This window comes from Nostoc sp. MS1 (assembly GCF_019976755.1).
Taxonomy (GTDB): Bacteria; Cyanobacteriota; Cyanobacteriia; order Cyanobacteriales; family Nostocaceae; genus Trichormus.
Map to the genome: position 1 here is coordinate 1,614,800 of NZ_AP023441.1, position 55,207 is coordinate 1,670,006.

General features: G+C 41.1%; 67 protein-coding genes and 1 pseudogene (2 of these 68 cut by a window edge). 20 read left to right on the forward strand and 48 right to left on the reverse strand.

All coding sequences use genetic code 11. The annotated features are described in order from the left end of the window. The 7 genes from NSMS1_RS07030 to NSMS1_RS07060 form a co-directional block, all read right to left on the reverse strand. A protein-coding gene (locus tag NSMS1_RS07030; RefSeq protein WP_224092146.1) for a DUF262 domain-containing protein crosses the window boundary here: on the reverse strand, nt 1-264 show its 5' end (the start). Its footprint begins 1,515 nt before the window's first position; the window shows 264 of its 1,779 coding nt (coding positions 1-264); it begins with the start codon at nt 262-264; its stop codon lies beyond the left edge, outside the window. A gap of 147 nt (nt 265-411) precedes the next feature. Beyond that, entirely contained in the window at nt 412-1,167 is a 756-nt protein-coding gene (locus tag NSMS1_RS07035; RefSeq protein WP_224092147.1) for a peptidase, read from the reverse strand. Between the two features lie 26 nt (nt 1,168-1,193). Further along, nucleotides 1,194-1,427 (reverse strand): preprotein translocase subunit SecG, encoded by a 234-nt coding sequence (secG, locus tag NSMS1_RS07040; protein ID WP_224092148.1) that lies wholly within the window; start codon nt 1,425-1,427, stop codon nt 1,194-1,196. Nucleotides 1,428-1,669: 242 nt separating this feature from the next. Continuing rightward, nucleotides 1,670-3,271, reverse strand: coding sequence for a 2,3-bisphosphoglycerate-independent phosphoglycerate mutase (gene gpmI / locus NSMS1_RS07045; RefSeq protein ID WP_224092150.1), 1,602 nt, complete (start codon nt 3,269-3,271; stop codon nt 1,670-1,672). Between the two features lie 223 nt (nt 3,272-3,494). Next, nucleotides 3,495-5,189 carry an ABC-F family ATP-binding cassette domain-containing protein gene (locus tag NSMS1_RS07050; protein ID WP_224092151.1) on the reverse strand — a complete coding sequence of 565 codons (1,695 nt, stop codon included), beginning with the start codon at nt 5,187-5,189 and terminating at the stop codon, nt 3,495-3,497. Nucleotides 5,190-5,317: 128 nt separating this feature from the next. Then, a complete protein-coding gene (locus tag NSMS1_RS07055) occupies nt 5,318-6,133 on the reverse strand; it encodes an Rpn family recombination-promoting nuclease/putative transposase (protein WP_224092153.1) in 816 nt (271 codons plus the stop codon). Nucleotides 6,134-6,157: 24 nt separating this feature from the next. After that, nucleotides 6,158-6,646, reverse strand: coding sequence for a hypothetical protein (locus NSMS1_RS07060; protein WP_224092155.1), 489 nt, complete (start codon nt 6,644-6,646; stop codon nt 6,158-6,160). 404 nt (nt 6,647-7,050) lie between these two features. Here NSMS1_RS07060 and NSMS1_RS07065 point away from each other — a divergent pair, with 404 nt between their 5' ends. Then, complete coding sequence (locus NSMS1_RS07065) at nt 7,051-7,965, forward strand: DUF4351 domain-containing protein (RefSeq protein WP_224092157.1); 915 nt, start codon at nt 7,051-7,053, stop codon at nt 7,963-7,965. A gap of 131 nt (nt 7,966-8,096) precedes the next feature. Here NSMS1_RS07065 and prfA read toward each other — a convergent pair whose 3' ends face one another. The 31 genes from prfA to rplC form a co-directional block, all read right to left on the reverse strand. After that, nucleotides 8,097-9,194, reverse strand: coding sequence for a peptide chain release factor 1 (prfA, locus tag NSMS1_RS07070; protein WP_224092158.1), 1,098 nt, complete (start codon nt 9,192-9,194; stop codon nt 8,097-8,099). Between the two features lie 101 nt (nt 9,195-9,295). Then, nucleotides 9,296-9,535: a 50S ribosomal protein L31 gene (rpmE, locus tag NSMS1_RS07075; protein ID WP_067765851.1), complete on the reverse strand. Its 240-nt coding sequence runs from the start codon at nt 9,533-9,535 to the stop codon at nt 9,296-9,298. Nucleotides 9,536-9,663: 128 nt separating this feature from the next. After that, the gene (rpsI, locus tag NSMS1_RS07080; RefSeq protein WP_067765854.1) at nt 9,664-10,080 is read right to left on the reverse strand and encodes a 30S ribosomal protein S9; all 417 of its coding nucleotides are present in this window, start codon (nt 10,078-10,080) and stop codon (nt 9,664-9,666) included. Next, a complete protein-coding gene (rplM, locus tag NSMS1_RS07085; RefSeq protein WP_067765857.1) occupies nt 10,080-10,535 on the reverse strand; it encodes a 50S ribosomal protein L13 in 456 nt (151 codons plus the stop codon). Before rplM ends, rpsI begins: the two co-directional genes overlap by 1 nt. A 79-nt stretch (nt 10,536-10,614) precedes the next feature. Continuing rightward, on the reverse strand, nt 10,615-11,484 hold the full coding sequence (truA, locus tag NSMS1_RS07090; protein ID WP_224092159.1) for a tRNA pseudouridine(38-40) synthase TruA: 870 nt from the start codon (nt 11,482-11,484) through the stop codon (nt 10,615-10,617). A 103-nt stretch (nt 11,485-11,587) separates the two neighbouring features. After that, nucleotides 11,588-11,938, reverse strand: coding sequence for a 50S ribosomal protein L17 (rplQ, locus tag NSMS1_RS07095; protein WP_224092160.1), 351 nt, complete (start codon nt 11,936-11,938; stop codon nt 11,588-11,590). Nucleotides 11,939-11,968: 30 nt separating this feature from the next. Continuing rightward, nucleotides 11,969-12,916, reverse strand: coding sequence for a DNA-directed RNA polymerase subunit alpha (locus tag NSMS1_RS07100; protein ID WP_224092161.1), 948 nt, complete (start codon nt 12,914-12,916; stop codon nt 11,969-11,971). Between the two features lie 266 nt (nt 12,917-13,182). Next, on the reverse strand, nt 13,183-13,578 hold the full coding sequence (gene rpsK / locus NSMS1_RS07105; RefSeq protein ID WP_010998331.1) for a 30S ribosomal protein S11: 396 nt from the start codon (nt 13,576-13,578) through the stop codon (nt 13,183-13,185). Between the two features lie 54 nt (nt 13,579-13,632). Beyond that, entirely contained in the window at nt 13,633-14,013 is a 381-nt protein-coding gene (gene rpsM, locus NSMS1_RS07110; RefSeq protein WP_011317575.1) for a 30S ribosomal protein S13, read from the reverse strand. 116 nt (nt 14,014-14,129) lie between these two features. Further along, nucleotides 14,130-14,243 (reverse strand): 50S ribosomal protein L36, encoded by a 114-nt coding sequence (rpmJ, locus tag NSMS1_RS07115; RefSeq protein ID WP_224092162.1) that lies wholly within the window; start codon nt 14,241-14,243, stop codon nt 14,130-14,132. Nucleotides 14,244-14,359: 116 nt separating this feature from the next. Then, on the reverse strand, nt 14,360-14,584 hold the full coding sequence (gene infA, locus NSMS1_RS07120; RefSeq protein WP_006276978.1) for a translation initiation factor IF-1: 225 nt from the start codon (nt 14,582-14,584) through the stop codon (nt 14,360-14,362). 170 nt (nt 14,585-14,754) lie between these two features. Next, nucleotides 14,755-15,309, reverse strand: coding sequence for an adenylate kinase (locus NSMS1_RS07125; protein ID WP_224092163.1), 555 nt, complete (start codon nt 15,307-15,309; stop codon nt 14,755-14,757). After that, complete coding sequence (secY, locus tag NSMS1_RS07130) at nt 15,309-16,622, reverse strand: preprotein translocase subunit SecY (protein ID WP_224092164.1); 1,314 nt, start codon at nt 16,620-16,622, stop codon at nt 15,309-15,311. The genes NSMS1_RS07125 and secY overlap by 1 nt, the downstream gene beginning before the upstream one ends. 70 nt (nt 16,623-16,692) lie before the next feature. Further along, complete coding sequence (gene rplO, locus NSMS1_RS07135) at nt 16,693-17,139, reverse strand: 50S ribosomal protein L15 (RefSeq protein ID WP_224092166.1); 447 nt, start codon at nt 17,137-17,139, stop codon at nt 16,693-16,695. Between the two features lie 107 nt (nt 17,140-17,246). Continuing rightward, a complete protein-coding gene (gene rpsE, locus NSMS1_RS07140; RefSeq protein ID WP_067765879.1) occupies nt 17,247-17,771 on the reverse strand; it encodes a 30S ribosomal protein S5 in 525 nt (174 codons plus the stop codon). An 80-nt stretch (nt 17,772-17,851) separates the two neighbouring features. Next, the gene (gene rplR, locus NSMS1_RS07145) at nt 17,852-18,214 is read right to left on the reverse strand and encodes a 50S ribosomal protein L18 (RefSeq protein ID WP_067765881.1); all 363 of its coding nucleotides are present in this window, start codon (nt 18,212-18,214) and stop codon (nt 17,852-17,854) included. A gap of 2 nt (nt 18,215-18,216) precedes the next feature. Continuing rightward, nucleotides 18,217-18,765 (reverse strand): 50S ribosomal protein L6, encoded by a 549-nt coding sequence (gene rplF, locus NSMS1_RS07150; protein WP_067765884.1) that lies wholly within the window; start codon nt 18,763-18,765, stop codon nt 18,217-18,219. Between the two features lie 96 nt (nt 18,766-18,861). After that, nucleotides 18,862-19,263 (reverse strand): 30S ribosomal protein S8, encoded by a 402-nt coding sequence (rpsH, locus tag NSMS1_RS07155; RefSeq protein ID WP_224092168.1) that lies wholly within the window; start codon nt 19,261-19,263, stop codon nt 18,862-18,864. 20 nt (nt 19,264-19,283) lie between these two features. Further along, nucleotides 19,284-19,832 carry a 50S ribosomal protein L5 gene (gene rplE / locus NSMS1_RS07160; protein ID WP_224092170.1) on the reverse strand — a complete coding sequence of 183 codons (549 nt, stop codon included), beginning with the start codon at nt 19,830-19,832 and terminating at the stop codon, nt 19,284-19,286. A gap of 98 nt (nt 19,833-19,930) precedes the next feature. Next, the gene (rplX, locus tag NSMS1_RS07165; protein ID WP_224092172.1) at nt 19,931-20,284 is read right to left on the reverse strand and encodes a 50S ribosomal protein L24; all 354 of its coding nucleotides are present in this window, start codon (nt 20,282-20,284) and stop codon (nt 19,931-19,933) included. After that, the gene (gene rplN, locus NSMS1_RS07170; protein ID WP_010998343.1) at nt 20,284-20,652 is read right to left on the reverse strand and encodes a 50S ribosomal protein L14; all 369 of its coding nucleotides are present in this window, start codon (nt 20,650-20,652) and stop codon (nt 20,284-20,286) included. Before rplN ends, rplX begins: the two co-directional genes overlap by 1 nt. 38 nt (nt 20,653-20,690) lie before the next feature. Beyond that, a complete protein-coding gene (gene rpsQ / locus NSMS1_RS07175) occupies nt 20,691-20,936 on the reverse strand; it encodes a 30S ribosomal protein S17 (protein WP_067765896.1) in 246 nt (81 codons plus the stop codon). A gap of 12 nt (nt 20,937-20,948) precedes the next feature. Further along, nucleotides 20,949-21,173, reverse strand: coding sequence for a 50S ribosomal protein L29 (gene rpmC / locus NSMS1_RS07180; protein ID WP_224092174.1), 225 nt, complete (start codon nt 21,171-21,173; stop codon nt 20,949-20,951). Nucleotides 21,174-21,176: 3 nt separating this feature from the next. Beyond that, a complete protein-coding gene (gene rplP, locus NSMS1_RS07185) occupies nt 21,177-21,614 on the reverse strand; it encodes a 50S ribosomal protein L16 (protein WP_224092176.1) in 438 nt (145 codons plus the stop codon). Between the two features lie 97 nt (nt 21,615-21,711). Then, nucleotides 21,712-22,473, reverse strand: coding sequence for a 30S ribosomal protein S3 (gene rpsC / locus NSMS1_RS07190; RefSeq protein WP_067765904.1), 762 nt, complete (start codon nt 22,471-22,473; stop codon nt 21,712-21,714). Nucleotides 22,474-22,525: 52 nt separating this feature from the next. Beyond that, nucleotides 22,526-22,885, reverse strand: a complete 360-nt coding sequence (rplV, locus tag NSMS1_RS07195; RefSeq protein WP_190475805.1) for a 50S ribosomal protein L22 — start codon at nt 22,883-22,885, stop codon at nt 22,526-22,528. Between the two features lie 81 nt (nt 22,886-22,966). After that, nucleotides 22,967-23,245, reverse strand: a complete 279-nt coding sequence (gene rpsS, locus NSMS1_RS07200) for a 30S ribosomal protein S19 (RefSeq protein ID WP_224092178.1) — start codon at nt 23,243-23,245, stop codon at nt 22,967-22,969. A gap of 128 nt (nt 23,246-23,373) precedes the next feature. Beyond that, entirely contained in the window at nt 23,374-24,237 is an 864-nt protein-coding gene (gene rplB / locus NSMS1_RS07205; RefSeq protein ID WP_224092179.1) for a 50S ribosomal protein L2, read from the reverse strand. A gap of 6 nt (nt 24,238-24,243) precedes the next feature. Further along, nucleotides 24,244-24,558 carry a 50S ribosomal protein L23 gene (locus NSMS1_RS07210; RefSeq protein ID WP_224092180.1) on the reverse strand — a complete coding sequence of 105 codons (315 nt, stop codon included), beginning with the start codon at nt 24,556-24,558 and terminating at the stop codon, nt 24,244-24,246. Beyond that, the gene (gene rplD / locus NSMS1_RS07215) at nt 24,551-25,183 is read right to left on the reverse strand and encodes a 50S ribosomal protein L4 (RefSeq protein WP_224092181.1); all 633 of its coding nucleotides are present in this window, start codon (nt 25,181-25,183) and stop codon (nt 24,551-24,553) included. The genes NSMS1_RS07210 and rplD overlap by 8 nt, the downstream gene beginning before the upstream one ends. A 64-nt stretch (nt 25,184-25,247) precedes the next feature. Then, nucleotides 25,248-25,883: a 50S ribosomal protein L3 gene (gene rplC, locus NSMS1_RS07220; protein WP_224092182.1), complete on the reverse strand. Its 636-nt coding sequence runs from the start codon at nt 25,881-25,883 to the stop codon at nt 25,248-25,250. A gap of 76 nt (nt 25,884-25,959) precedes the next feature. Here rplC and NSMS1_RS35035 point away from each other — a divergent pair, with 76 nt between their 5' ends. Together NSMS1_RS35035 and NSMS1_RS07225 are read left to right on the forward strand one after the other, a co-directional pair. Next, nucleotides 25,960-26,082 carry a hypothetical protein gene (locus NSMS1_RS35035; RefSeq protein ID WP_263432563.1) on the forward strand — a complete coding sequence of 41 codons (123 nt, stop codon included), beginning with the start codon at nt 25,960-25,962 and terminating at the stop codon, nt 26,080-26,082. A gap of 622 nt (nt 26,083-26,704) precedes the next feature. After that, entirely contained in the window at nt 26,705-27,193 is a 489-nt protein-coding gene (locus NSMS1_RS07225) for an NAD(P)H-quinone oxidoreductase subunit N (protein WP_224092183.1), read from the forward strand. A gap of 131 nt (nt 27,194-27,324) precedes the next feature. On the opposite strand, the gene NSMS1_RS07230 is transcribed toward NSMS1_RS07225, so the two are convergent. The 3 genes from NSMS1_RS07230 to NSMS1_RS07240 form a co-directional block, all read right to left on the reverse strand. Continuing rightward, nucleotides 27,325-27,801, reverse strand: a complete 477-nt coding sequence (locus NSMS1_RS07230; protein ID WP_224092184.1) for a GNAT family N-acetyltransferase — start codon at nt 27,799-27,801, stop codon at nt 27,325-27,327. An 84-nt stretch (nt 27,802-27,885) separates the two neighbouring features. Beyond that, nucleotides 27,886-28,056 (reverse strand): hypothetical protein, encoded by a 171-nt coding sequence (locus tag NSMS1_RS07235; RefSeq protein WP_224092185.1) that lies wholly within the window; start codon nt 28,054-28,056, stop codon nt 27,886-27,888. A gap of 30 nt (nt 28,057-28,086) precedes the next feature. Continuing rightward, entirely contained in the window at nt 28,087-28,914 is an 828-nt protein-coding gene (locus tag NSMS1_RS07240; RefSeq protein ID WP_224092186.1) for an ABC transporter permease, read from the reverse strand. Between the two features lie 194 nt (nt 28,915-29,108). On the opposite strand from NSMS1_RS07240, the gene NSMS1_RS07245 reads away from it, so the two are divergent. After that, nucleotides 29,109-29,405: a type II toxin-antitoxin system HicA family toxin gene (locus NSMS1_RS07245; protein WP_224092187.1), complete on the forward strand. Its 297-nt coding sequence runs from the start codon at nt 29,109-29,111 to the stop codon at nt 29,403-29,405. Continuing rightward, nucleotides 29,395-29,715, forward strand: coding sequence for a type II toxin-antitoxin system HicB family antitoxin (locus NSMS1_RS07250; RefSeq protein WP_224092188.1), 321 nt, complete (start codon nt 29,395-29,397; stop codon nt 29,713-29,715). The genes NSMS1_RS07245 and NSMS1_RS07250 overlap by 11 nt, the downstream gene beginning before the upstream one ends. Nucleotides 29,716-29,957: 242 nt before the next feature. On the opposite strand, the gene NSMS1_RS07255 is transcribed toward NSMS1_RS07250, so the two are convergent. Then, nucleotides 29,958-30,413: a pentapeptide repeat-containing protein gene (locus tag NSMS1_RS07255; RefSeq protein WP_224092189.1), complete on the reverse strand. Its 456-nt coding sequence runs from the start codon at nt 30,411-30,413 to the stop codon at nt 29,958-29,960. Nucleotides 30,414-30,724: 311 nt separating this feature from the next. Beyond that, complete coding sequence (locus NSMS1_RS07260; RefSeq protein WP_224092190.1) at nt 30,725-31,588, reverse strand: alpha/beta fold hydrolase; 864 nt, start codon at nt 31,586-31,588, stop codon at nt 30,725-30,727. Nucleotides 31,589-31,709: 121 nt separating this feature from the next. Here NSMS1_RS07260 and NSMS1_RS07265 point away from each other — a divergent pair, with 121 nt between their 5' ends. From NSMS1_RS07265 to NSMS1_RS07280, 4 genes are all read left to right on the forward strand, one after another. Beyond that, nucleotides 31,710-32,549 (forward strand): endonuclease/exonuclease/phosphatase family protein, encoded by an 840-nt coding sequence (locus NSMS1_RS07265; protein WP_224092191.1) that lies wholly within the window; start codon nt 31,710-31,712, stop codon nt 32,547-32,549. A gap of 9 nt (nt 32,550-32,558) precedes the next feature. Further along, entirely contained in the window at nt 32,559-34,001 is a 1,443-nt protein-coding gene (gene cls, locus NSMS1_RS07270) for a cardiolipin synthase (protein ID WP_224092192.1), read from the forward strand. A 333-nt stretch (nt 34,002-34,334) separates the two neighbouring features. After that, nucleotides 34,335-35,372 (forward strand): aldo/keto reductase, encoded by a 1,038-nt coding sequence (locus NSMS1_RS07275; RefSeq protein ID WP_224092193.1) that lies wholly within the window; start codon nt 34,335-34,337, stop codon nt 35,370-35,372. 173 nt (nt 35,373-35,545) lie between these two features. Then, nucleotides 35,546-35,854, forward strand: coding sequence for a hypothetical protein (locus NSMS1_RS07280; RefSeq protein WP_224092195.1), 309 nt, complete (start codon nt 35,546-35,548; stop codon nt 35,852-35,854). On the opposite strand, the gene NSMS1_RS07285 is transcribed toward NSMS1_RS07280, so the two are convergent. Then, a complete protein-coding gene (locus NSMS1_RS07285; protein ID WP_224092197.1) occupies nt 35,851-37,551 on the reverse strand; it encodes a putative bifunctional diguanylate cyclase/phosphodiesterase in 1,701 nt (566 codons plus the stop codon). The two genes, NSMS1_RS07280 and NSMS1_RS07285, sit on opposite strands and share 4 nt — an antisense overlap. 710 nt (nt 37,552-38,261) lie before the next feature. Between NSMS1_RS07285 and arsM the strand changes: the two genes are divergently transcribed. From arsM to arsS, 3 genes are read left to right on the forward strand one after another with little or no spacing between them, the layout of a single operon-like run. Continuing rightward, the gene (gene arsM / locus NSMS1_RS07290) at nt 38,262-39,230 is read left to right on the forward strand and encodes an arsenosugar biosynthesis arsenite methyltransferase ArsM (RefSeq protein ID WP_224092199.1); all 969 of its coding nucleotides are present in this window, start codon (nt 38,262-38,264) and stop codon (nt 39,228-39,230) included. Nucleotides 39,231-39,245: 15 nt separating this feature from the next. After that, nucleotides 39,246-40,205, forward strand: a complete 960-nt coding sequence (locus NSMS1_RS07295; RefSeq protein ID WP_224092201.1) for an inorganic phosphate transporter — start codon at nt 39,246-39,248, stop codon at nt 40,203-40,205. A 28-nt stretch (nt 40,206-40,233) separates the two neighbouring features. Beyond that, nucleotides 40,234-41,229, forward strand: a complete 996-nt coding sequence (gene arsS / locus NSMS1_RS07300) for an arsenosugar biosynthesis radical SAM (seleno)protein ArsS (protein ID WP_224092203.1) — start codon at nt 40,234-40,236, stop codon at nt 41,227-41,229. A 77-nt stretch (nt 41,230-41,306) separates the two neighbouring features. On the opposite strand, the gene ilvD is transcribed toward arsS, so the two are convergent. Next, entirely contained in the window at nt 41,307-43,013 is a 1,707-nt protein-coding gene (gene ilvD, locus NSMS1_RS07305) for a dihydroxy-acid dehydratase (RefSeq protein WP_224092205.1), read from the reverse strand. 103 nt (nt 43,014-43,116) lie between these two features. Here ilvD and NSMS1_RS07310 point away from each other — a divergent pair, with 103 nt between their 5' ends. Beyond that, nucleotides 43,117-43,998: a LysR family transcriptional regulator gene (locus NSMS1_RS07310; protein WP_224092206.1), complete on the forward strand. Its 882-nt coding sequence runs from the start codon at nt 43,117-43,119 to the stop codon at nt 43,996-43,998. A gap of 18 nt (nt 43,999-44,016) precedes the next feature. On the opposite strand, the pseudogene NSMS1_RS07315 reads toward NSMS1_RS07310, so the two are convergent. Next, nucleotides 44,017-44,145 (reverse strand): annotated as a pseudogene (locus tag NSMS1_RS07315) (L,D-transpeptidase); the annotation flags it as partial. Between the two features lie 527 nt (nt 44,146-44,672). Here NSMS1_RS07315 and NSMS1_RS07320 point away from each other — a divergent pair. The 3 genes from NSMS1_RS07320 (at nt 44,673) to NSMS1_RS07330 (ending at nt 49,159) form a co-directional block, all read left to right on the forward strand. Next, a complete protein-coding gene (locus NSMS1_RS07320; protein ID WP_224092208.1) occupies nt 44,673-45,347 on the forward strand; it encodes a Mo-dependent nitrogenase C-terminal domain-containing protein in 675 nt (224 codons plus the stop codon). A 323-nt stretch (nt 45,348-45,670) separates the two neighbouring features. Then, nucleotides 45,671-46,699, forward strand: a complete 1,029-nt coding sequence (gene obgE / locus NSMS1_RS07325; RefSeq protein WP_224092210.1) for a GTPase ObgE — start codon at nt 45,671-45,673, stop codon at nt 46,697-46,699. A 459-nt stretch (nt 46,700-47,158) separates the two neighbouring features. Next, the gene (locus NSMS1_RS07330; RefSeq protein ID WP_224092212.1) at nt 47,159-49,159 is read left to right on the forward strand and encodes an N-6 DNA methylase; all 2,001 of its coding nucleotides are present in this window, start codon (nt 47,159-47,161) and stop codon (nt 49,157-49,159) included. 2 nt (nt 49,160-49,161) lie between these two features. Here NSMS1_RS07330 and NSMS1_RS07335 read toward each other — a convergent pair whose 3' ends face one another. Continuing rightward, nucleotides 49,162-50,268, reverse strand: a complete 1,107-nt coding sequence (locus tag NSMS1_RS07335; RefSeq protein WP_224087570.1) for an IS630 family transposase — start codon at nt 50,266-50,268, stop codon at nt 49,162-49,164. Between the two features lie 163 nt (nt 50,269-50,431). Between NSMS1_RS07335 and NSMS1_RS07340 the strand changes: the two genes are divergently transcribed. Next, nucleotides 50,432-51,883 (forward strand): hypothetical protein, encoded by a 1,452-nt coding sequence (locus NSMS1_RS07340; RefSeq protein ID WP_224092214.1) that lies wholly within the window; start codon nt 50,432-50,434, stop codon nt 51,881-51,883. Between the two features lie 81 nt (nt 51,884-51,964). Here the strand turns inward: NSMS1_RS07340 and NSMS1_RS07345 are convergent, their stop codons facing one another. Next, a complete protein-coding gene (locus NSMS1_RS07345) occupies nt 51,965-52,543 on the reverse strand; it encodes an NADPH-dependent FMN reductase (protein ID WP_224092215.1) in 579 nt (192 codons plus the stop codon). A 232-nt stretch (nt 52,544-52,775) separates the two neighbouring features. Here NSMS1_RS07345 and NSMS1_RS07350 point away from each other — a divergent pair, with 232 nt between their 5' ends. The 3 genes from NSMS1_RS07350 to fbp form a co-directional block, all read left to right on the forward strand. After that, complete coding sequence (locus NSMS1_RS07350) at nt 52,776-52,994, forward strand: hypothetical protein (RefSeq protein ID WP_224092217.1); 219 nt, start codon at nt 52,776-52,778, stop codon at nt 52,992-52,994. A gap of 506 nt (nt 52,995-53,500) precedes the next feature. Next, nucleotides 53,501-53,785, forward strand: a complete 285-nt coding sequence (locus NSMS1_RS07355; protein WP_067765983.1) for an RNA recognition motif domain-containing protein — start codon at nt 53,501-53,503, stop codon at nt 53,783-53,785. Nucleotides 53,786-54,292: 507 nt separating this feature from the next. Further along, nucleotides 54,293-55,207, forward strand: the 5' portion of a protein-coding gene (fbp, locus tag NSMS1_RS07360) for a class 1 fructose-bisphosphatase (RefSeq protein ID WP_224092219.1). It continues 135 nt past the right edge of the window; 915 of the gene's 1,050 nt are visible here — the first part of the coding sequence; its start codon is at nt 54,293-54,295; its stop codon lies beyond the right edge, outside the window.

A 55,207-nucleotide genomic window follows, 5' to 3' on the forward strand; every position in this document is an offset into this window, starting at 1 on the left:
ACACAAAATTAAATAAGCAGTCGTCATTCTTTGCTGTCCGTCAATTAGTTCATATAATTCTTGAGATTTGCAAACAATGATACTACCTATAAAACACTCCCAGTCAGAGCCAGATTTATTATCTAAAAATTTTTCATAAACATCCTCAAGAAGTTCTCTAACCTGCTTTTCCTCCCAAACATATTCACGCTGGTATTCTTTAACTACATAGAAGTCTTGAAATAACTCTTCTAATGTATAATCACGGGATTCAATTCCAGCCATTACAACTTACTCTCTTAAATTAAGGCTTATGTTACAATACTCATTATTCCATGTATAAGAGTTACATAACAGATTCTATGTTTTTTTCTATCTTTATTAACGATAGAATTTTTAAATTATAAATTTTGGTTGTTGAAGTTAAAGTAACTACCAACCGAGAGCAGTCGGCTGTTGATAAACTCGCTTCAAAGTATTCACATCTCTGGGAGAAATTGGCGGTGGGTTGCGGACTTGGGAAAAATATAAAGCATCGGTTTGTAGGGAACTATGTCCCCAAATTCCCAAGGCGTGACCGAGTTCGTGGCGGGAAGCTGCAAGTAGATAATCACCAGTTTGGCTAGGACTTAATAAAATAGTGAAGCGGTGTAATAAAACATTATTACTAGTGTATAACTCATAGCGAGTCAGGGCAGAACGCGCACGGGGGATTTTATTTTCGCGGGACAATTCTAGAGGCGGTGTTTTGCGTTCGATGGTAATATCAGCAATTTCTGGCTGTTCTACAACTATTAAAGGTAAATAATTATTCCACTCCTGCACAGTCTTTAAAATACTATTAACCCATGTTTGCGCCTGTTCCTGGTTAATAGTTTGTGGTCGTTTAATATAAACTTTTACAGGAAATTGCGACCACACTAAATAACCTACTTCAGTTGTAGCAATTTGAGAAAAGTAATCACCGCTATTAGTTTCATCTTGCCATTGCGCGAGTGTCGGTGGTAAAGGATGGGGTTTTGGTGCAGGGTTTGCTGTTAAAGCATTACTAAATTGCAGGTTAGTTAAAATAATTAGCAGTCCTGTACCTATAGTTGTACCTATAGTTAAGGTAAGGACTGCTAGTAAACGCTTTGTGATGAAATTTTTTCGGGTATTAGGTTTTGGGTATTGAATTGTATTCCCCATTTACCTATACTCCACTACATACATACTTACTTAGGTAGCCAGCCAGCGCTTAAAACTACTGTTAAACCCAGGAAAATTACTGTTAAAGCCCATGTCACACGGTTTAAGGTGTTTTCGGCACTTTTGGTGCTGCTGAATAGCTGGGCTTGTCCGCCTATTGCCCCAATACCGTCACCTTTAGGGCTATGAAGTAATACTAAAACTATTAAACCAAGGGCGGCAAGCGCCCAAATCGCTTGTACGATATTAGTCACAGTCATGGTAGCAATCTCTTTTATAACAAGTTTGAAAACAGAAGGGTTTGCCAATGAGAAAACAGCTAACAAAAATTAGTGCTGAGTCCTGAGTAGAAGGTGATGAGTGTATCTTTAGTTTATACTGATGTATTTACTAACAACTCATCTCCTTCTGCAAGCACTAAGTTAAACAGGTTTACTGGCTTTGCAAACAGCCTCCGAAACTAGATTTTAACTCAGCACTGAGAACCCAGCACTCATAACTGTTAATTCAGACCTACAGGGATACGACTGAGAGGACGTTGCACATCGTATTCTGCTGGTTGGAGGAGCGATCGCCCAGTCATTTCTGGTGGTTGGGGTAGCTGTAAAATATCGAGAATCGTGGGTGCAATGTCGGCTAGTTTGCCATCGCTACGTAGTTCGACATTAGTACCACGTCCAGGAATTTTCGCGCCTTCACCTTCCACTAAAATTAGGGGAACTGGGTTAGTTGTGTGAGCTGTCCAAGCATTACCTTCTTCATCCATCATAGACTCGGCGTTGCCGTGGTCGGCGGTAATAATTGCTGTACCGCCAACTTTGCTCACCCCTTCTAACAAGCGCCCCAAACAAGTATCTACTGTTTCAATAGCTTGAATTGTCGGTTCTATTTGACCAGTATGCCCTACCATGTCGGGGTTAGCATAATTAATCACCACTAGAGAATATATCCCCTTTTTGAGAGCGGCGATCGCTGTCTCTGTCACAGCTGCTGCTGACATGGCTGGCGCTTTGTCGTAAGTCGCTACCATCGGACTGCTGACAAGTTCCCTGTCTTCCCCTACAAAGGGTTCTTCTAAGCCACCGTTAAAGAAATAGGTGACATGGGCATATTTTTCGGTTTCGGCGGTGCGGAACTGCTTTAAACCGTGATTGGCGATGACTTCACCCAGAATATTGCTCAAGTTCTGCGGCTCAAAGGCTACAGATACGGACAAGTCAGAATCGTACTGTGTAAATGTTACAAAAGACAGGGGCTTAATCTGCTGTCTTTCAAAACCTGTAAATTTGGGACTGACAAAGGCTTGGGTTAACTGTCTAGCACGGTCTGGACGGAAATTAAAGAATATCACCCCATCTCCTGGCTCGACAGTACCAGGAGCAATCCGAACTGGAGCGATAAATTCGTCAGTCACCCCTTCAGAGTAAGATGTTTTACAAACATCTACGGCTTTGCGTCCGTCTCCTGCGCCAGCTTGCGTCATGACATCGTAGGCGCGTTGTACCCGATCCCAACGGCGATCGCGATCCATTGCGTAATAACGACCGCTCACGGTAACAATGCGTCCAACACCCACACGTCCTATGTAGTCCTCTATGGCGCTGATTGCAGCTATACCATCTGTTGGTGCAGTATCACGACCATCAGTAATGGCATGAATACAAACTTCAGAAATTCGCTGATCTTTGGCTAAGTCAATTAGTCCGAATAGATGGGTGATATGCGAGTGTACACCCCCCTCAGAACAAAGCCCTACTAAATGTAGCTTGCCATTCCGATTGCGAACTTCCTGGCAAATTTTGACAAGAGCTGAGTTGCTGAGGATAGAACCATCCTCCACTGCATCGGAGATTCGTACCAATTCCTGTGGTACGACTCGCCCAGCACCAATGTTCAAATGACCAACTTCTGAGTTGCCCATTTGACCTTCTGGCAATCCTACGGCTTTCCCTGATGTGTGGATGAGGGTGTGCGGGTAAGCTGCCCATAAACTCTCCATCACTGGAGTTTTAGAAGCAGCAATAGCATTTCCTCGCGTCTCCTCGCAGTAGCCCCATCCGTCTAAAATGACTAGCACCACAGGAGCAACAGGTGCTTTGGTCATAATAAAATTGCCCTTTACTTTTTGTAATACCCGAATGATACCACTGCTACTAGCCTCTGCAAGTGAATTTCTGCCTATTAACTTCTTTTATGACATAAATCTATTTTTTTTAGATTTTCTTTAATCTTAGTAATTGTTGAAAATATTTTGTGATAAGAGGGGAAAAAGTATATAGAGTAGATTTTTTCCCCACTCCCTACTGCCTACTCCCCACTCCCTATTTTTACTTCTTCTTTGCGGTAGATTTAGCAGATTTAGCTGCTTTTTTAGCTGCTTTTTCGGCTGCGATCGCTTCTAATTTTGCGGCTTCTTTTTCCTCCGCAATTTTATCTAAGTAATAGTGGTAATCACCTAGATATACGCGGAACTCTCCGTCCCGAATTTCTACAATTTTGTTGGCTACCTGCGAGATAAAATAACGGTCGTGAGAAACAACAATCGCCGTACCATCGTAATTTTGTAAGGCTTCTTCCAACATTTCTTTTGCTGGAATATCTAGGTGATTAGTAGGCTCATCGAGAATGACTAAGTTAGCAGGACGTAAAAGCATTTTAGCCAATGCTAGACGTGCTTTTTCTCCTCCACTTAATGATTCAACCCGTTTAAATACGGTATCACCACTAAACAAAAATTTGCCTAACAACGTGCGGACTTCTTCATTTTTCCAGTCAGGAACTTCATCATGAATAGTTTCCATCACTGTTTTGTTCAAATCTAAAGCTTCAGCTTGATTCTGCTCGAAGTAACCAGGAATAACACCGTGATCACCTAGTGAAACACTACCTTCGGTGGCTGGTTCTAAACCCATAATTATTCGCAATAGCGTTGATTTCCCTGCACCATTGGGGCCTAAGAACGCAATGCGATCGCCTCGTTCAATCAATAGATTTGCACCCAAGAACAAAATCTTGTCGTCGTAGGTATGTGTTAAATCCTTGATTTTCACAACCTCGCGTCCACTACGGGGTGCGGGAGGAAAGCGAAAATGTAAAGTTCTCACCCCAGCAACAGGTGCTTCGATGCGCTCGATTTTATCTAATTGCTTCTCGCGGCTTTTGGCTTGGGTACTGCGGGTAGCACTAGCGCGGAATCTATCAACGAAGGCTTGTTGTTTTTCGATTTCTTTTTGCTGACGTTCATAAGCACTTAATTGTGCTAACTGACTTTCAGCTTTTTGTTCTAAATAAGCTGTGTAGTTACCCAGATAAGTACTAGAAACACCGCGTTCAGTTTCCACAATTTGGGTGCAGAGGCGGTCAAGGAACTCCCGGTCATGGGAAACTATCACCATCGGGGTAGTCAGCTTTTTGAGGTAATTTTCTAACCACTCAATGGTTTCCAAATCTAAGTGGTTAGTCGGTTCGTCCAGCAGTAATATATCTGGTGCTTGCAGAAGAATCTTACCCAAACTCATCCGCATTTGCCAGCCACCAGAGAAAGCGCTGACGAGGCGATCGCCATCTTCTTGCTCAAATCCCATTTCTGGGAGAATCTTCCCGATGCGTGCTTCTAAACCGTAACCATCCAAAGCTTCAAACTGACGCTGCAAACGATCCATTTTATGGATTAGCTCATCCAGTTCCTCTGGAGTTGCTGTTTGCATATCATGGTGAACTTTGTTTAAAGCTAACTGTACTTGGTTAGCTTCTTTAAATACTGTCCAAAATTCTTCTCTAACGGTGCGGCTGGGATCTACCTCAAACTCTTGGTTGAGGTAAGCGATGTGCAAACTTGCAGGACGGATAATTTCCCCTGCTGTCGGTTCAATTTCCCCAGTAATGATTTTTAGCTGAGTTGATTTACCTGCACCGTTGACACCGACTAAACCAATGCGATCGCCTGGTTTGACTTCCCAGTTGATATCTTTGAGAACTTCGCCTGTAGGATAAATTTTACTAATATGTTCTAATCGCAGCATCGAGTTTCTCTCAGGTAGAAATTATAGGGGGTTGCGGACGAAGTACCAACACTGCCAATATTAACAAAAATTAACCAATAATTTGTCTTAAGAAACTCTTGTTGGATAGAAGGAGAAAGTTATCTTACCTAATCACCATTTTGGGAGTTAGGAGACTGCTGTTGTGCAGCTTGTTGTACATCCTCAATACTTAACTCCAAAGCTTGTGCTACTTGTTCTACAGTCAAACCTGATGACAACATTGCTGGTACTGCTTTTAACTTGCCAATTCTCTCTCCCTGTTCCACGCCTTCTTGAAAAACATCTTGAAAATATCTGGTGTTCCTTAGTTCACTAAGAGTAAACATTTTCTCCAATTCCTCCCTACTAATTGTGGGCAATTTGTACAACAGGATAGTCTCTATTAATTGTAATAACTCTTGTTGTTTAGCTGCTGAATTGATTTCTGATTTTGTTCTGGCTATCAACTCCCTTGCTTCTTCAATGGCTGTATCTTCAGAGGTTACTATCAATTTGACAGTAGCTAGGCTAATTGGTAAAGAAGTCGCAACTGTTAATTCATCCAGATAAATCCGCCTGACTCGCTCACTAACAAAAAACTCCCGATAATGTTTAATATCTCCTGTGTCTATACTCCTGCTTGGGTATAAAATCACAGAACCCCAATCATTTCTGGGTTCATTTTGGCGCAGGTATAAGCAAACCTCAGCAAACAACCGTGAGTAGATTCTGTCATCGGCTTGAAACTGAACTTCCACAAAATAAATTGGTTGTTCATCTTCAAACGTAGGAACAAACACACCATCAATTCTGAATGATGTTTGTTTAACTTCAACTGAGGAGAATTGGTAGATGCTGGCTAAATCTGGAGAATCGCCAATAAGCTCAAAGAATATATCTGGAAATTCTTGAAATAGGCGATAAAAAATACTGTCTGTTTTCACTGTAAGGAAAAGTTTTAAGTTTAATTAGTCATTATTAGAACCATCTCTAACTTCTATTAGACGATCTTTTGTAATTCCTAATATGCGTGTAAGAGGTAATAATAAGTTATCATTGACTGGTTCACCAATATAAATATTGTTCAACTCTGAAGGAGAAACTTTGAATGTATCGCAAAACTTTGTAAACTCTGCATCACTTAGGTCGAGTTCTTTTTGGCGCTCTTTTAGTAGAAGTGCGATCGCTCTACTTCCATACTTAGGACGCTCACTAAGTTTGATATATTTTTTAATTAAAGAATTAACCTTACTAGTATCACCACCAGTTTTTTGTAATAAGTCGAAACAAGCTATTTTTAGTGCTTTCTTTAAAACATCATCTTCATTCAAATAATTAATAATTTCGTTAATGTATTCTTCTTTAAAAAAGCCAACTAAATCACCCTTATGATAAACAGGAACATAAGCTTCTTCAGAATTAACCTGCCAATCTAAAGGCTCGTTTCGTAGAGACATAGTTGCACCTGTAAAATTGATGCACACCATTTTAAAGCCATTTATACTGAGTCGCCACTGGTAAGTTAATTCATAATTCATATTATTTAAGTACTACACAAGAAAATGTGTAAGTAAAATTTATTATACTGGACATCAATATCTAACAATATCTATACCTTGTTTCTCTTTCTCTGCTAGTTCTAAATTACCTGTCAAAAGTTTATCTAAAATATCGTCATTAGTGTTAAAGCTGTAAGCCTGCATTACCAATTTATTTAATTAAATAGATAATAAAGTACGTGCAATAGCTCTTGTTAATAAGCAAAGATAAGTAAGAGCGATCGCACTTTGGAAATAAGCGGAGTTTTTGGCGCAATCGCTTTGGTAAAATAGCAGAGAATTTCTTAGAAAAAGCCAAAGGAATGACAAGATTCATCCACGATCAATTTGCCAAAGACTACCTAGAAGAACTACTAAAAACATTCGGAAGCGTGCAAGCAGCAAGCCGAGTCGCAGCCGAAGTGCGAGAAATCGATGTATTATTCACACCAATTCCTACACAAACAGCCAACATAGCCACATTAGGCTTATTAGGAAAAATGGCGACAACACCCGCCATATTTGAACCCTTCCGTAACCCAGCATCCGCAGACGAAATCAACGATTGCATATCAAAATTATCATCAATCAAAAGCGCCATGCAGCGAGAAGCCAAGCGCAATAATATGAAAATCCCCAACTCCGAAATTCCCCAACTGTGGATACTCACACCCACAGCATCAAAAAATCTCATCTGCGGGTTTGGTGCAACTGAAAAATCAGATTGGGGAACAGGAGTGTACTTTACACCAAAACACTACCGCACAGCCATAGTAGTAATTCATCAGTTACCATGCACTCACGAAACACTGTGGCTGAGAATATTAGGACGTGGTAAGGTACAACGTCAAGCAATTGATGAATTAACCGCACTACCAGCAAATCATCCATTTTTGAGAGTCACGTTAGAATTACTTTATAACCTGCAACAAAACTTGCGAATTAATCAAAATACACCAGCAGAGGATCGGGAGTTAGTGATGAGATTAGCACCACTGTATCAACAAGACAGAGAACAAGCTAGACAAGAAGGTTTACAGCAAGGGTTACAGCAAGGGTTACAGCAAGGAGAACAACAGCTAATTCTGCGGTTGTTAAATCGACGACTGGGAAATTTAGATTTATCTGTAGTCGAACAAGTTCAAAAATTATCTATTGGGCAGTTAGAAGCATTAGGAGAAGCACTATTAGATTTTTCTACAATGGCAGATTTAGAAGTTTGGTTAAGTCAACAATAATAATTAAATTATTGTTGACTTCAACTCAGCCTCTACACCTACCTTGTGGGTTCTGCTTTTGCGATATACATAAAATAAAAAAACCGCCTGTTCTTCACAGACGGCTTAAATATAATCTATTCAACTAACAATTAACCAGCACTAGAAGCAGCTAACTCAGCCAAACGTTCTTGCTGGTCTTGAGAAATACAAGATTGAATCATTCCTTCAATATCGCCTTCCAACGCCGGGTTCAGGGCAAAGTTTTGACCTAAACGGTGGTCAGTCACACGATTATCTTTGTAATTATAAGTGCGAATCTTCTCCGATCGCGACCCTGTACCAACTTGCGATCGCCGCATCGAAGTCACTTCTTCTTGTTGTTCGCGCAGCTTGATTTCATACAACTTCGCCCGTAGAATTTGCATCGCCCGTTCTTTGTTCTGCAACTGGCTACGTTCTTCTGTACAGAAAATTCTTATTCCCGTCGGTTTGTGCATCAAGTCAACCGCAGTTTCCACCTTGTTGACGTTTTGTCCACCCGCACCGCCAGAACGCGCCGTAGTCATTTCAATATCTTTCGGGTCGATATGAATTTCTACATCATCAACCTCTGGCATAATTGCCACTGTTGCGGTCGAAGTATGAACCCGTCCGCCAGCTTCCGTTGCTGGTACACGCTGCACACGATGAACGCCAGCTTCAAATTTCAGCTTACTGTAAACGCTCTCACCTTGGATTTCCAAGATAACTTCCTTGAAGCCGCCCATTTCACCCAGCGACTCACTTACCAACTTCACCCGCCAACCCTGAGTATCAGCGTAGCGAGAATACATCCTTAGTAAGTCACCAGCCCAAATACTCGCCTCATCGCCACCAGTACCAGCGCGAATTTCCAACATGATGTTTTTATCATCGTTGGGGTCGCGGGGAAGTAGCAACACCTTCAAGCGAGTTTCTAAATATTCTATTTTTTCTTCTAATTCCTTTACCTCCAAAGCTGCCATTTCTTGCAACTCTGGATCACTGCTTGATTCTTTGAGTACCTGACGCGCCCCAACTAATTCTTCCTGGGCAATTTTCCAAGTATCGTAAGCCTCTACCACTTCTTCCAAAGAAGAACGAGACTTAGCAATTTTTTGATACTCATCAGGATTATTAGCCGTATCAGGGTCAGCCAGACGGCGAGTTAATTCATTGAATGTTTGTTCAACGGATTTTAGTTTCTCCAGCAGGTATGATTCAGCCATAACGAATGCGACGCTCCTTAAAAAAATAACAAGTTGGCTCGGCAAAAAATGACAATCGACCCAGCAAACGCAGGGTCGTCGTTAACAGCAGAGCCAAACCGCTACTTTTTCTTTTGTTCGCCAGAACTCTGAGTGCTGCTCATACCGTACTTACGCAAGAAGCGTTCTACTCGACCCTCAGTATCAATAATCTTCTGAGTACCAGTGTAAAAAGGGTGGTTGCCAGACCATACGTCTACGTGTAACTCTGGTTTGGTAGAACCAACAGTCATTACAACTTGACCGTTGCAGTACACTTTTGCGTCTGGATACCACTTGGGATGAATATCAGGTTTAGCCATTGTTCCTTTTGTGGTGAATCTATATAAATTATAACTTTTTAGGGGTTAGAGCGAGTATTTAGTGCTGAGTCATAAGTGCTGAACCATTCAGCACTCGGAACTCTACCATACGCGCAATCCCCAATATCTTATCGTTTGGAGTATTGAGGAGCTTTCCGGGCTTTGTGCAAACCGTACTTTTTCCGTTCCTTAGCTCTAGGATCGCGGGTTAAGTAACCTTCGGTTTTTAAAGGTGGGCGATTTTCTGGGTCTAGTTGGCATAAAGCACGAGCAACACCCAAGCGCACAGAGTCAGCTTGTCCAGTTAGACCGCCGCCTTCTGCTTTGACTAAAATGTCGTATTCGTTTTCTAGCCCAAGAGTTTCTAAAGGTGCTTTGATCACACCTAAATAATTGGCATTGAACTGGAAATACAACTCTCCAGGCTTGCCATTTACAGTCAACTGACCAGTACCGGGAACCAAGCGCACCCGTGCTACTGCGGACTTACGGCGACCTGTACCCCAGTATACGGCGCGACCGCTATTTGCTTCTGCTACTGTCATTAATCTTCTGCTCCAGGAATTGTATTAATGTTAAGTTCTTTAGGCTTTTGGGCTTCGTGGGGATGAGTAGGCCCAGCGTACACTTTCAGTTTGGTGAACAACTGCTTACCCAAGCTATTTTTAGGTAACATACCTTTTACAGCATGTTCCAAAATTCTTTCTGGTAAGCGCTGTTGCAGCTTGGCAAAGGTTTCTGTCTTCATCCCACCAGGACGACCAGAGTGACGGCGATAGAGTTTTTGAGTACGTTTCTTGCCTGTAACTGCTACTTTTTCAGCGTTAACAACAATAACGAAGTCACCTGTATCGAGGTGTGGGGTATAGTGAGCCTTATTTTTGCCTCTTAAAATCATGGCAATTTCGCTGGCGAGGCGACCCAAGCGTTTGTCCGTAGCATCTACTACGTACCAATCACGCTCAAGGGTATCTTGAGAGGGTAAGTAAGTTTTACTCATTTTTATTTGTCCTTGGTCATTTTTTTTGAGTCCATAGTCCATAGTCCATAGTCCATAGTCCATAGTCCATAGTATTTGACTAATGACTGTTGACTGTTGACTGTTGACTAATAACTAATGACTCTTGACTAAAAACTAACTTTGGCATGGTGTCATACCAAACGTCAGGGGTAAAGGGAAAATCTGGATAGCCGACTCGTAACAAGCATAAACCTTGTGACGGTGCGGCGTGTTTTACTTCTTCCCGGCGTTGTTCTTTCCAGAGTTCGGTGAAATTAGCCAGAGTTCTTTGTCCAGAACCTACCTGTACTAACATTCCTACCAACAGTCGCACCATGCCATATAAAAATCCATTTGCCTGAATTTCAATATGGATAAACGGCCCACTACGATCGCACTCTACTGCTTGCACTTCTACCCAGGAATGCGATCGCTTTGACCCAGCACGGTGAAATGCGGCTAAGTGATGCTTTCCTAATAGGGGTGTAAGGGCAGCCTGCATCAGAGTTTCATCCAGGGGAGCATAATAATAATGCCAACTGAAGGGGGTAACGAACAAGTTCGGCCAATCTTCAGTATAAATTGTATAGCGATACCGCCTGTAAGCTGCACTAAAGCGAGCGTGCCAACGGTTATCTACACCTGCTGAAGCCTTGATTAATATATCCTTGGGCAGATAGCTATTAAGTACCGATGCCCACTTGTGGGGGGGAATTGAACCTGTTGCGTCAAAATGGGCTACTTGAGCAGCAGCATGAACGCCGCTATCTGTACGCCCTGCACCATGTAGTGTGACATGATGCCCAATAATTTTAGCGATCGCAGTTTCAATTTCTTCCTGTACTGAGCGATGATGTTTTTGTCGTTGCCAGCCATGAAAATGAGTGCCAAGGTATTGAATTACCAAGGCGACTCGCTGAATTTCTGTAGGCTGGTGACTATCTAACATAATTTGAGTGCTGAGTTATGCTGAAATTTTGGATTTGCGATTTTCAATTTTAAATTTTTCAATCTAAAATCCAAAATCTAAAATCTAAAATTCTTTGCCTTCTCTACACCAACTCAATAATCGCCATCTCCGCATTGTCCCCACGACGAGGTACGGTATGGAGAATGCGGGTGTATCCGCCTTGACGATTACCATAGCGAGAGGGAACTTGCTCAAACAGTGCATGAACTAGCTGCTTGTCGTAGATATAACCCAATGCTTGGCGACGGGCTGATAAAGAGCCATCTTTTGCCAGGGTGATAATTTTATCTACTTCGCTTCGCACTACTTTTGCTCGAACCAAAGTAGTGGTAATCCGACCGTGACGGACTAGCTCAGTTGTCAACGCACGTAACAGAGCGCGGCGTTGATCTGCTGGTTTACCTAGTTTTTTGACTCGATTCCGGTGACGCATAATACTAAGGTGAACTTTAAAAGGTTTAAATTAGCCGTGTTTGCCACTTCTTTCTTGAGGTAAAGTAATCCCCAAGCGTCGCTGTAAGGCTTCAACAACTTCTTCTGCTGACTTCTGACCGAAGTTTTTAATTTCTAACAAGTCTTCTTGGGTGTAATCTAACAAGTCAGCTACAGAGTTGACCTGCGCCCGTTTGAGACAGTTGTAAGCGCGGACAGAAAGCTGCAATTCTTCGATGGGAATTTGGGCAGTTGGGTCGTCTGGAATATCGGAATTTGTATCCGTTGGTTCTAGTGAGATGTCTTTCAACGGATTGAACAACTCTACTAAAATGCCAGCTGCCGATGATAGTGCTTCTTGTGGAGAGATGCTACCATTTGTCCAAACTTCCAGGAGTAGTCTATCTCTAGGAATTGCACCATCTGCACGTACTTCCTCGACGCTGTAGTTAACTTTCCGCACTGGCATAAATATCGAATCGATTTGCAGAAAGTCTAAAGAAGTAGCTTCTTCACGCCCTCTTTCAACGGTGCGATATCCTTTGCCTCGCTCAATGCGAAATTCCATTTCCAGTTTGCCGCCCTCTGCAATAGTAGCTACATACTGGGTGGGGTCGATAACTTCAACTTCACTAGGCAAATCAAAATGTGATGCCGTAATGGTTGCTGGCCCGGTAACTAACAATCTGCCAATCTGGGCTTGAGAAGAGTAACTCTTGAGGATGACTTCTTTCATCCGCATGATGATTTCTAATACATCTTCCCGTACACCCGGAACTGTAGCAAACTCGTGAGAAACACCCGCAATTCTTACTGCTGTAACTGCTGTTCCCTCTAGGTTGGAAAGTAAAACTCGCCGCAACGCATTGCCGACTGTTGTTCCTTGACCACGCTCTAGAGGTTCTAGAATAAATTTACTGTAATGATTCCGACTTTCCTCTGTATTAGACTCTACACATTCAATTTGAAATTGCGCCACGGAGTAGCCTCCCTTATTTAAGGTGCTGCTAGCAGGCAAACTTATTTGCCTCTCGAATTTACTTTATTGTCCAAAGCTCATTTAGGAGTATCAAACTGCCATCATCTTGTGGCGATACAGTTTGACTTGCTAACTTAGCTTACGGGTATTGATTATATTTGGGGTGATTTGGTTTATCTCAGCCCTCCCTGATGGAAGAGCTGACACGCTTATTGTCGTCCCAGCCGTCGGAAGTTCTGTTACTCTAATTGCTAGGAAGTTTTGACCTATACGCGGCGGCGCTTGGGTGGACGGCAACCATTGTGAGGAATGGGGGTAATGTCGCGGATGAGGGTAATTTCTAACCCTGCACCTTGCAATGCCCGAATCGCAGTCTCTCTACCTGCACCTGGGCCGCTAACCATAACTTCAATTTGGCGCATTCCTTGGTCTATTGCGCGTCTAGCTGCACTTTCAGCTGCGGTTTGCGCTGCGAAGGGAGTTCCTTTTTTAGCACCTTTAAAACCGCTAGAACCAGCACTAGCCCAGGAAATTACATCGCCGTTTTGATCGGTAATGGTGACAATGCTATTGTTGAAAGTAGATTGGATGTAAGCCATTCCGTTAGGAACGTTCCGTTTCTGCTTCTTACTCCCAGATTTTTTTGTTGGTTGTCTTGCCATATTATTTCAGTTAATCTAAGGTAAAACTTGCTATTGATAGCAAGCAAAAAAATCTTACTTACCAGGAGCCTTCTTCTTACCGGCGACTGTCTGCCGTCTTCCACGACGGGTTCTAGCATTAGTACGAGTTCTTTGTCCTCTTACTGGTAAGCCCATCCGATGACGACGGCCTCTGTATGTACCAATGTCTACCAAGCGCTTGATGTTCATTGCTTCCAAGCGCCGCAAGTCACCTTCAACTTGATAGTTGCTTTCGACTTCACCTCTAAGGGCTGCTACGTCGGCATCGCTGAGGTCTTTAACGCGGGTATCTGGGTTAACCCCTGTAGCCGCCAGGATTTCTTGTGACCTTGATAGCCCAATTCCGTAGATATAGGTTAGACCAATTTCTACGCGCTTATCGCGTGGAAGGTCTACTCCGGCAATACGTGCCACGATTAATACTCCCTATTGTTTTCGCAGTGTCTGATGGAAAAACACAACGCGGTCAACCGCGTCAGTATTTTGGCTGGTGATATGGGTTTGCTTTATTCTCAACGCCCACGGAAATATTATCCTTGACGTTGCTTGTGCTTGGGATTCTCACAAATCACCATAACGCGCCCACGACGGCGGATCACGTTACACTTTTCACAAATCTTTTTGACCGAGGCTCTAACTTTCATGCCTTTAAAAATTGACTCCAAATGTTAGATTATAGCATTTCTAGGAATTTTTATGCAATTAAGTGAATGGGTAACACCCAAATAATTTGTTTTATGGTAGACTTCCTTACATATATCTACTTCTTACGCAATCGGTAAGTAATTCTTCCTTTTGTGAGGTCGTAGGGGGTCAGTTCTACTTTGACGCGATCGCCAGGCAAAATTTTGATGTAGTTACGGCGAATCTTACCAGAGATGTGTGCCAGAACGTTGAAGCCGTTATCTAAGTCAACGCGAAACATGGCGTTAGGCAATGACTCAGTAACAGTGCCTTCCATTTCGATCAAATCTTGTTTAGACAAGTTTTTTCCTCAATTCAACAATTTTTTGTTCGGATGCAGCACTCATCTGCAAGAGAACATATTTTAAGAAATATATCAACCGTTTATTAATATATCTTAGCTAAATTTGACAACATCTTGACTTGAGCAGGGAATGGGGAGTAGTTAGGGCGCTACGCCCCACACCTCAGTTATGAAGCTAAAGTTTGTTTCAATTCGTGAGTGACTTCTTCTTGGGATTGGTCGCCGTTGATGGTTAGTAGTTTTTGGCGATCGCTGTAATAATCAATCAAAGGTGCGGTGTCGTTACGGTAAATTTCCAAGCGACGACGAATTACTTCTTCAGTATCGTCCTTCCGTCCTCTGGATAATAAACGTGTGACTACAACATCATCTGGCGCGTCTAAATTGACTACCCTTTCGCCACCTTGACCAGTTTTTTCTAGCAATTCTTCCAGAAAAGCCGCTTGTGTGACTTTGCGAGGAAAACCATCTAATATCCAACCAGATTTAGCATCTGCTTGATCAAGGCGTTCCTCTACCAAGTCTTGCACTAATTGGTCAGGAACCAACTCACCACTATTTACATAGCCTTGAGCTTTGACTCCCAAAGGAGTTTGCTCTTTCATGGCTTGGCGCAAAATATCGCCAGTAGAAATATGCGGAATATTTAGATGCTGTGCCAGAATTTGAGCTTGTGTTCCTTTACCTGCACCAGGCGGCCCCAAGAAGATTAGTCGCGTCACTATTGTTTCACCATTCCTTCATAACGCTGAGAAATAACGTAAGTTTGGACTTGTTTTGCTGTTTCAATCGCCACACCAACGAGAATTAGTAAAGATGTTGCACCTAATCCCTTAAATGTTGGTACTCCCAAGGCTCTTTCTACAGCAGTGGGGATAATTGCAACCAAGCCCAAGAAGATTGCACCCAAGAAAGTTAGTCGGTTAATTACTCGCTCAATATATTCGCTAGTCGCTTTCCCTGGACGAATACCTGGAATACTAGAACCCATTTTTTTCAAGTTCTGAGCCACATCCACAGGGTTAACAATTAAAGACGAGTAGAAGTAGCTAAAGAAAACGATGGAAATTAAGTACACCAAAGCGTACACCCAAGAACCAGAACCACCAGGACTGAGGTAGGTGTTGACAATGTTCGCCAACTCTGGATTTTTGGTAAAGTTAGCAATCAAAAGCGGCAAGCTAAGGATGGCTGCGGCAAAAATGATTGGCATCACACCGCCGGAGATGAGGCGTAAGGGTAAGTAGCTGCGTTGTTCCGCTAACACCCGACGACCAACTTGACGACGAGCGGAAATGATGGGGATGCGGCGAATACCTTCTTGAACGAAGACGATACCGACAATTGTGGCTAGGAAGACTAACACTAGTACAATTACGCGACCAACAATTTCTCTACCGCCAATCTGTACTAAGTCGATGGTGTCACCCAAAGATTTCGGTAAAGAAGCAACAATGTTGACAAAAATCAACAAAGATGCGCCGTTACCAATACCGCGTTCCGTGATCAGTTCCGATGCCCACATGACGAACATAGAACCAGCCGTGAGGGCGATCGCAGTTTCCGCTACAAATATTGGCCCTGGCTGTAAGGCAAATTGTTGCAGAAATAAAGCCGAGAAAGCTGTACTTTGGACAATCGCCCAACCTACAGTTACATAACGAGTAATTTGGGAAATTTTCCGGCGACCAGCTTCGCCTTCATTTTTCTGTAAATTTTCTAAAGATGGTATTGCTGCCGTCAGCAATTGAATGATAATGGACGCATTAATAAAGGGCAGAATCCCTAAAGCAAAGACCCCTAAAGTAGAAAGTCCCCGCCCGGAGAATATATCCAATAAACCAAATATGGAATTATTGCCCGAAATGGCTTCGGCGAATCTAGGTCTATCAATTCCTGGGACTGGTAAATAAATACCCAGGCGAACCAAAATTAAAATACCGACAGTTACAAGCAGCCTACCTCTCAGTCCGGCTGCTTGTGCCATCTGCATAAAAGTTTCTTGAGCCGTTGGGGCTTTATCTCGACTGATCATAGAGTGCTACCTTTATCGTTAAGCTGGCGCTGGAAGCGAGTTAGCTAGCTTACAAGTGCGCTGTTAGGCTTCACCCTAAAACTTCACAACTCCCGCCAGCCGCCTCAATTTTGCTACGAGCTTGGCCTGTGAAAGCTGCCGCTTTGACGTTGAGTGCTACGCCTAATTCCCCATTACCCAAAACTTTCAATGGGCCTTTAGCAGCAGTTAAAATACCTGCTTCTCTTAAGGACTCCAAAGTTACTTCTGTATTTGCAGGAAGTGACGCTAACTTCTCTACATTAATCGTAGTGTAAATTTTCCGATTAACTAAAGGGAAACCCTTCAGTTTAGGTATCCGGCGGTACAATGGCTGCTGACCACCTTCAAAACCGGGTCTAGTGCTGCTACCAGAACGAGATTTTTGACCTCTCATACCTAGACCAGCGCTAGCGCCTTGTCCAGCAGCAATACCTCTACCTACACGGCGGCGGCGTTTTTTTGAGCCTTTTTGGGGCTTAAGATCGTTGAGTCTCATAATCGAAATTTGTTGGTTGTCAGTTGTTAGCGTTGCACTGAGCTTGCCGTTCGCGCAGCGTCTCCGAAGGAGAAGTGTTGTCATTTTCACATCGGACAAATGACTACTTAGATATAGAGTTTTTCGATCGCAATGCCTCTGTCTTCAGCGACTTCAGCAAAGGTACGCAGTGTAGATAGAGCGTTAACTGCTGCTCTAGCGTTGTTGAGTGGGTTATTAGAACCGAGTTGCTTGGCAAGTACGTTACGCACACCAGCTAATTCCAATACTGTACGAACAGCACCACCAGCAATTACACCAGTACCAGGAGCGGCTGGACGCATCATAACTTTAGCACCGCCACCTACACCATCAATGGGGTGAGGGATAGAGTTAGATTTGGTGATGGGGATATCAATTAGGTGTTTTTTGCCGTCGGCTACACCTTTTTTTACCGCACCAATTACATCAGATGCTTTACCTACCCCTACTCCTACTTGACCGCGTTCGTTACCAACAACAACGATCGCACGGAAGCTGAGTTTTTTACCACCTTTAACTACCTTGCTCACCCGTCGGATTTGGATTACCCGCTCTTGCCAGTTGGTTTCTTCTTTTTTTGCGCGGTTAGCTTTACGACGACCTGTTGCCATAATTTATGCTCTCTATTTAGTCAATAGTCAACAGTCAATAGTCAATAGTCAATCACTTTTGACTTTTGACTTTTGACAGTTTAGAAATCTAAACCAGCTTCGCGGGCTGCTTCGGCTAGTGCTTTAATACGACCGTGGTATAAGTTACCACCGCGATCAAATACAACTTTGGTAATGCCTTTTTCCAGCGATCGCTGGGCGATCAATTTACCAATTTGGGCTGATGCTGTACAGTTACCGCCCGATGTCAAACTTGATTTCACTTCTGGTTCTACAGTTGATGCTGCTACCAGTGTGTGATGTTGTGTATCATCGATTACTTGAGCGTAAATATGCTCATTAGAGCGAAATACAGCCAACCGTGGACGTTCTGGAGAACCTTGAACTTTACCACGAATGCGTCTGTGACGACGATTTTTTGATTCTCTACGAGTAAGTTTCATGTTTACTTCTTACCACCCTTACCAGTCTTACCAGCTTTACGTCTGACCACCTCACCCGCATAGCGGATACCTTTACCCTTGTAAGGTTCTGGTGGACGAACGGCACGAACTTTTGCTGCTGTGTTACCAACAATTTCTTTGTCATAGCCACTGACTATAACGTTGGTATTGTTTTCTACAGCAAACTGAATCCCATCTGGTGGTTCAATTTGGACTTGATGGCTATAACCCATGTTGAGAACTAGGTTACGACCTTGAACTGCTGCCCGATAACCTACACCTTGGATTTCCAAACGACGTTGAAAACCTTGGGAAACTCCCTCTACCATGTTGGCAACTAGAGTGCGGCTTAAACCGTGGAGTTGTCTGGAAGTACGAGTTTCATCCCGACGGGTGACTTGTAAAGTATCCCCTTCTTGGGTAACTGTGACGTTAGGGGGCAGGTTTCTTGAGAGTTCGCCCTTGGGGCCTTTCACCGCTACTTTCGTGCCGTCGATGGTGACTTGCACTTTGGCGGGTACAGTAATTGGACGTTTACCAATACGAGACATGATTTTTTATCCTTTGTCAGTTGTCAATTGTCAATTGTCAGTTGTCAGTTGTCCTAATGACTAATGACTAATGACTAATGACTAATGACCAAATAACTACCATACGTAGCAAAGTATTTCACCACCCACGTTTTGACGACGCGCTTCGCGGTCGGTCATGATACCACTGGATGTAGAAATGATGGCGATACCAATACCACCTAATACTCTTGGTAATTCTTTTCTGTTGGAGTAAACACGCAAACCGGGCTTACTGACGCGCTTGAGAGCGGTAATGAGTGGTTGACGATTTCTACCCTTGTATTTCAAAGAAATTACTAGGTTACGTTTTACGCCATCTCCGTCTTCAGAAAATTCCGAGATAAAGCCTTCTTCTTGTAACACTCTAGCAATGTTACGTGTCATTTTTGTGGCTGGCACTAGTGTTGTTTGATGCCTTGCCATGTTAGCATTGCGGATGCGCGTTAGCATATCTGCAATTGTGTCGTTAGCCGCCATCGTTCCCTCTTTAGATGAACTTATTGATCGCGAAAGGGCATTCCAAATTCTTTGAGTAAGGCGCGGCCCTCTTCGTCGTTTTTCGCTGTGGTGATGATGGAAATATCAAGACCACGGATTTGATCGATGCTGTCGTATTCGATTTCTGGAAAGATTAACTGTTCTCTTACGCCTAGAGTATAGTTACCGCGACCGTCGAAGCTTTTGGGGCTGATACCACGGAAGTCTCTAATTCTAGGTAGTGATAGGCTAATCAGGCGGTCGAAAAAGGAATACATCCTTTCGCCGCGCAGTGTCACCATGATACCTACAGGCATACCCTGACGAATTTTAAAGCCTGCGATCGCCTTTTTCGCTCTGGTAACTACTGGCTTTTGACCAGTAATATTAGCAATCTCGGTTAAGGATGCTTCTAAGGCTTTAGCATTTTGAGCCGCTTCGCCCAAACCTCGGTTAACAGTAATTTTCACCAACTTGGGTACTTGATGTACGTTAGTGTATTGAAACTGTTGGGTGAGTTTGGGAACGATTGTCTCGTTATATATGGTTTTGAGTCTTGGTGTCGCCATAGTTTTTTGTCCTTCTCCCTGGTCTTGGTCAGGGATTTAATTTTGATTTTAGATGGTCAATTTAATTACGTATCTAAAATCTCAAGGTGGTTTATTCCCTAGCTATCGAGAATTTCGCCAGTTTTCTTGAGTTTTCTTACTTTCTTACCTTCGGCGGTGAAAGTGTAGCAGACACGACTAGCGACGTTTTGCTTTGTGGAATAAAGCATGACGTTGGAACTGTGAATAGGTGCTTCCTGAGTCACAATTCTGCCCGATTCCCCTTCTTGTTGGGGTTTTACGTGCTTAGTCTTAATGTTGACACCTTTAACAATAACTTTGCTCAGTTGGGGCAGTGCTTTAATCACTTCACCAATTTTGCCTTTGTCTTTGCCAGCAATTATTTGCACTGTGTCGCCAGTTTTGACGTGCATTTTATGAAATGTGGGTGTTGTTTGCTTCTTGAAAGCCATTACAGCACCTCCGGCGCAAGAGAAACGATTTTGGTAAAGTTTTTGTCGCGTAATTCCCGTGCTACTGGGCCAAATACCCGTGTACCTCTGGGATTACCATCTTTGTTGATAATCACGGCTGCGTTATCGTCAAAGCGAATGGTCATACCGCTATCGCGGCGGATGTGATGGCGGGTGCGGACAATTACCGCTTCCACAACATCGGATTTTTTTACAGCCATGTTGGGTGTAGCATCTTTGACGACAGCGATAATTTTGTCGCCAATGAACCCGTAACGACTGTTACCCGCACCTAAGACACGGATACACATCAATTTACGAGCGCCGCTATTATCAGCGACATTGAGATAGGTTTGGGGTTGAATCACAATTGGTCTCCCTTATAAAGTTGTTATTTTTATAACAACTAAGCCTTGGTGTTGAGAATTTCTGCAACTTCCCAGCGCTTGGTTTTACTCAAGGGTCTGGTTTCTTTAATCCGCACGCGATCGCCCACTTTACATTTGTTTTCTTCGTCGTGTGCTTTATAGCGGCGGGTTTTAACTACAATCTTGCCGTACTTGGGGTGGGGAGCGCGGTTTTCTATGGCAACTACCACAGTTTTCTGCATTTTATCGCTCACTACCAAGCCGACTCGTTCTTTGATTGCCATAATCTCCTACTTTTATTCTTGAGTCGCTTGAGATGCTGCTGCCCGTTTCCGTTCTCCTTCTACTGTTAATAGTTGGGCTAGACGATGGCGAGCATGGCGGAACTGGTGAGGCTTTTCTAGTTGTCTGGTGGCTTTTTGTAAGCGCAACTGAAACAGTTGTTTTTTTACTGCTGTAATTTCCGCAGTCAGTTGTTCGTCGCTTAGTTCTCTAGCTTCTGAAATTTTGGGAAGTGGCATAACCTATTCCTGTTCCTGTTCCTGTTCCTCTATTTGAGGACGCACAATAAACTTGGTTTTGATGGGTAGCTTAAAAGCCGCTAGACGCATCGCTTCACGAGCAATTTCTTCAGAAACGCCAGCGATTTCAAATAAAATCCGGCCTGGTTTAACTACTGCTACCCAAAATTCTGGATTACCTTTACCGGAACCCATCCGGGTTTCCGCAGGACGCATGGTAACAGGCTTATCTGGGAAAATACGAATCCAGATTTTTCCACCCCGGCGGATGTAACGAGTCATCGCCCGACGGGAAGCTTCAATTTGCCGAGAGGTGATCCAAGCTGGTTCTTGGGCTTGGAGTGCGAAATCTCCAAAGTTCAGGGTACTACCCCGATGGGCTAACCCTGTCATCCGCCCGCGCTGTTGTTTGCGGAATTTAGTTCTTCTTGGACTTAACATGGTTTGTCATTGGTCATTGGTCATTGGTCATTGGTCATTGGTCATTGGTCAATAGTCAAACAATTTGGACTATGGACTGTGGACTGTGGACTAATGACTATCCTTCATTAGAGCGGTCTTCAAACTGCTGGCGGCGGCGTTGTTGTTGACGACGACGGGGTTCGCGATCGCGTTCGCGGGATGAGGGTTGCGGTGCAGCAACTTCTTGTCCGGGGATGATTTCGCCTTTAAATACCCAAACTTTAATGCCGAGAATACCGTAAACGGTTTTGGCTGTGCAGTATGAGTAGTCAATGTCAGCGCGGAGGGTGTGTAGAGGAACTCTACCTTCTCTTGTCCACTCTGTCCGGGCAATTTCTGCACCGTTGAGGCGACCGCTAACTTGAACTTTGATACCTTGAATGCCGGCTTTTTGAGCGCGTTGAATTGCTTGGCGCACTACGCGACGGAAGGAAACACGACGTTCCAACTGTTGAGCAATAAATTCGGCAATTAGGTAAGCATCAGCATCAACTCGTTGTACTTCGACTACGTTGATGCGAATTTGGCGATTTCCACCTAAGAGTGTTTGTAGTCCGGTACGCAAGGCTTCAATACCTTGTCCACCGCGACCTACAACTACACCAGGGCGAGCTGTGCGTACTTCTAAATCGATTTGGTCGGCTTTACGCTCAATCCGTACTTCGGAAATACCAGCGTTATTTTGTGCGAGTCTACCCAGTTTTTGTTCTATATATTGACGCAGTTTGTGGTCTTCTTGTAGAAGTTCTGGATAGCGGCTAGGTTCGGCAAACCAACGCGATTGGTGTTCTTGGGTAATTCCCAGGCGAAAGCCAACTGGATGAATTTTTTGTCCCACAAATGCTTCCTCTAAAATTTCTGACTTTAAGGCAATTTTTTGTGTCTAGAACTTATTTAGCGTTGGCGTTAGCAGCCACAGCCAAGGTGATATGACACGTCGGCTTGCGAATTTGGTAAGCTCTACCTTGCGCTCTAGGTTGGAAGCGTTTCAACACTGGGCCTTGGTCAGCATAAGCCTGGGTAATTACTAACTCTGTGCGGTCTAAGCCTGCATTATGTTCGGCGTTAGCAGCAGCACTCCGCAGCAGTGTTAACACTGGCTCAGTGGCTCGATAGGGCATAAATTCTAGGATAATTAGCGCTTCCCGATAGGAACGTCCCCGGATTTGGTCGAGTACACGACGCACTTTAAAGGGAGACATTCTGATAAAACGGGCGATCGCTTTTACTTCAGTAGTATCAGTAGCCATAATTTTCTCCAATTTTGTCATTTGTCATTTGTCATCTGTCATTTGTCTTGCAACTAATGACTAATGACTAATGACTAACGACTACCTACCTGATTTTTTATCAGACTTACCATGACCTCTGTAGGTACGTGTAGGAGCAAATTCTCCCAACTTGTGACCTACCATTTGGTCGCTGATAAATACTGGAACGTGTTGGCGGCCGTTGTGAACGGCGATAGTATGACCTACCATTAGTGGCAGAATTGTGGAAGCTCTAGACCAAGTTTTAATTACTTGCTTTTCATTTCTATCGTTGAGCTTTTCAATTTTGCTTAGTAAATGATCGGCTACAAAAGGCCCTTTTTTAAGAGAACGACCCATAATGTAATTTTGGATTTTGGATTTTAGATTTTGGATTTAGTAATTTTAGATTTTGGATTTAGTAATTTTAGATTTTGGATCGTTGGAAGTACACCCAATCTAAAATCTAAAATTTAAAATCTAAAATTCTATGATTCACGACCACCACGACCGCGTTTAGAAGATTTACGACGACGGCGTACAATCAACTTGCTGCTGGCTTTCTTGGGTTTACGTGTTTTCGCACCCAAGGTTGGTTTACCCCAAGGAGTAACAGGGCCGGATCTACCGATAGGCGCTCTACCCTCACCACCTCCATGTGGGTGGTCTACTGGGTTCATGACGCTACCTCTAACTTTGGGACGGCGACCTTTCCAGCGATTTCTACCAGCTTTACCAGCGCTCAAGTTTCTTGCGTCGGTGTTACCTACTTGGCCAATGGTGGCGTAACATTCACGACGAATTAAGCGGACTTCACCAGAAGGTAGCTTGAGGGTAACGTAATTACCTTCTTTCGCCACAACTTGAGCGGTAGCACCAGCAGAGCGAACGATTTGACCGCCCTTACCTGCTTTTAACTCGACGTTGTGAACGCTTGTACCCAAGGGAATGTTCGCCAAGGGTAAAGCATTTCCGTCTTCAATTGGTGATTCTGGCCCGGCCATGATTGTTGTCCCAACTTTCATGTTATTGGGATGCAGGATATACCGTTTTTCCCCATCTTCGTAGGAAACTAAGGCAATCCGCGCGTTCCGGTTGGGATCGTACTCAATGGCTATGACGGTAGCGGGAATACCGCGTTTATCGCGCTTGAAGTCGATGATCCGATAAAGTCTTTTGTGTCCACCACCACGGCGACGGCTGGTGATGCGGCCTTGGTTGTTACGACCTTTTGCCCGATGTTTATATACCGTCAGTGACTTTTCTGGCTCGGTTTTGGTAATTTCCGCGAAGTCAGAAATTGTAACCTGGCGTGTACTGGGGGTATAAGGGCGATAAGAACGAGTACCCATGATAGTTTATACCTCTGGGAATAGAACTTGTCTGATTTTCTCTACATCCCCAGATGCGATAGTGACGATCGCTTTTTTATATTGGGGCTTAAAGCCAATAAATTTACCTACACGTTTTTTTCTACGTGGTGGCAATGCTGTATTGACTTTGACAACTTTAACTTCAAATAAGTCTTCAATTGCCGATCTAATTTGTGGCTTTGTTGCTTTAGGAGTCACTTCAAATGTGTATTTGTTCTGCTCCATTAAGATGGTCGCTTTTTCTGTCAAGATGGGGCGACGAATCAAATCGGGCAGGTTGCGGGGGTCAAACTTAACCATTGTAGACCTCCTGAATTTTTTCTAAGGCTGAGGTGGTGACAACGATTTTGTCAGCGTGCAGCAAATCATAAACGTTGAGTTGATCAGCAGCAATGAGTTTCAAGTTCTCAATGTTGCGAGCTGACAAATATACGTTTTCAGGAAATTCGCTCAAGATTAATAGTGCCTTGCTTTCCGGTTCTACACCCCAACGAGTTAGTGCGGCGACTAAATCTTTGGTCTTGGGACGGGATAGCTCGTTGCTAAATTCTTCTACTACAATCAAATCGTCTGCACGGCTCACAAATGCTGTTCGCAGTGCTAAACGCCGCTCTTTGCGGTTCATTTTTAAGTTGAACTCTCTGGGTTTGGGTCCAAAGATTACACCACCACCACGCCATAAGGGTGAACGGATAGAACCTGCACGGGCGCGTCCGGTTCCTTTTTGCCGCCAGGGTTTACGACCACCGCCTCGGACTTCCGCACGGGTTTTGGTGCTGGCTGTTCCTTGACGGGCGTTGTGTTGTTGTCTTACTAGGGCGCGGTGTACGATATGTACTGCCGTTTCTTCTTTGGCAACACGCAACTCGAACGTTTTCTGTCCGACTTGCTCCCCTTGCCAATTTTTTACTACACTCTCTACCATTGTTTTGTCCTTTATCAGTTGTTTAGTTGCCAGTTGTCAGTAACGGTTGATTATTGACTTGTGACTACTTACCAACTTTTTTAGCAGGTACAATATTTAATAAAGCCCCTGGTTTGCCAGGAACAGCGCCTTTAATTAAAAGCAAGTTGCGCTCCGCATCAACGCGCACTACGGTCAGTTTGCGAATAGTAACGCGAGTACCACCTAAACGTCCTGCCATCCGTTTTCCGGGATAGACACGACCTGGGGTTGTACCTGCACCAATAGAACCGGGCGCTCTATGGTTTTTGGAACCGTGGGACATTGGCCCGCGTCCAAAGTTGTTCCGCTTTTGGTTGCCTGCAAAACCGCGACCGATACTAGTACCGATAACGTCTACAATTTGACCTGCACTAAAAATATCTGCTTTAATTTCTTGCCCTAACGCATAATCGCTAGAAGCATCTGTGTGATACTCTTTCAAATGCCGCAATGCGGGGGCAGATGATTTGGCTAAGTGACCTAGTAAGGGTCTGTTCAACGCCTTGGGTTTAACTTCGCCGTAGCCAACTTGGATAGCTGCGTAGCCGTCGGTTGGTTTGGTTTTAACTTGGGTAACAACGCATGGCCCCACTTGGACGACTGTTACAGGAATTGCAACTCCTGCTTCGTCAAATATTTGGGTCATGCCCAGCTTGGTGCCGAGAATCCCTACAGACACAGTACTGGCTCTCCTTTATAGCAATCGGGTTTTCTAGACACACTGTGTGAACTCCGGTGAGGTACGGACGAAATTTATGAATTTGCAAGTAGCTACGCCACCACAAATTCTGCCGGACACAACAGGCGGTGTCTTTATTTTGTCAATGTATTTAGTTGCACTCTCTTATTTACCAGAACAGCCACAAGCGTCTTCGTAAGAAGATATAGCTTCTGGTATTGGGGCAAGCTTGTACAGCTTTGCGCTTCGTGCAGCAATGCTTTCGTCCGAGCAATTGCTTAGGCACTTTTCTGGCGGCAGTGCCTTGAGGGTGTCTCCCGATTTGAGACAACTGCCATTTAGTAGGGGACTTAAGCAGTTCTTACCACTCAGTATCCTTTAACTGAAGTCACACTCAGTTTCTACTTCTTTAAACAAATTCAACCTTAATATAAGGTGTTGCTTGTTTTTTAAACTACAGGAGTGAGTGTAGTCGTTGCTTTGACCTAAAAGCTTTTCTAGTTTATCAGTCTTTGATCACTTTGTGCCAGTTTATCTATATAAACTTTTTAGCTCAGGCGATCGCGGCTTGATACCTTAATAGGCGATTTTGGTCACAATCTAATAATATATACTATCTATTTGTTGTTGTCTAGAAAATTTCTAGATGGATTGATTAACCACAGATGCACAGAAAAATTGTAGTTCTGTTCCCTGTTGGCTTTTGCACGATTGAGGATAGCTTATCTAAAGTATAAGCTTCCTGATCTAACTGAATCTGACCTTTAAAGGTAAATAATAGAGATATCAAAGTGGGATAGGACAAAACCTCAAAAAACTATATGGCACTAATTACCACTGGCAACGGTTTCATTAAGGATCTGGAAAAATTTGGATCTTTAGGTGTTTACGTACCTCTGGAAGGAGGTTTTGAAGGTCGGTATCGGCGGCGGTTGCGTGCGGCTGGCTATACGACTTTTATGTTTACCGCGCGGGGATTAGGTGATGTCGCCGCTTATCTGACAGGCGTTCACGGGGTTAGACCTCCCCATTTAGGGAAGAAAAGCTCTGGTAATGGTGCAGCAGTGGGTAATGTATATTATCTGCCACCAATTGTTGGCTCTCAACTAGAACAATTGCCACCCAAGTCTAAGGGGTTGGTATTGTGGATCATTGAAGGGCATATTCTCTCTGATCAGGAAGTTGAGTTTTTGACAGAGTTACCGAAGCTGGAACCCAAGGTGAAGGTAATCATTGAGAGAGGAGGCGATCGCGCTTTCCGTTGGAAGTCTCTTAAAGATACAATCTCTGCTACTTATCAGGCTGTTTAGTTAACAATTGACAATTGACAATTGACAGTTGACAGTTGTCCATAAGAAAGGGTAAAGGGTAAAGGATTTCCATTCTGCCCTTTCACCTTTCACCTTTTCCCCTCTTAAGTCTTCTTCATCTTCCCTACTCATTACTCCCTACTCCCTGTCATCAGCATTTCCATTGTGCTGAGGCGGAAACCACAGGATGTAAATAGTTTTCTGGCGGCTTCGTTGGCTGCGGCTGTGTCTAGGCGGATTTGCTCTACTCCTATTTGGCGAAGGCGTTGGATGGTTTGTTGGACGATTTGCTTGGCAATGCCTTGTTTACGGTATTCTGGCTCTACCCAAAGGTCATGAATGAAGGCAAATTCTTTTGTACGATAAATGGGTATTTCTTGTTCAACTGTTGCCACTATAAAAGCTACCAGTTGTCCTTGGTTGTCGGCTACTAAAAATACGCTACGTTCTTGGTTAGTTAGTCTTGTCAGCCATTTTTCATAGCGTTTTTCTGGATATGGTAAAAAGCCGTACTTGTCCACATCCCATGATTCATGTAACGCACAAATCTTCGCAACCATTGGTAAAACTGCGGGTACATCAGTAGGTGTTGCGGGGCGAATCAGCATACTGGGGATTGGTGACTTTGACAAACGTGGTTTTTACTTGTAGTAGATTAGATTGTATTGGTGTGACTTGGCTAAAATGTTGCATTAATTAACCACACAGAGAAGTCTGAGCGGTTCGAGGTAGCGTCTGTCTAAGACACGCTCCGCGTTCGCGTAAGCGTCTCGTAGAGAACGTAGAGAGGCTTCCTCCGTTGGCGCAGCCCGCCGCAGCATCAGAACTTCTCCTAACGGAGACGCTACGCTAACGGTAGGCACGGAGACATAGAGAAAGTTATATATAGGTTGTTAGTCTTGTTGATGGGCGAATTTATAGCCACCCCAGTAGGTGAGGGCGATCGCTATCACTAATAATACAGGTATGCTGTACCAGGGGAATTGAGATAGAGGAAAGTTAGTGGCTGCACGTAAGCCTGTACTGGCGTAGGTGAGGGGGAGTAGATAAACTACGGCTTGGAATGCGGTTGGTAAGGTGCTGGGGTCGAAGAAGGTGGCACCTAAGAAGGACATTGGGATAATTATAAAGTTGTTGTATAGCCCTACTGATTCTAGCGATCGCACTGATAAACCGACAATTACACCCAACCCAGCAAATACGGCACAATTCAAAATTAGTACCAGTAAAAATAAGGGATTAATAAAATTCAGGTTTCTTGTGATTATCAGCGCTACTAAAATTACGGAACCGGAAGTCATCAAACCACGCACAACTCCCGCCAGCATCTTACCAAGGTGCATTGCTAAAGGATTGATGGGGGTGAGCAATAATTCTTCAAAGGTTTTGCTAAACAGTCTATCTCCACAAATTGAGAATGTTGTCCCACCGAAACTAATGGTCATGGAAGATAAGGCTACCATGCCGGGCAACATGAACTCTAAATAGCTATTGTAATTACCACTAATACCAGCACCGGGTCTTATTGAATTACCCAGTCCTAAACCGAACGCCAATATATATATAAGTGGTGATATTAAGCCTGATGCTGCTACTTGCGCTATACGTACACGCAATTCTAACCAATCTCCCCAAAAGATGGTTAAGGTATCGGCTAAGAGGATTTGCAGTTGGGAGGTTTTAAAGTTATTGCCCCAGTTTAAGGATTTTTGAGATGTCACTTTTTTCAGTCAGGTATGCAGTCTGTTGTAAATATTACGTTACATTTCCCAACATCTCAATATCTCAGGGAGGAAGTGAAGATATACAACTGGAGAATAAATATCCTATTTCTCACCTAGTCTGTAAATTTATGGATTTTTAGAAAAGTGTAACAAACATCCCTGATAATAGTATCACCAAATGATACTATAAAATGGTACTAAACAGCAAACATCAAAAAACCCTAGATGACGTTTTTGAAAGTCCGGTTAGAGCCAATATCCTGTGGAGTGATATTGAGTCTTTGTTGATTGCGCTTGGTGCGGAAGTGTCAGAAGGAAGGGGGTCAAGAGTGAGGATAGCTCTTAGTAGTGTCAGAGCAATTTTCCACCGACCACACCCACAAAAAGAAACTGATAAAGGTGCTGTTAAGTCTATGCGGCACTTTTTGACAGAAGCCGGGTTTAAAGAAGACATAAGCACAGGGGAGCTAAATAACAATGAGATATAAAGGATATGAAGCCGTTGTTGAGTTTGATGATGAAGCTGAAATCTTTCATGGCGAAGTGATCAACATTCGAGATGTGATTACATTTCAGGCTGATAACGTAAAAGAGCTAAAGCAAGCCTTTCACGACTCAGTTGATGATTATTTAGAATTTTGCAAAGAACGTGGTGAAGAACCTGAAAAGCCATTTTCAGGTAAGCTAATGCTCAGAATTAACCCGGAGTTACATAAAACAATTGCTGTCAAGGCAAAGAAAGAGGGTAAAAGCCTTAACTCTTGGATAGAAAAATGCTTGTGCCAGTATGCTGGTTAACGTTGGGTCTAGTGTTGAATTTTTAGGGACTTCCACATCAAAAATATCTAAAATTTAGGGTGCGTCAGTATAAATATTTTCTTAGTATCGCTAGGATTTCTCGTACTGACGCACCCTACTAACTGCTTAATTCTGAATTTTGAATTGCTAATAAGTAGGGGTGGGTGATAACACCCAACTTTTCTTACTTTACGCTACCCACCCCAATGAGATTTTTTTAAAGCCAGCTTGCTTAGTTTAACCTAATCCCAATCTGGAATTTCTGCGTCTTCACCACCAACGCCGATCGCAGTATTATAAATTTCTGCGTCAGTAATGGTAAGGTTTTCCATTGATGCACCATATACGTTGGAGTCAATCACATGGGCGCGAGTTAAATTCACTCCATTGAGATTGGCTTTTTTCATGTTGACGTTAGTTAGGTAGGCTGAAGTTAAGTTAGCTCCTTTTAAGTTGGCGTTTGTTAAATCTGCACCTTCAAGGTTAGCGCCAGAAAGATTAGCGCCAGAAAGGTTAGCATTTCTTAGGTCAGCACCAATTAAATGAGCGCTGCTGAGGTTCATGCCTTTTAGATTACACCCGATACATTCCCCAGTAGATAACAGTTTTTGTAAGTCTTGCGGATTCCCGGCGTTGACTGAGTTCGCCAAAAATAGGGGAGTTGCTAAGGCCACAGCCGCTAATAGCTTGAGTTTCATAATTATCCCCCTTTCTAGTTAAGTAGCGTCCGTTCTTTACCTCACATTTCTATTATCTCATTAAATTTCAGGAGAATGTTGATTTAAAGCACACTTGCTTTTAATATCTAAATCTTTTTGTAACCATATTGAAACTATTATTGGGTATGGTTTTTAGCTTTTTTTATTTAAGTAATTGAGCATAAATACTTGGATTAATTTTATGTTAAATATTCTTAAGATATTGCACCATTTAGTATATATGTATTAAGAAAAATTTTGCGTATTTTCCTATTACTAAATGGTACACGATCAAACTGATATTTAGTGATTTACAGTACCAGAAATTCCCGAATATACTGATTCACTAATTCGGGCTTTTCTTGCTGTACCCAATGTCCACAAGCGGGAATATACTTAATTTCTAGATTTTTTACATAATTTTCTGTGCCGTAAGTAAGCTCTTTGCCTAAAGCAGTATCGTTTTCTCCCCAAATCATCAGTGTTGGCACATCTAAAATTCCCCAAGTTCTATTAAATAGGGAATGTGAAAAAACATTACGATAGTAGTTCAGCATGGCAGTAAGTGCGCCGGGTTTTGCGGCGGATTTTTGATAAACATCAAGGTCTTGTTGATTGAAAGCATCTTTATTAAATGCTGTGCCTTGTATAGTTTTGGGAATGATTTGATAATCTCCTGATTGTAAAAGTAATTCTGGTATTCCGGGAAGTTGAAACAGGAATATATACGAGCTACGTAGTAATTGTTGGGGCTGAAAAAGACCTTGAGAAAATTTCGCTGGGTGGGGTAGGTTGAGGATAATTAACCGCTCTACCATATTAGGATGGGCATAAGCGAAAGACCAAGCGATCGCACCTCCCCAATCATGTCCTACTAAAATACACTTTTCATGTCCTAATCCTCTAATCAGTCCTTCAATGTCTTTGATGAACTCATCCATAACATAGGCTGATTGTTCTTTTGGTTTATCGCTGTCGTTGTAACCACGCAAATCAACTGCAACGACTTGGAAATGTTGAGCGAAGACGGGTATTTGATGCCGCCAGGAATACCAACATTCAGGAAATCCATGTAACATGAGCATTAATGGGCCTGTGCCTTGGGTAACATAGTGCAGCTTCACCCCGTTGGTAGTAATGTATTCGTGTTGCCAAGTATCCTGAGTGACGGTCATAGGTTAGATTCCTTATATAAATGAAACTATTGTTTTTATACTGGAAAGCTTTGCAATTTAAAACATCTGTTTGCAGATGTGTTGTGTAAATGTCTGGATAGTGTTAATGCAAGGATGTTGAATGATGTCTGATATTAAAGAAAATGTAGTGACTTTTGCTAAACAATTTCTGCCTTATTACAGATTTATTCGCCCACCAGAATCTACAATCGATAGTAGCCACATACTATCAACAGAATTAAATAGTGATTCGATTAAAGTTTTAAATTGGAATATTGCCAAAAATAACTTTGAAAAATTTTGGTTTCAAGATTTTTTCAAAATCCAGAGAGAATGCCAACCAGACTTAATATTTTTACAAGAAGTACGTATGGGTTTGGCGGTAGAGCAAATTGTTGGGTTTAAAAATATGAGTTGGGCTTATGCACCCAATTTTATTGATGCTCACCACCAAACTTATTCGGGAATTTTGACTGCGGCGAAAATTAGTGCGATCGCTAAAAAAGTCATCGTGACAAAACATCATGAGCCTGTGTTAAAAACTCCTAAAGTTTCGTTGTTTACTGAATACTCTTTATCTCATCATCATGAAACTCTGTTAACTATCAATAGTCATCTAATTAATTTTGTAGATTTAGAGAAGTTTAAGGCTCAATTACATGAATTGGAGTTAGCCATATCAACTCATACTGGGCCGATTATTTTTGCAGGGGACTTTAACACTTGGAGCCGTAAACGAGCCGTACTATTAGAAAAGACTGTCATCAGGCTGGGTTTAAAAGAAGCACATTTTGCCCCGGATGAAAGTAAGAAGATTAAACGGTTCCTTTTGTCACCCCCCCTAGACTATATTTTTTATCGAGGTCTAAAAGAAAAATGTAGCAGTGCTAGGGTATTAGATGAAATTTGTTCATCCGATCACAAACCTTTACTGGCAGAATTTACTTATGACCATATATAAGTAATTAAGATGCTGGTAGACAGTAGCATCCTGGCTTTTTTTAGTGCAGCGACAGTTGTTGTTCATGGTTTGGGAATTGCTCACGCTGCTCATGCGGTGATGAATGTGCGTTCTTCTCGTGGTGCGATCGCTTGGAGTATTTCTTTAATAACTTTTCCCTGGCTGGCTCTGCCTTTATATTGGATTTTAGGTAGAACAAAATTTCACGGATATGCTGAGGCTTTGCGCTCAGTTTACCGTCAACATTACCAGCTTGTTCACCAGACTTACCACGAAATTACTAAATTTCAGGTTGCAGTTTCCGCGAAATTAGTACCGTTACAACTGCTTGCGGAAGCTTTTACAGGTATTCCTTTTACTTCCGGTAATAATGCCAAATTATTGATTAATGGTCAAGAAACTTTTGGTGCAATGTTGAGTGCGATCGCATCTGCCAACAGTTATATTTTGCTGCAATCTTACATTATTGCAAATGACCAAATAGGTAATCAATTCAAAGATGCTTTAATTGCTAAAGCACAGCAAGGAGTGCGAATTTATTTACTTTACGATGAGATTGGCTCAAGTAAGCTTCCTCGCTCTTATATTTCATCTCTGCAAAAGAATAATATTCAGGTGAGTGCTTTTCATACTACCAAAGGTAGAGGTAATCGTTTTCAGCTAAATTTCCGCAACCATCGCAAGATTTTGGTGGTTGATGGTGAAATTGCCTTTATCGGTGGCTTGAATATAGGTGATGAGTACCTGGGTAAGCATCGCCGTTTGAGTCCTTGGCGTGATACCCATTTGATGTTACAAGGGCCGACTGTGCAAAGTCTGCAAAGTCCTTTCCTACAAGATTGGTATTGGGCGACACGGAAAGTTCTGGATGTTAATTGGCAAGTTAAACCTAATCAAGAGACTGATTTTACAGCTTTGATATTACCTACAGGCCCCGCAGATAAGTTAAAAGCTTGTAAACTCTTTTTCGTTAATGCTATCAATCAAGCACAAACTCGCCTTTGGATTGCTAGCCCCTATTTTGTACCGGATGATTCTACTTTAACAGCCTTGAAATTAGCAGCAATGCGGGGTGTAGATGTGAGAATTATCCTCCCAAACCGGCCTGATCATTTATTCGTTTATCTGTGTTCTTTCTCTTATTACACAGAAATGAAGACCATGAATATTAAATTATATCGTTACAAACATGGATTCATGCACCAAAAAATCATTTTAATAGACCATGATTTTGCAGGTGTAGGAACAGTTAACTTAGATAATCGCTCTTTCTTTCTCAACTTTGAAGTGATGGCTTTTATTGCCAACTCTCAGTTTGCTAAGAGTGTAGAGGAAATGTTACAAGCTGATTTGGCTGCATCTGTGAGCGTAGATTTTTCTGAGTATGATAGAAAACCTTTGTGGTTTAATTTAGTTGTTAGGACATCGCGTTTACTAGCACCTTTATTGTAAATTGATAGCAGCGATCGCTAAGAGACTATTTATAAAGTAAATCTTAAGTAGGGTGTGTTAAGGCGTTAGCCTAACGCACCGTATTATTTAGCGGTGCGTTAGGCGCTTGTGTTATTCATTTCGTGAAACATCATTTCCAAATGTGCGACTAACACACCCTACAGTAATTTTATTATTACTTTATAAATAACCTCTAAAAACTGATAATAGTAGTTCGTAAAATAATCTAACTCTACGTTACTGCTGTTCTCCTTCACCAGTTAGATGTCCGTTAATATCTACAATGCAAAGCTATGAAGGCAAGTTCTCATAGTGTGCCAAAAGGATAAATTTGTGGATATTAGCAGACGAGATTTACTAAGAGCAGTTTCCGCTTCTGGTCTAGGCGCGGCTGGTGTGTTTGCCTCTCAAGGTTTAGCCAAACAAGTCTTAGCACAAAATCAACCTACCCCTAACCAGACCAAAAAAGGGGAAATGTTTTACAGACAACTAGGACGCACAGGGGAACAAGTATCTGTAATTGGTCTAGGCGGTCATCATATTGGTAGACCAAAAGATGAGCAAGAGGGTATTCGGCTAATTCGTACAGCCCTCGATCGCGGCATTAATTTCATGGATAATAGCTGGGACTACCATAACGGGGGTAGTGAAATTCGCATGGGTAAAGCCCTGCGTGATGGTTATCGCCAAAAAGCTTTTCTGATGACCAAAATCGATGGTCGCACAAAAGCGGCGGCCACAAAACAAATTGATGAATCTCTCAAACGCCTGCAAACAGACCGTCTTGATTTGTTGCAGCACCATGAAGTTATTCGCATGGAAGACCCAGACCGCATTTTTGCTCCTGGGGGTGCAATGGAAGCAGTCATAGAAGCCCAAAAAGCTGGTAAGATTCGTTACATAGGTTTTACTGGACATAAAGACCCCTTAGTACATCTAAGAATGTTGGAAGTTGCCAATCAAAATAACTTCCGTTTTGATGCAGTCCAAATGCCTTTAAATGTCATGGATGCTCATTTCCGTAGTTTTGAAAAGCAAGTTTTACCCATACTCGTGAAACAAGGAATTGCTGTATTGGGAATGAAATCAATGGGCGATCAAAATATTCTTAAAAGCAATGTTGTCAAACCTATCGAATGCCTACATTATGCAATGAATCTGCCAACTTCAACGGTGATTACAGGTATTGAAAGTATGCCTATTTTAAATCAGGCGTTTGAAGCAGTACGCACGTTTACACCGATGAGCCAAGAACAAGTCAGAGCTTTGCTAAATCGTACTCGCCAAGCAGCGCTCAAGGGTCAGTATGAACTGTTTAAAACTACTAGTCAATTTGACAGTACAGCCAAAAATCCTGAGTGGTTGGGGTAAGTTTTAGCTATTTTTATTTTGTGAAAAAAGTACTGATTGGGTGTAAAGATGTAAGGGTTTGAAACACTTGTATCGGTATACCCTTTTCCAAACTTGTGGTAGGAGTCCCAATCATTTTAGAGCGATCGCTAGTGGAGATTGTGAGATAATAGGGCAAAAATACAGTCAATGTAATGAATATCAAGCAAAAACTAGTCTCTGTTATTAAAGTTATATCTACAGTTCTCATCACCACGGCGATCGCTTTAGAATTAGGGAATATTTACGCTATCAGTAATAACATTAATATCCCCAGTATTTTGATTCCCGTTTTTTGGGTTGAACGTTTTGCCGTTACTTGCCATTTCTTAGAAGGAGTAATCGCTGCTTTTTATGCACCAGCGAAAAAAAAGATGCCAATTCAATATGGCATCTATACTTTTTTTGTGGGTACAGTTGGTTTATGGGAACTGTTTAAGGAAGAATTTGAAGTCAAAAATTAAACGGCAATTGCCTCTTTTGGTTGCAAAACTGCTGTGATTTTCTCGGCGGGAACAGGTACACCAAAGTAATATCCTTGACCTTCCTGACAACCACGCTTTTGTAGATAATTAAGTTGTTCTTGGGTTTCTATTCCCTCGGCGGTAATCTTTAATTGCAGGCTGTTGGCTAAGGCAATAATGGCATCAGTTACAGCCGCACTATCAGGGTTAGACGCTACATCCTGGACAAATGACCGATCAATTTTCAGCATATTAACAGGGAAGCGTTTGAGATAGTTAAGAGAAGAATAACCTGTACCAAAGTCATCTAGAGCCAGCCATACCCCTAATTCTCGTAATTGTTTGAGGATTTTGGTGGAGTGGTGAATGTCTGCCATTAAGAAGCTTTCGGTGACTTCCAGTTCTAAATATGATGGATGTAAATGACTTTCCTGCATGATTTGACTGACAAGTTCTACCAAATTTGGTTGTTCAAACTGTCTAGCTGATAAGTTTACTGACATCCGCATGGGTGGAAGTCCTGCAAGTTGCCAAGCACGATTTTGCATACAAGCAGTTCGTAATACATATTCACCAATTTTCAAAATTAATCCGTTAGCTTCAGCAATAGGAATAAATTTAGCAGGAGATACTAAACCTCTGGTGGGATGTTGCCAACGTACCAACGCTTCAACGGCTGCTATATTTCTAGTCTGGAGATTAATAATGGGTTGATAATAAACTACAATTTCTTGGCCTTCTAATGCCCCATGCAGTTCATTCTCTAAAATCAATCTTTCTTGCAGTTGCGCATTAATTTCTGGTGAATAAAACTGGTATTGGCTGCGTCCTTGTTGCTTGGCTTGATACAAGGCTATGTGCGCTTGCTGCAATAACTGGTCTAAATCAAGAATACTTTCTGGTTGATTAATTGTAATGCCGATACTAGCTGTGATGCGAATTTGGTTTCCTTGGATGAGGAAAGGTTTATTTAGTGTGGTTAACACTAGTTGCGATAGCTTAACGATACTTTCAAAGGAAGGAATTTCTAAACGAGCGATCGCAAATTCATCTGTATGCAAATGGGCTAAAATATCTGTCTGAGCAACACAACTTGTTAAACGTTGGGCTACTGCTCTTAATAATAAATTGGCTTGCTCACGTTCTATTACATGACTCATTTCTGTAAAATCATCAATTCCCAACACCATCACAGCTACCATATTTTGATCGTGTTGGGCTTTGGTAATAGTTTGATTAACACGTTCCCGTAGTAACTCTCGATTAGGTAAACCTGTGAGTTCGTCATAATTGCTGATGTAGTCAATCAACTCGTTTAATTTGTATATACTTTGCGATGTATCTGCCATAAGTGTACCTGCTTCATCAGCAAATTCTGTAGGCAAGCTGGGTAAGGTTTTATTGTTGAGATAGTCTCTTAATGAGGCGGATGTAAGATTGACTGGTACAAGCAAGTGATGAAGTGCATAGAGGGTAGCGGCTGTACCAGCTAAAGTTGCAATTAAAGCAATAATTAATACTCTAATTGTCATCTCCCAAGAGTAGGAATTTGAGATAACAAAACTAAAAAGTAAGGTTAAAAGTGGAATGTGAGTACCTAAAAAAGCCACCGACATAATTTTGGCGGTGTAACTTTTATTGAGAAATCTGAAATTATCTAGAGCCGAGTATAAATAGAGCTTCTGATTTAACTGCATAGAGCCTGTATAGGATTAAAGATGGTAGATGAGTAGGTTTTCTTGCTTCACAAACTAGTGGAAGAAAACAAACTGATACGAAGTTATCTATTATGCTGCCCTAAATAACTACTCAATGTATAGATATTTGTTTATAGATTCTGTAAATATTACGTTTACGATGATTTACAATAATTTTAAATCAAGTAATATTACTGATAATAAATTTACATTTTTGTAAAATATTTAATTGATATAGAGCGATCGCCTGTATATCTCTGCATACTTGCGTTCATAACAAGGGGAAGCAGAGAGCGATCGCGTGACCTCAAAAATGATTAAATTGAAATAATTGGTAAAAACATACAAGATTAATTTTGCTTTTATTGAATAGAATTAGCTTTATATTAAATAATATATTCTCTTTCAATTAATAAAATAAAAAATATTATTGCTTTATTTAACCTTGAGTAACAATAAAATATTATAATCACCTAATTTTTAGTAAAAATTTACTATTAATTTATATCAAAAATAAGTCTATAAGTTAATATTAAAAAATCATGAAGATATTGAATGTTGCTTACCCTAATATATGGTTTTGTGGTGATTTTTTTATTTTATCAAATGCTAGATTTTATTGATTCATAATTAAAATCGACTGCAATCTTAGCTATATTGAGGATGCACATACTTAACGCCAGACATAAACCAGCAACATTACAATCGCAATGACTTATTTAGAAACAGCTGCACAATTTTACAGCGAAGTTGCCCAAACACCAGAGGTAGGACTTTGTTGTGTTCAAAGTACCCCCTTGCAACTGCCAGGGCTAAAAGTTCCTTTGCCTATGCAGGAAATGAACTATGGTTGTGGAACTACAGTTCATCCTACGGAACTGGCGAAGGAACCTACCGTTTTATACGTTGGCGTAGGTGGTGGTTTAGAAGCCTTACAGTTTGCTTATTTTTCTCGTCGTCCTGGTGCGGTAATTGCTGTTGACCCAGTGGCAGCGATGCGAGAAGCAGCAGCACGTAACTTAGAAATGGCGGTGACAGAAAATTCTTGGTTTGAAGCTAGTTTTGTCGAGATACGCGAAGGCGATGCCTTTAACATACCTGTAGCTGATGCCTCAGTTGATATTGTTGCGCAAAATTGCTTGTTTAATATCTTTGAGCCGGAAGATTTAACCCGTGCATTAAAAGAGGCGTATCGGGTATTAAAGCCTGGTGGACGTTTGCAAATGAGCGATCCTATTGCTACTCGTCCTGTCCCTGCACATTTGCAACAAGATGAACGCTTACGCGCTATGTGCTTATCGGGCGCACTTACCTACGAAGAATATACTAACCGCATAATTGCTGCTGGTTTTGGTCAAATTGAAGTTCGCGCCCGTCGTCCTTATCGCCTACTTGATGCCCAAACTTATAATTTAGATACACCTCTACTGTTAGAAAGTCTTGATTCTGTATCGTTCAAAGTGGCTATTCCTGAAGATGGCGCTTGTATTTTTACAGGAAAAACAGCAATTTATGCTGGTTTCGAGCCATTTTTTGATGATGAGGCTGGACATATCCTACAACGTGGCATTCCGGCAACCGTATGTGATAAGACTGCTGCTAAACTAGCAGTTATAAAGCCAACAGAAATAATAATTACTGATTCAACTTGGCATTATAGCGGTGGTGGTTGCTGTTAATTTATACTCCTGAGAATGTTGTTAATTAGTCTATTTATTGCTACCCTGTTCCTGGCTTATGCCAATGGAGCTAATGACAATTTTAAGGGTGTAGCTACGCTGTTTGGTAGTCGGACAACTAGCTATCAAACGGCGATTTTGTGGGCGACTTTCACGACTTTTGCAGGTTCGTTGACTGCCACATATTTAGGCAGGACTATAGTTACACAATTCACTGGTAAAGGTATATTACCAGATGCGATCGCCAATGCTCCAGAGTTCCATTTAGCTGTGGCGATCGCATCTGGGTTAACTGTACTAATTGCTACTATTTTCGGATTTCCTATTTCTACATATCAGAGCATAATAGGTGCGCTGTTTGGTGCTGCGTTAGTAGCTCATGGGCTTAAGGTCAACTTTGCTATTTTAGGCGTTAATTTTATCTTGCCAATATTTTTAAGCTCTATCATTGCTATTCCTTTAAGCGCAGGAATTTATATTTTAATTGATTATATAAGAAATCGCTTCAACTGGCAAACAAATCAGATAATTATTAATGTTTTACATTATATAAGTTCTGGCATATTCAGTTTTACTAGAGGCTTTAACGATACTGCTAAACTTGCTTCTTTAATACTAATTATTGATTATTTTTCTGTTGCTGGGGCAATGATTACTATAGCGATGGCTATGGGGCTTGGTGGGTTACTCAACTCTCAAAAAATTGCCGAAATCATGAGTACAAAAATTACATCTATAAATCGGACTCAAGGACTTTGCGCTAACATCATTACGAGTATTTTAGTTATAATTGCAAGTATTTCTAATCTACCTATATCTACAACGCAGGTAAGTGTGTGTTCTATTTTTGGTGTAGGTATAATTGGAGGTAAAGCTAATAATTTAATTTTTGCTCAAATTCTGTTAGCTTGGATTTTGACCCTTCCCGTTGCCACTATTATTGGTGGTATAACTTTTAGACTATTGCAAGGATAGAATTATATTTTATCAGGAGTATTTATCAATGACAATCGCTATCAATACAAAAATCACTAATTTCAAATCTAAATTAGATACTCCTTTAACGAAACAAGAGATTAATATTTTACAAATTAATTTAGGTAAACGTTGTAATCTCGCTTGTACACACTGTCATGTCGAAGCTGGGCCAAAACGCACCGAAGAACTATCAAAAGAGATATGTCAACAGTTAATCGAGTTAATTCATAAATTCCCGCAAATTCAAACTGTTGACTTGACAGGCGGCGCACCAGAGATGAACTATGGATTTAAGCCATTAGTAGAAGCTGCACGCCAACATCATAAGCAAGTAATTGTCCGCTCTAATTTAACTATTTATTTTGTTGATGGGTTTGGTGACTTACCTGAATACTTTGCCAATCACCAAGTGAGGGTGGTAGCATCTTTGCCTTGTTACCTAGCAGATAATGTTGATAAAATGCGAGGTACAGGTGTATTTGATGATTCTATTAAAGCCTTACAATTGCTTAATCAAGTTGGTTATGGGCGGAATCCAAATTTAATTTTAGACTTGGTTTATAATCCCCAATTACCTACAAGTGAAAAATTTTCCTTAACGCCTGATCAAGTTAAATTAGAACAAGATTACAAGAAATTTCTCCAGGAAAAATTTGATGTTATCTTCAACAACCTTTTTACTATTACTAATTTACCAGTTGGCAGGACAAAACTTCACTTAGAACGGAAAAAACTACATACAAGTTATTTACAGTTTTTAGAATCACATTTCAACCCTCAAACAGTGGCAAATTTAATGTGTCGCAATCAATTGTCTGTGGATTATTTGGGCAATATATACGATTGTGACTTTAATCAGATGATGAATTTGTCAGCAAAAACTGGTGATGGGGAAAGTTTGACTGTTGCAAAGTTACTCGAATTTGGCAGTTTAGATGTAATTGATGAAATTCAAACTGCTAATTATTGCTACGGCTGTACGGCTGGTTGTGGTTCTAGTTGTGGTGGTACTTTAGTTTGAAGTATCTAATGTAAAAAACTTAGTGAAAAGAGACAACAGAATAATCCCACACCTTCAGGGTGTGAGATTATCAATGTTTACTTATTAAACAAATCTAAGTCTGTAACAGCGCCAACGCTACTAGAAGCAACCAACTTGGCATATTTAGCCAGAATGCCTTTAGTATAACGAGGTGGACGGGGTTGCCATTTAGCACGGCGGCTTGCTAGTTCTTCTTCAGTGATATTTAACTGTAGCAAACGAGAATTAGCATCGATGGTGATACTATCATCTTCTTCGACCAGAGCAATGTTACCCCCAACCGCCGCCTCCGGCGCAACGTGTCCGACTACCATCCCGTAAGTACCACCAGAAAAACGGCCATCAGTAATTAACCCGACTGCATCCCCTAAACCTGCACCAATAATTGCTGAAGTCGGTGCAAGCATTTCTCGCATACCGGGGCCACCTTTAGGGCCTTCGTAACGGATAACAATCACATCACCAGCCTTGATTTTACCTGCCAGAATCGCATCTAAGCAGGATTCTTCCGATTCAAACACTCGCGCCGGGCCAGTAATTACAGGCTTTTTCACCCCAGTAATTTTGGCAACAGCACCCTCAGTAGCTAAATTACCCTTGAGTATCGCCAAGTGACCTTGAGCATACATCGGGTGATTCCAAGGACGAATGACATCTTGGCTAGGTGATGGTTCATCGGGGACATCTGCTAAAACTTCAGCAATGGTTTTACCTGTGATGGTGATACAGTCGCCGTGGAGTAAACCATGTACCAATAACATCTTCATCACTTGGGGGATACCGCCTGCTTGATGCAGGTCTGTGGCGACGTATCTACCACTGGGTTTGAGATCACATAAAACGGGTACACGACCACGGATAGTTTCAAAGTCATCTAAATTTAGTTCTACACCAGCCGCACGAGCGATCGCCAGAAAATGTAACACGGCGTTAGTTGAACCACCCACCGCCATAATTACCGATATGGCATTTTCTATGGATTGACGAGTAATAATTTGTCTTGGTAATAGTTGATGACGAATTGCTTCTACTAATACTTTGGCTGATTCTTCTGTACTATCTGCTTTCTCATCATCTTCTGCTGCCATTGTGGAGGAATAAGGTAAGCTCATACCCATCGCTTCAAAAGCGCTTGACATAGTATTTGCTGTGTACATTCCACCACAGGAACCCGCACCTGGACAAGCTTGGCTTTCAACTGCTAGTAGTTCATCTTCATCAATTTTGCCGGCGCTGTATTCACCCACCGCCTCGAAAGAACTAACAACAGTCAACTCCTTGCCTTTATAATGTCCGGGTTTAATAGTGCCACCATAGACGAAGATAGCAGGTATATTCATCCGAGCGATCGCAATCATTGCTCCTGGCATATTTTTATCACAGCCACCGATAGCAATTACCCCGTCCATACTTTGCCCATTACAGACAGTTTCAATGGAGTCTGCAATTACCTCTCTGGAAACTAGGGAATATTTCATCCCTTCCGTTCCCATAGAAATACCATCACTAATGGTAATTGTGCCGAATATTTGCGGCATTGCTCCAGCTAGTTTTATACCCGCTTCGGCTCTTTCTGCTAGTCTATTTATCCCCATATTACAGGGAGTGATTGTGCTGTAGGCATTTGATATACCGACAATTGGCTTGTTAAAGTCTTCATCTTGAAAACCTACTGCTCGTAACATAGCGCGATTTGGCGATCGCTGTACCCCTTGGGTAACAACTTTACTGCGGAAATTCTCTGATGTTGTGTTTTCAGCCATTGCTCTAGCCTCCTGCAAAATCCCTGTATGAGTATCATAGGTAGACGCTTTTGAGATGTCCAATATATATTTATTTAAAATTGAAACTTTTAAAATATTAAAAATGGAATTACGACATCTACGCTACTTTATTGCTGTAGCTGAGGAACTACATTTCAGTAAAGCCGCAGAAAGACTGCACATAGCACAACCGCCTCTCAGCCAACAAATTCAGCAACTAGAAGCAGAAATAGGAGTACAACTTTTTCATCGCAAAACTAAGCGACAAGTACAGCTAACAGAAGCAGGTAAGGTCTTTTTACAAGAGGCTTATCAAATATTAGTGCAACTAGACACAGCAGTCGCCTTAACTCAAAGAATTGGTAGAGGTCAAACAGGTCAATTGAAAATAGGATTTACTAGTTTGGTAATCTACGATTTATTACCCTTAATTTTGCGGCAATTTCGTGAGCAATTTCCCCAAATAGAATTAGTTTTACGAGAATTAACTACAAGCCAACAGGAGCAAGCACTCAGAGATTCCCAAATTCATGTAGGCTTTGCTCACCCACCTTTAGAAGATGACACCATATCTTATAAGTGTATTCATACGCAAACCTTAGTTGTGGCTTTGCCATCAACTCATTCATTAGTACAAACAGAATATATCTCAGTCCAAAATCTTCTGGATGAACCTTTGATTATGTTTCCTCGGTATTTAGCACCTGGACTTTATGACCGTATTATGAGTCTTTTCCAGCAGGGAAATATTTCACCTAACATTACTCAAGAGGCAATTCAAATGCAAACAATTATTGGGCTAGTATCGGCTGGAATGGGTGTGGCGATTACACCATCTTCTCTCCAAAATCTTCAAAGGTCTGGTGTAGTATATCGTCCTTTACTAGAACAAGTACCCGTAATAGAAACTGCTGTTATCTGGCAGGAAAATAGTTTAACGCCGCTTGTGGAAAATTTCTTACAATTTACCTATTTCAAAAATTAAATATGAGTTCTATATTAGCTACGGCACTACAATAACAGGTGTTCCGACACTTACCTGAGAAAATAATTCTTCAACATCCTTGTTTTACATCCGAATACAACCGTGTGAGGCAGGTCTACCCACAGACTCATGATTTGGAGTATCATGATGGCGATCGCACTCACCAGTAGTCACTATTTAATAGCTAAGTTAACTTGATTAATTATCTCGTTCGTTTATCTAAAGCCTATACTAATGTTAAATTACACCGTGATATTTAGAACTATCTAATATTAATATTTTATGTCTAAATAATATTAATTATTAAATCTAATATCCTAAAAGCACACGAAGGGCAATTATTGATAGGCATAGTTAAATGGAATAAATTAATTAAAATTTATATTCAAAATATAAATAGGATAAATAAGTTTTAATAAACTAAACTTTTGATTTTTATCATAAATAAAGCTCCTTCCATAGAGAGTTGTTATTGATTTTGATGATGAAGCGTAAGTAATTGCGATGGTTAGTACACTCGTGTAGTTATTGCATCTCGATGAGCAACCAATACTATATATAAATGTCTCCTTTAAGGCATATCAAACAGCCAATGGAGGAATACAAAACTGCTACAATTGAGTCGCATAAAAGTTACCTTAGTTATAGATGAAAAAATCAGTGAGTATGAGTTTATGACAAGTGTAGTTGAATCTCCTCACAGCAACCAACAAATTGCTGCTTGGTTACGGGGGCTACTAACCATAGCTTGGGCTGATGGTAACTTTGATGAACAAGAAAAAGCATCGATTATCGCTATTACCAAAGATCAATTAGCCCCTGGTGTTGAATTGGATGCGCTAGAGAAAATTACACCAGAAGAACTAGCCACCGTTTTAGGCAAACATACACCAATTGCAGAGAACTTTTTACGTACAGCTGTAATAGTAGCGATCGCAGATGGTACATATTCACCTCAAGAAGATGAACTACTGCACCAGTTATGTCAAGCACTAGGCGAACCAGAATACATACTCCCCGCCCTGCGTCAAACTTTAACAGTTAAAGAACAACTAAACTTTTCTGCCCTTACCCCACCACTCACCCATCCCCATGACGTATTACATCCCCTCCGTGACTGGCTAGATGGGTTAGAAATCGAAGACCCCAGAGTTGCCCGTTTTCTGTGTAAAATGATTCCTTCGCAGTGTCCTTTCGAGAGGGATGTCACCTTATTTGGACACAAAATAGTTCATATTCCGCCATTATGTAAAATTAATCCATTATATGAACAGCTTGTAAGTTTACGCTTCCGCGCCCTCTCCTATTTAGCGGATGATTGTAAAGAGGATATTTCAGAGTATATTTAGTCATTGGTCATTAGTCATTAGTTATTAATCCACAGTCAACAGTCCATAGTTATTTTCTCCTGTTACCTCTTGGGAGCAGTAGGGGTGGGTTACTCCCCACTCCTCACCCCCTATTCCCTACCCACAAGACGGTACTCAACACTGGTAAAGAAGACTATATAGAGTAACCTGTTAAGTAGAGCAATTAAACAAGCATGTATTTTTGCAGGTGCGCGCACAATGTTAAGCACCGTTGTTATCAATGGGTAAAACTCTTACAAATGAGTAACTAATAACCATTGACTAATGACCAATGACCAATGACTAATGACTAATGACTAATTATGCAATTTATCGACCAAGCACAAATCGAAGTAGAAGCTGGTAAAGGCGGCGATGGTATTGTCGCCTTCCGGCGAGAAAAGTATGTACCAGCCGGCGGCCCCTCTGGCGGTAATGGGGGAAGGGGTGGTTCAGTGATTTTTGTAGTTGTAGAAAGTTTACAAACCCTCTTAGACTTTCGCTATAACCATATATTTAAAGCCGACAATGGTGGTCGTGGCGGCCCCAATAACTGCACTGGCGCTTCTGGGAAAGATTTAATTATTGAAGTTCCCTGCGGCACAGTAATTTATGATGCGGAAACAGACGAAATGTTGGCTGATTTAACTCAACCTAACCAAAGGTTAGTCATTGCTGAAGGTGGTAAAGGTGGGTTAGGAAATCAGCACTTCTTGAGTAACCGTAACCGCGCCCCAGAATATGCTCTCCCAGGATTACCAGGGGAAAGAAAACTGTTACGTTTAGAGTTGAAACTGCTGGCGGAAGTAGGAATTATTGGTTTACCCAACGCAGGTAAGTCAACTTTAATTTCATCCTTGTCGGCGGCGCGTCCAAAAATTGCTGACTATCCATTCACAACTCTCATACCCAATTTAGGCGTAGTCCGCAAACCTACTGGTGATGGTACAGTATTTGCTGACATCCCCGGATTAATTGAGGGTGCAGCCGGAGGCGCAGGTTTAGGACATGATTTCTTACGCCATATCGAACGGACGCGGGTATTGTTGCACCTAATTGATGCTACCAGTGATGATGTCATCAGAGACTACAATACAATTCAGCAAGAGTTGCAAGCTTACGGGCGTGGTTTAACTGAGCGAATGCAGATTTTAGCGCTGAATAAAATTGATGCAGTTGACAAAGAAACTGTAGATTTAGAAGCACTAGCTACTCAATTAAATCATCTGTCTCATGCTCCAGTTTTCTTAATTTCTGCGGTAACTCGTACTGGGTTAGAGCCATTGTTACAAGAAGTTTGGCGAATCCTTGACCAAATCAATAAACTTGAGGAAGTTGAAGTGTTTAGTTAAGTAAATAAACTTAATTAAGAACACCAAATTTTTAGGCTTGGTTTTATACTATTTCAGCTATCTTATTTCAGGATATCAGTCTAACTGCAACCTGTGGATATTTAGTTAGTTAATGTGAGTTGGATGAACCTCTCCCTCCCAGCTTCCCTGTCCTACAAGGCGCTACGGTGTACACACATCTTTGTGCTGAGTACAAAATGTGGTTTGATCCCCCTAAATCCCCCTTAAAAAGGGGGACTTTGATTCTTGATCCCCCCTTTTTTTAAGGGGGGTTAGGGGGGATCAAAACGTTGTGGGACTAGTTTATTAGACTTGTGTGTACACCGTAGCCTACAAGGCGAGGAAGGAGCATGTTAATTATGGGGTTTTTTAAGCCCATTCTTTTTAGGGGAGGGTTTAGAGAGGAGTCAAATCTCATTCATCGAACTCAAGTTTAGTTACAGTAGAATCACAAGCCTAATGAATCTCGCTGCTATTTTTAAAGACTCTAACTATAAACTGTCTCAATTCACAACCCAAGAAATTGATAACTTGGAAAAGTCTATCATTATTAAGCAGACAAAAACTGGGGATGTGCCTTATGTGAGATGTTTGGTGCGAAATAAGGAAATAAAACTGACACCAGAAGAAGCCGTGCGACAGCTTTATTTACAAGTATTAATGCAGCGTTATCTTTATCCCGTTAGCCGTATTACAGTTGAGTATGTGGTTACGTTTGGGCGAGAAAAGAAAAAAGCTGATATTGCTATTTCTGATAAAGATAGACCGAATGTTCCTTACATTATTGTGGAACTAAAAAAGCCGAAATTAAAAGACGGGAAGGAACAGCTACGTTCTTATTGTAATGCTACAGGCGCACCGATTGGTATTTGGACGAATGGCGATCAGATTTCTTTCTATCAGCGTAAAAATCCTAATTACTTTGAAGATATTACAGATATTCCCAATGCTAACCAAACCTTAGCAGATATTCTCAATGTTAAGTTTACTCTAGAAGACTTAATTAAAAAAGATAAACTCGTCAACGAAAAGAAATCTCTGAAAGCCTTGATTGAGGAAATGGAAGATGAAGTCTTGGCTAATGCAGGGGTTGATGTGTTTGAGGAAGTCTTCAAACTTATTTTTACTAAATTATATGATGAATGGCTATCGGGAAGGGGAAATAACCGCAATACTCGATTACTAGAGTTTAGAAATACAGGACAAACCGACACCGCACTTAAAAATAAGATTCAAATTTTATTTGATAGAGCTAAAAAACATTGGGAAGGTGTATTTAGTGAAGATAGTAAAATTACTTTGACTGTTTCTCACCTCTCGATTTGTGTGTCGTCTTTGGAAAATGTAAAATTATTTAACTCGAATTTAGATATAGTCGATGAAGCATTCGAGTATTTGATTAATCAGAGTAGCAAAGGTGAAAAGGGACAATATTTCACGCCTCGGTATGTAATTGATATGTGTGTCAAAATGCTCAATCCCCAAGAGGATGAGTATATGATTGACACGGCGGCGGGTTCTTCTGGTTTTCCAGTACATACGATTTTTCATGTTTGGAAACAAATAATAGAAGATGAAGGGATAAAAGTCAGCAATTTATTTTCTTTGGAAGAGAAGCCTTATCGTTGTGAAAAATATGTTCAAGAAAGGGTATTTGCTATTGATTTTGATGAGAAAGCGGTACGTGTAGCCAGAACATTAAATTTAATTGCTGGTGACGGACAAACCAACGTGTTACATTTAAATACTCTAGATTTTGCTAGTTGGGATGAGGTGACGCGAGATGAAGACTGGCAAAATATTTATTTTGAAGGTTTCAAAAAATTAAAGAAATTACGCAGCACTAAGGATAGTTATAAAGAATTTCAATTTGATATTTTGATGGCTAACCCGCCATTTGCTGGAGATATTAAAGAACCACAAATTATTCATAGATATGATTTATCGAAAAAGCCGAATGGTGCTTGGCAATCGAAGGTAGGCAGAGATATTTTATTTATTGAGCGTAACTTGGATTTCTTGAAACCAGGGGGGAGAATGGCTATTGTTTTACCCCAAGGACGGTTTAATAATTCGTCTGATAAAGATATTCGAGATTTTATTGCTGAACGCTGTCGCATTGTAGCTGTTGTGGGGCTGCATGGAAATACTTTTAAGCCCCATACGGGAACGAAGACATCAGTATTATTTGTCCAAAAATGGAATGATGATCCCCATCTGGGGGCTTTGTGTCCTAGAGTTGAAGATTACAACATCTTTTTTGCGACGATGCGGAAGTCGGGAAAGGATAATTCTGGTGAGAAAATTTGGCGACGGGTTTTGTCGAAATCGGAAGAGAAGTTATCGGAACAAGATAAGGAAAAGATATTTTTACAAGATGAACACGGTCATTTAGTTGTTGACCATGATTTATTTAATCATGAGGGAGTAACGCAGGATGGTAAGCTGTTACGCAGCTAAAGTTAATAAACAGCATTACCTTTATTTTTAATCTTGCGTTCCCATTTAATAATAAGTCCACCTTGATTGAGCAATTTATTTAACAATTCTTCTAGCTGTGATACAGACTCAAACAATCTATGAGCTATATATTCTTTAGCTGAATGCCAAAGCAATTCAATTAAATTATAATCTGGACTATAAGGTGGAAGAAATTCTAGAATAATATTTGGCATTTCTGACTCAATTTTAGATAAAATATCTTTCCTTTTATGGAAACTAGCATTATCTAGTATGATAACTATTTTCGCTGAACCATCTTTAAATTCTTCAACTGATTTCCCTTGTTCTACCCATTCTTGTAACAGAAAATTATTTAGAGATTTAATCTGTTCATAGAATACATCTGCATTTCCTTTTTTTATGACAAAATTTATTCTTTTCTTGTCATGATAACGTAACCCTCCCATAATATTTACTCTTCCTCTTCTCCTTTGCCCTGTAACTTTTTTCCTTGTACCTTTCTTACCCCAACTTTTTCTTCTTATCACTCTTAAACTAAATCCACTTTCGTCCCAAAACCATACTTGTAAACGCTCTGGAGTTTTTTTGGTTATTCTTAAATATTCTGATAGCTTTTCTTGAAATGCCTTACGCTTTTCAGGATTCTGTTTGTCCTCTAGGCTGTATTTTGCCCAGAGGTAAACGTACTTTTTTCGCTCTAATATTCTCCTAACTTGAGAGCCGCTTAACTTAATTCCTGTTGTTTCTTCAAGATATGTTGCTAATCTTGCCGCCGTCCATCGACCAAATTCATATCCATTTTCTACTGGGTCTTTCTCAATTATTTCTAATAACAAATTTTCATATTCTTTGGTAACTTTGCGGCAGTTACCTTCTCTTCTTCCATCTAAAAAGCTTTCTAAATTATCCGGGTCGCCGTGAACTGCCCAATATGCGACTGTCGGATATGCAATCTCTAAAAAATTGCTAATTTCTTGATATGTTTTTCCATCATTTATCAACAGAATAATCAGAATCTTCTCTCTTACATAAGGATTTTCATGCTCTTTTAGTGTTTTCAGTAGCCTTTCCTTCTGCTCTTGAGAAAGATGGTTTTTTGCTGGCATATATGGCCGATAATAGTTTTTACTTAAGTTTATATTATACAATTAAGCTGCGTAGCAGCTTATTTCTGAGGCGTTTATTGAGTTTGCTAAAAAGGAGAAGTTAAGTTTTTTTAAACCAAGCCCATCTGTTATACCGTTTGATGAAGCTAAGTATCGGCGGTTAATGGATGGGCTGGAAGCTGTAGAATTAAGCTGGTATCAAGTACTTGAAGAGAATAATTCATTTAGGCTAGACAGCTACTTTTTCCACAAAGCTTATTTAGAAGAAGATAATTTAAGAGATAAATTTGAAAATGTAATTTTAGGCAATATAGCATTTATAACAGATGGTCAACATGGTTATCATGAAGTTGATGAAACTTCTAACATATCGCATATAACAGCCAAGAATACTAAAAATTGGTTTACAGATAATTATAACTGTGACAAACTTGCTAAATGGGTTGATGAAAAAAATCAACGTTCTTCTCTGCAAGAGAATGATATTCTGTTATCAAATCGTGGAACGGTTGGTTATTGCTCAATTGTAAAATCAAATATTTTGCCTGCAAATATTGATCAAGATATCGCAAGAATTGTGTTAAATTCTAATTCACCAATTATTACTGAGTATTTAACAACATATTTAAACTCTAAGTTTGGTAATGATTGGGTTATTAGGAATATGTCAGGTATGGTACAACAGGATCTACCTTTAAATAAGATACGAGAAATACCTGTTCCTATACTAACTACTTCCTTACAATATGCTATTAAAAAATTAACTGAAGCTTCTTGGTTGTTTTTTCAACAATCAAAACAAGCATACGAAGATGCTGAAGAGTTGCTCCTTATAGAACTAAACTTAAAAGACTGGCAACCTACCGAAGATAACATTGCTGTGAAAAGTTTTTCATCTTCATTCTTTGCTTCCGGTCGCTTAGATGCTGAGTATTATCATCCTAAAGTTGACCAATTAATTCAACGACTTGAAGAAAAGGTTGAACTCACAGCATTGGGTAACTTACTTACGGTTAACCAACGTGGAAAACAACCAAACTATATTGAAGATGAAGAAGCAGTTAAAAATGTTTTGCCTGTAATTAACTCTAAACACGTTCAAAAGAGAGAAGTAATTCTTACAGATAATCGCTTTGCAACTGTTTCTGATAGTAATAATACTTTAACTATTCAAAAAAATGATGTCCTGATAAATGGTACTGGTAGAGGAACAATGGGGAGGTGTGCGCCTTATTTGTATGAAGAGCCAGCTTTACCAGATAATCATGTAACTATTCTCAGAACTGATTTACTAGACCAAGTTTACTTATCCATATATTTAAACAGTATTGCAGGACAGTTTCAAGTGGAGAAATATCTTAAAGGCTCATCAGGGCAACTTGAACTATATCCTAATGATATTGCTCAATTTCTAGTCTGGGTTGCGCCAGACTCAGTTCAGCAGCAAATTAGAAATAAAGTTGAAGAATCACATCAAAAACGTGAACAATCCAAACAACTGTTAGAAATTGCTAAAACAGGGGTAGAGAAAGCAATAGAAACTGACGAAGCTACAGCAACCGCATGGATGAATCAGCAACTTACAGCTTTGGGAATTAATCTAGAATTAGGTTAATAGGGTAACATCTACATTTTACTGGGTATGAAAAGCGATCGCACCGCCCGCAACGCCAGCACATCAGGCGATCGCTTTTTATTAATTCAACTTAAATAGAATATCCGCTACGTTTTTGCCCAAGTTCTGCACAGATTCTTGCTGTTTAGGGTCTTTTAGCGAACCATCAGCATTAAATACTTGACTAGCATTCGGTACAGCAACCTGATCAGGAAGTACCAACACCTTAATATTTCCTAGAATAGACCGCAGATGTACCAAACCTCGCAACCCGCCTAGTCCACCGGGAGAAGTACTCATGATAGCCGCAACTTTTCCTGCAAATGCAGCCAAAGGAGGCTCATTTGATGCTGGACGAGAAGCCCAATCAATCGCATTTTTTAAAACTGCAGTCAGCGAGCTGTTGTATTCTGGGGAAGCAATTAACAATCCTTGATGAGAAATTAACAGGTCTTTTAAGGTTTTAGCATTGGGAGGTAAACCTTCTCGCGCCTCTAAATCTTCGTCATACAGAGGTAATGGTAAATCTCGTAAATCAATGTAAGTCACCTCTGCGCCTGCTGCTTTTGCACCGGCTGCGGCAATTTTCACTAACCTTTTGTTATAAGAATCTATGCGTGTGCTTCCAGCAAAGGCCAGTATTTTGGGTGTATTTGCCATGATTACTGGTGATTGTGAGTTGTAAATTATATTCCCCTGCATTATGTAGCGAGGAAACAAACCTGGAAGCTAGTTTTAGCTTTTCTTTATAAATGGCGATCAGCTACGCTGGGCGCTTGCGCGATCGCACTTAATATTAGGAAAGTAGAGGAAAATAACTTTTGACTATTAACAACACGTTAAAATTAGTTAAGAAGTGATATTTTTTGCAAAAGTCTTAGGAGTTTTTTACATGTTTATTAGTGAATTGTCACCCATATTTAAACAACTGGTTCAACACCCAGCTTCTTTTCTAGGGGGATTTGCTTCTGGTGTGCTGAGACTCAACTTAGCAGATGATCCTGTAAAAAGCTGGCTAGACAAACAAACTGGTATTAGCATTTATCCCTCTCCCTTAACTGATGTCGGTAATGGTAGATCCAGTGGCCCACAATCGATATCGATTGAATAACAGCTAGGGATATAAAACTGAGTACTGGTAATAGGTAGGGGATGCAAGAACATTAAACACATGGTCAAAAATCGATATTGCACTCCCCTGTCCTAAACTAACGACAGCTTGGAAATAAAGTCACAAAGCATTTTCTAACCTGCTTTAATTTATGAGCAACTTGCAGATTAAGAAGCGATTAAATTATGGTTCATATAACCAAGTAAAGCATTTGTACTAAGTAGCAGCTTTTACATTTTTTCCCATTAATCAAATTTATAAGACTTGCTAATTTTATATTTAAAAATATTGTAAAATCTCTCACTTTGAAAATTATCATAATCAGTTATCATATGAGCGTATGCCTCAGTTCAGCCCATAGAAGGTTTAGTTGGAGTTAACCCCAGCAAATATTATTGCTGTTCTACAACATAGACTATCTGTGACTAAAAAGAGACTATGCAATATTGCCTAGAACTTTTTAAAACTGAACTAGCCGCACTTTGTTAAGAATTACGTGATCCCACATGACTATCTACGTTGGAAATCTCTCCTACCGCGCCACTGAAGCAGACTTAAGAGCCGTATTTGCAGACTACGGCGAGGTCAAAAGAGTTGTATTACCTACTGACCGTGAAACCGGTCGGATGCGTGGTTTTGCTTTTGTTGAGATGAATGAAGATGCCCAAGAAGATGCTGCTATTACTGAATTAGATGGCGCAGAATGGATGGGTCGTCAACTGAAAGTAAATAAGGCTAAACCACGAGAAGATGACCGACGAGGTAGCTGGGGTAAAAAACAAGATTATTAATCAAGTATAGTCTCCAATTCTAGCAAATTGTATTCTGTATAACAATAGATAAATATCTATTATTTGCTAGAAACATTTAAAAAATTTAATAGGAAATGTAATGATAAATCCGGCTAGTTACCATGTGCTAGAAAATTATTATAACTAGTCGGATTTTCATGACTAGACTTTTTTTCGGAGTGTCAGGGTGTAGAGAAAAATCAGTTGGATAATAGCGTGAAGACTTGAATTTGTACTTTGGCTAACTGGAAAGATAATCTGTTATGCTTTTAAGCTTTTGTTGCCGCAAGTCAAGTGTTATGTAATAAATATCACAAAAGCGTTACAAGTATATCTTTCCTCTAGCCTCTAACTTCTCACTTTTCAGCGCTTTTCCCTTCACTTTCTTTAGTTTATCTAAAATCACATCCAGGTTCTTAAATTACCTTTCTAAGATAGAGGCAGTAACCGTGCGTCACGATGCACGAATTGACCCAACAAACAGCCAGTTACTAGGGAATACATAAAATGGCTCAAGCTTCAGAATCTTTGGATTTATCTGTCAACAACGCTACAGATAAATCTCTCGACCGCGATTGTACAACCTTATCTCGTCACGTCCTCCAACAACTCCAGAGTTTTTCACCAGATGCACAAGATTTGAGTGCATTGATGAATCGTATTGGATTAGCTGGTAAATTAGTTGCTCGTCGCCTTAGCCGTGCTGGCTTAATGGAAGGAGTTCTCGGATTTACTGGGGAAGTGAACGTACAAGGTGAGTCCGTCAAAAAGATGGATGTGTACGCTAATGATGTGTTTATCTCAGTCTTCAAGCAAAGCGGCTTAGTTTGCCGTCTTGCTTCCGAAGAAATGGATGAACCATATTACATCCCAGAAAATTGCCCCATAGGTCGTTATACCTTACTGTATGACCCCATAGATGGCTCCTCAAATACCGATACCAATCTCAGCTTAGGTTCCATTTTTGCTATCCGTCAACAGGAAGGCGATGATGCCGATGGTCAAGCTAAAGACCTCCTCACCAACGGACGCAAGCAAATTGCCGCAGGATACATCCTCTACGGCCCTAGCACGATGTTAGTTTACACTATTGGTAAGGGAGTTCATTCATTTACCCTTGACCCCAGCTTAGGTGAATTTATCCTCAGCGAAGAGAATATCCGCATTCCTAACCACGGCTCTGTATATAGTGTGAATGAGGGTAACTTTTGGCAATGGGAAGAATCTATGCGGGAGTATATCCGCTACGTCCATCGTACAGAAGGTTACACCGCTCGTTACAGTGGTGCAATGGTGAGCGATATTCACAGAATTTTAGTACAAGGCGGTGTATTTCTTTACCCAGGAACAATCCAGAAACCTGAAGGTAAATTGCGCTTGTTATACGAATCTGCTCCCCTCGCTTTTTTAATTGAACAAGCT

Excerpts from the sequence above, each read along its gene's own strand:
- NSMS1_RS07330 (WP_224092212.1), top strand. The coding sequence starts at position 47,159 with ATGAATCTCGCTGCTATTTTTAAAGACTCTAACTATAAACTGTCTCAA.
- NSMS1_RS07265 (WP_224092191.1), top strand. The coding sequence starts at position 31,710 with ATGATGTCTGATATTAAAGAAAATGTAGTGACTTTTGCTAAACAATTT.
- rpsE (WP_067765879.1), bottom strand. The coding sequence starts at position 17,771 with ATGGCAACAGGTCGTCGTAAAGCTAACCGCGCAAAAAAAGAAGAAACC.
- rplM (WP_067765857.1), bottom strand. The coding sequence starts at position 10,535 with ATGAGTAAAACTTACTTACCCTCTCAAGATACCCTTGAGCGTGATTGG.
- rplO (WP_224092166.1), bottom strand. The coding sequence starts at position 17,139 with ATGAGACTCAACGATCTTAAGCCCCAAAAAGGCTCAAAAAAACGCCGC.
- rplB (WP_224092179.1), bottom strand. The coding sequence starts at position 24,237 with ATGGGTACTCGTTCTTATCGCCCTTATACCCCCAGTACACGCCAGGTT.
- truA (WP_224092159.1), bottom strand. The coding sequence starts at position 11,484 with ATGTTAGATAGTCACCAGCCTACAGAAATTCAGCGAGTCGCCTTGGTA.
- NSMS1_RS07345 (WP_224092215.1), bottom strand. The coding sequence starts at position 52,543 with ATGGCAAATACACCCAAAATACTGGCCTTTGCTGGAAGCACACGCATA.
- ilvD (WP_224092205.1), bottom strand. The coding sequence starts at position 43,013 with ATGGCTGAAAACACAACATCAGAGAATTTCCGCAGTAAAGTTGTTACC.
- rpmC (WP_224092174.1), bottom strand. The coding sequence starts at position 21,173 with ATGCCACTTCCCAAAATTTCAGAAGCTAGAGAACTAAGCGACGAACAA.
- rpmE (WP_067765851.1), bottom strand. The coding sequence starts at position 9,535 with ATGGCTAAACCTGATATTCATCCCAAGTGGTATCCAGACGCAAAAGTG.
- NSMS1_RS07355 (WP_067765983.1), top strand. The coding sequence starts at position 53,501 with ATGACTATCTACGTTGGAAATCTCTCCTACCGCGCCACTGAAGCAGAC.
- secY (WP_224092164.1), bottom strand. The coding sequence starts at position 16,622 with ATGATCAGTCGAGATAAAGCCCCAACGGCTCAAGAAACTTTTATGCAG.
- NSMS1_RS07050 (WP_224092151.1), bottom strand. The coding sequence starts at position 5,189 with ATGCTGCGATTAGAACATATTAGTAAAATTTATCCTACAGGCGAAGTT.
- prfA (WP_224092158.1), bottom strand. The coding sequence starts at position 9,194 with ATGGCTGAATCATACCTGCTGGAGAAACTAAAATCCGTTGAACAAACA.
- rplR (WP_067765881.1), bottom strand. The coding sequence starts at position 18,214 with ATGAAACTTACTCGTAGAGAATCAAAAAATCGTCGTCACAGACGCATT.
- arsS (WP_224092203.1), top strand. The coding sequence starts at position 40,234 with ATGACAATCGCTATCAATACAAAAATCACTAATTTCAAATCTAAATTA.
- rplP (WP_224092176.1), bottom strand. The coding sequence starts at position 21,614 with ATGTTAAGTCCAAGAAGAACTAAATTCCGCAAACAACAGCGCGGGCGG.
- NSMS1_RS07255 (WP_224092189.1), bottom strand. The coding sequence starts at position 30,413 with ATGAAACTCAAGCTATTAGCGGCTGTGGCCTTAGCAACTCCCCTATTT.
- secG (WP_224092148.1), bottom strand. The coding sequence starts at position 1,427 with ATGACTGTGACTAATATCGTACAAGCGATTTGGGCGCTTGCCGCCCTT.
- NSMS1_RS07285 (WP_224092197.1), bottom strand. The coding sequence starts at position 37,551 with ATGCAGTTAAATCAGAAGCTCTATTTATACTCGGCTCTAGATAATTTC.
- NSMS1_RS07250 (WP_224092188.1), top strand. The coding sequence starts at position 29,395 with ATGAGATATAAAGGATATGAAGCCGTTGTTGAGTTTGATGATGAAGCT.
- rplX (WP_224092172.1), bottom strand. The coding sequence starts at position 20,284 with ATGGCTTTCAAGAAGCAAACAACACCCACATTTCATAAAATGCACGTC.
- NSMS1_RS07245 (WP_224092187.1), top strand. The coding sequence starts at position 29,109 with ATGGTACTAAACAGCAAACATCAAAAAACCCTAGATGACGTTTTTGAA.
- gpmI (WP_224092150.1), bottom strand. The coding sequence starts at position 3,271 with ATGACCAAAGCACCTGTTGCTCCTGTGGTGCTAGTCATTTTAGACGGA.
- rpsI (WP_067765854.1), bottom strand. The coding sequence starts at position 10,080 with ATGACAGTAGCAGAAGCAAATAGCGGTCGCGCCGTATACTGGGGTACA.
- rplQ (WP_224092160.1), bottom strand. The coding sequence starts at position 11,938 with ATGCGTCACCGGAATCGAGTCAAAAAACTAGGTAAACCAGCAGATCAA.
- rplD (WP_224092181.1), bottom strand. The coding sequence starts at position 25,183 with ATGGTAGAGAGTGTAGTAAAAAATTGGCAAGGGGAGCAAGTCGGACAG.
- NSMS1_RS07280 (WP_224092195.1), top strand. The coding sequence starts at position 35,546 with ATGAATATCAAGCAAAAACTAGTCTCTGTTATTAAAGTTATATCTACA.
- NSMS1_RS07295 (WP_224092201.1), top strand. The coding sequence starts at position 39,246 with ATGTTGTTAATTAGTCTATTTATTGCTACCCTGTTCCTGGCTTATGCC.
- NSMS1_RS07340 (WP_224092214.1), top strand. The coding sequence starts at position 50,432 with ATGGATGGGCTGGAAGCTGTAGAATTAAGCTGGTATCAAGTACTTGAA.
- NSMS1_RS07260 (WP_224092190.1), bottom strand. The coding sequence starts at position 31,588 with ATGACCGTCACTCAGGATACTTGGCAACACGAATACATTACTACCAAC.
- rplE (WP_224092170.1), bottom strand. The coding sequence starts at position 19,832 with ATGGCGACACCAAGACTCAAAACCATATATAACGAGACAATCGTTCCC.
- NSMS1_RS07225 (WP_224092183.1), top strand. The coding sequence starts at position 26,705 with ATGGCACTAATTACCACTGGCAACGGTTTCATTAAGGATCTGGAAAAA.
- NSMS1_RS07210 (WP_224092180.1), bottom strand. The coding sequence starts at position 24,558 with ATGGTTAAGTTTGACCCCCGCAACCTGCCCGATTTGATTCGTCGCCCC.
- NSMS1_RS07320 (WP_224092208.1), top strand. The coding sequence starts at position 44,673 with ATGACAAGTGTAGTTGAATCTCCTCACAGCAACCAACAAATTGCTGCT.
- NSMS1_RS07350 (WP_224092217.1), top strand. The coding sequence starts at position 52,776 with ATGTTTATTAGTGAATTGTCACCCATATTTAAACAACTGGTTCAACAC.
- rplF (WP_067765884.1), bottom strand. The coding sequence starts at position 18,765 with ATGTCTCGTATTGGTAAACGTCCAATTACTGTACCCGCCAAAGTGCAA.
- cls (WP_224092192.1), top strand. The coding sequence starts at position 32,559 with ATGCTGGTAGACAGTAGCATCCTGGCTTTTTTTAGTGCAGCGACAGTT.
- NSMS1_RS35035 (WP_263432563.1), top strand. The coding sequence starts at position 25,960 with ATGAATTTGCAAGTAGCTACGCCACCACAAATTCTGCCGGACACAACA.
- NSMS1_RS07060 (WP_224092155.1), bottom strand. The coding sequence starts at position 6,646 with ATGTCTCTACGAAACGAGCCTTTAGATTGGCAGGTTAATTCTGAAGAA.
- NSMS1_RS07230 (WP_224092184.1), bottom strand. The coding sequence starts at position 27,801 with ATGCTGATTCGCCCCGCAACACCTACTGATGTACCCGCAGTTTTACCA.
- NSMS1_RS07310 (WP_224092206.1), top strand. The coding sequence starts at position 43,117 with ATGGAATTACGACATCTACGCTACTTTATTGCTGTAGCTGAGGAACTA.
- obgE (WP_224092210.1), top strand. The coding sequence starts at position 45,671 with ATGCAATTTATCGACCAAGCACAAATCGAAGTAGAAGCTGGTAAAGGC.
- rpsK (WP_010998331.1), bottom strand. The coding sequence starts at position 13,578 with ATGGCAAGACAACCAACAAAAAAATCTGGGAGTAAGAAGCAGAAACGG.
- rplV (WP_190475805.1), bottom strand. The coding sequence starts at position 22,885 with ATGGCTACTGATACTACTGAAGTAAAAGCGATCGCCCGTTTTATCAGA.
- NSMS1_RS07335 (WP_224087570.1), bottom strand. The coding sequence starts at position 50,268 with ATGCCAGCAAAAAACCATCTTTCTCAAGAGCAGAAGGAAAGGCTACTG.
- rpsS (WP_224092178.1), bottom strand. The coding sequence starts at position 23,245 with ATGGGTCGTTCTCTTAAAAAAGGGCCTTTTGTAGCCGATCATTTACTA.
- rpsQ (WP_067765896.1), bottom strand. The coding sequence starts at position 20,936 with ATGGCAATCAAAGAACGAGTCGGCTTGGTAGTGAGCGATAAAATGCAG.
- rpmJ (WP_224092162.1), bottom strand. The coding sequence starts at position 14,243 with ATGAAAGTTAGAGCCTCGGTCAAAAAGATTTGTGAAAAGTGTAACGTG.
- NSMS1_RS07065 (WP_224092157.1), top strand. The coding sequence starts at position 7,051 with ATGACAAGATTCATCCACGATCAATTTGCCAAAGACTACCTAGAAGAA.
- NSMS1_RS07035 (WP_224092147.1), bottom strand. The coding sequence starts at position 1,167 with ATGGGGAATACAATTCAATACCCAAAACCTAATACCCGAAAAAATTTC.
- arsM (WP_224092199.1), top strand. The coding sequence starts at position 38,262 with ATGACTTATTTAGAAACAGCTGCACAATTTTACAGCGAAGTTGCCCAA.
- rpsH (WP_224092168.1), bottom strand. The coding sequence starts at position 19,263 with ATGGCGGCTAACGACACAATTGCAGATATGCTAACGCGCATCCGCAAT.